We start from the raw sequence: 56,642 nt of genomic DNA, 5'->3' as shown, positions 1-56,642 counted from the left end.
GATTAATTTCGCCGATTTCATCCAGAAAAATACTTCCCAGATGGGCAAGCTCGAAACGTCCCCGCTTCCGGTTAAGCGCTCCGGTAAACGCCCCTTTCTCGTGACCGAACAGTTCGCTTTCAAGCAGGGACTCGGAGAGGGCTGCGCAATGGACCTTCACGAATGATTTTTCCCGTCTGTCGCTCATGGCATGGAGGGCATCTGCAACCAGCTCCTTCCCCACCCCGCTTTCACCGGTGATCATTACTGAGGCCCGGGTGGGCGCCACCTGCTGGATCAAATCCAGAATTTTCCGCATCTGGGGGCTTTTTCCAAGGATCTTTGAGCTCTGCCTTCGCTGGTTCAGCTCCTCTTGCAGGGCCCGGTGCTGAAGAACCAGTTCACGGGAAGAAAGCGCCCGCTTCACCAGCATGGAAAGGCGCTCCAGGTTAACCGGTTTGGTAAGAAAATCGAAGGCTCCGTTGCGCATGGACTGAACGGCGGTTTCTATGGTTCCGTGTCCGGTAAGAATAATCACCGACACACTGGGCCAGTCGGAAACAACCCGTCTGAGCAATTCATCCCCTGACATCCCGGGCATCTTCAGGTCGGTGATTACCAGGTCAATTTCATCCTCTTCCATAATGTTCAGGGCTGCGCTTCCATCTTCCGCCAGGACGGTTTCATAGCCGTCAAGCTCCAGACTCTTTCCCAGCCCTTCACGGATGTTCTTTTCATCATCCACCACAAGAATTCTGAATTTCATTGGTCCTCCCCGGCATCATCAGAGGCCGCGGCTTCACCCGGGCTCCCTCCGATGAGATTCTGCTGACCCGGAGGAATGGGAAAACTGAGGGTGAATGTGGTTCCCCGGCCCTCCTGGCTGATCACAGAAATATCTCCCCGGTGTTCCTTCATAATTTTATATACGATGGTAAGCCCTATGCCGCTGCCGAAATCCTTGGTGGTGAAGTAGGGCTCGAAAATCTTTTCCATCACCTCCTCACTCATTCCCACACCGGTATCGATAATGCGCAGGATCACCTCATCCCCACGGCAGCGTGTGGAGATGGTCAAATTACCGCCGTCGCTCATGGCATTAATGGCATTTTTTACGATATTCAGGATGGCCTGTTTTATAAACTTCTCGTCCAGCAGGATATGGGGGATATCAACCTGATAATCCTCTTTCAGTTGAATACCGCTTTCTTCCACCTCGTATTTCATAAAATCCATGATCTCATGGAGAAGGGCGTTCAGATCATGATCTTCCAGATGGATGTCCATGGGGCGCACGGCAAAGAGAAAATCCATGACAATCCGGTTCAGCCGTTCCACTTCCTCGTTCACAATGTCCAGATAAGAACGTACATCCTCGGACTTCACCGAATTTTGGGCGTCCAGGGTTCGCTGCATCAGCTGAATATGAATGCCGATGCTTCCCAATGGATTTTTTATTTCGTGGGCTACGCCTGCTGCAAGGGTGGTGAGACTGGCCAGACTTTCCGCCCGTCGGAGTCTGGCTTCGCTCCAGCGCTTTTCGGAAATGTCTTCTATATGCACCACATTTCCCCGGACCCGGCCTCTGCGTACCAGGGGCATAATGCTCAAGGCAAGAATTCTGGTGTTCCCCAGATTGTCCAGGGTAAACTCCCTGTCCCGGATGCTTTCTTCACGCTCTATGGTGCTTTGGATAAAATCCGCAATATCCTGGTCTGCGACCACATCCCAGATAATCTTCTCATACATGTCATATTCACGGAAAGGAATCATCCGTTCCGCAGCCTTATTGCTGAGTATGAGGCGATTATCCTTATCGGAAACCAGAACACCGTCGGTGAGCGAATCCAGAACCACCTCCATATGCTCGTTCTCCCTGGCCAAATCGTAGATCAGAGCATGAATTTGCTGCTTGTCGAGTTTGGAAAGCTTGTTCAGGGCTCGTTGTATAAATTTTCGCATAATCTGTGTCAAATATACCCATGTTCCAGGGCTGAGGCTACCGGGATATTATAGATTTCACTGGAGAAGTGAATCTCTTCCAATTTTCGTTGAAGGGCATGGACCCTGGATGTATGCACTCCGGCCTCTTTCAATTCATCCAAACAGAGGATAACCAATCGGCGAAGCTCTCCCCGATCGGATCCAAGACTTTCCGCCAATTCGTCTCTGGCTCTGATTGCTGCGGCGGGGTCGGCATCCAGAATGGTGTACATCAGTTGCACCTGATGCTTCCGGGCCTCTAACCCTCCCTTTCCGCAGTCAATGAAAAAGGACTGGAGGCTGCTGTAATCCTCCGGATGCCCGGCCCGGTATATGCGGGAAATAATATCCCGGTATTCGTTTTTTCCCCGGGGAGCCAGGGAATACTGTCTAAGCCTGCTGCGAATGGTTGGAATGAGGGCGCCCGGACGGTCGCTGAGAAGAATGAAAAAAACCGATGAAGGGGGTTCCTCCAGGGTCTTTAGAAAGGCGTTCCGGGCTGCATCATTCATCTCGTGGGCGTTTTCAATAATCACCGCTTTGATTCTGCTTGTATCGGCGGTATGAGCCCAGTAGGTTGCCCGGCGGATCATATCAACATTTACCCCGTCGGCAGGAAGAATCTTTCCAATTTCCTCCACCAGGGAATCCAGAGTATCGGGATCGGGAATCTCAGCCCTGCCCTCGGGACCGCCGCTTTCCGGATGCACCGGAGCCGCGAGATCTTCCAGCTTCTCTATGAGTTTTTCCGCCTTGTTTAATCTGGAGGCATCGTCCTGCCAAAGCACCGGATCAAATCGGCGGATCAGTTTCTTCACATTCCGGTAAAACAAAAAGCGGAGCGGAAGGGTATCCTGGTTCCTGAGCATGTGGGCGCCTGCACGGATTTCATCTGCAAAATACCTGCTTCCGGTGAGCAGGAGGTAGGGGCTGTCTAAAAGGCGATGCTGTCTGCAGGAAGAACAGCTGCAACTCCAGGGTGCGGAAGCCTGGCTGCAGCTCAGGCTGCGCACAAGCTCCAAGGCGGTGGTCAGCTTTCCGCTGTGGATGCCGCCGGTAATCAGAATAGAATTTGGAAGGGTACCGGACTGAATATCATGCTTGAGAACATCCACTGTCCGTTTCTGATGAAGAATATTCTCAAACATCAGGAACGGCCTCCGGTAATGATATCTGCAGCATAGGGGAAAAAGGGCGAGAGCACTCTGCCGAACCAGCTTTCCATTATAAGGGCATCCACCTCAAAAAACGGTTGAATGTAGAGAAGGAACACCAGAATGAAAACCACCAGCACAGCTTCAACCAACCCCAGAAAGAACCCCAAAGCCTTGTCCAGATTCTCCAGCTCTGCCCGCTCTATGAGATTCCGAAGTCCCGCTTCAAACAGCTTCACCAAAAGATAGGTAATGAGAAACAGCCCCAGGAAGGCCACCACCTGATTCCAGACGCTCTGCCCCATAATCCCTTCCAGGAGGGGGGCAACCAGACCGCTAAACAGGAAGGCCGCAAGAACACCAAGAAAAAAAGCGGCGACCGATCCGAACTCTTCCACAAACCCGCGGATCATGGCCCGAATTACTATCACGGCAAGGACCAGTAAAAACGTTATATCCAGTGGACTCATATTCATACATCCTCCTCGGGGAGAAACTCACGTACCAACGCGGCAATATTGCTGCCGCCCCGGGAGTGGACCACCCCATCCCAGGGCCGGGACATCTCCGTCCGCAGATCGGGATCTTCGGCGGCTTGGATCAGGGCGGTTCCCAGTTCATCCAGTGGGATGCAGTTCGGATCGCTGTGGTGAAATACACGAGCCACCCCACGCTCTTCTGCATATTTGGCATTTCGCATTTGATCTCCCCGTGCACCTTCGGTGAGGGGAATAAAAAACGCCGGCTTGGCGGTAATTCCTAATTCCCAGAGAGAACCGGCTCCGGATCGGGAAAGCACCATATCAGCGGCAGCAAGCATGTGGGGATACTCCCGGGAAAAAAAGGGGCGGGGAAAATATCCCGGTAAGTCCTCCGGTGAAGCAGGCCCTTCCGAATCCTTTTCTCCAGTCTGGTGAATAATATCCATATGAGCAAGGAGGCTGACCAAATGTTCCCGGATGAAGCTGTTAATCTGCCGTGCGCCTAGGCTGCCCCCCTGCACCAGAAGAACCGGGCGATCGCCGCTGAAGCCGGCGGTTTTCAGCCCCAGGGACCTATCTCCCCGGAGAATATCCTTCCTCACGGGATTACCGCTTACCTCGACCCGAAGGGACGACGGGTAAAACCGGGCAGATTCGGGAAAGGGAATGCACTGAATACTGGTGAAGCGCCGGTTAATACGGGTTGCCAACCCCGGATCCACATCGGATTCATGGGAAATTACCGGTATGCCCAGAATCCCGGCGGCGACAACCGGAGCAACCGACACGAACCCGCCCTTGGAAAATAGCAGGACGGGTCGGTTTTTTACAAAGTAGAGAAATGCCAAAACAATGCCGAATAGAAATTTCAGGGCATCATACAAATTCCTCAGGGAAAAATAGCGGCGGAGTTTCCCCGCAGGCAAGCCCTTGAAATCGATACCCCGCTCGGTAACAATACGCTCCTCAATTCCCCCGGAGGAACCCAGCCATATGAGGCGGTATTTTTCCATAAAATCCGACCCCAGTTCATCCAAAACCCCAAGAGCGGGAAACACATGTCCTCCGGATCCTCCGCCGGTAATGGCAAGCAATGGGCGGGATCCGGCCTGTGGTGCGCCCCTCCCTTTCTGCCCGCCGCTTGGTTGTTGCGGGCCGTTGGGTTGCAGTGCGCCGTTCGATTGTTGTGCGCCGTTCGATTGTTGTGCGCCGTTCGATTCTGTAGTCTTCATCCGATGCGTTTGTCCGTTTTACGTTTTTCTGCTGACCGATTCAGGTGATTTTTTTCGTATTCATGCGTTATAGTTCCCAAAGTATTGAAGAATAGTAGCATTGAAGCGGCAAACACTCAATAATTGCGCATTGAGAATCGGAGAAGCTGAAGTTTCCCCCGTGCCGAATCTATTTCAGCAATACGTGAGTGGATGCCGTCCTATTGCCACCAGCTACATATCAATGTGCAGGAAAACCGAAAAGGAGCAGATGTGAATTTGTTTTCATTACCCAGAGACAAGCAGTCAAGGATGTACCGGTGGGGTAACCAGGGGCTGAAAGCTCTTGCCGTCATGTTATTTGTATTGCCGGTGAACGGCACCGCCCAGCAACCCCTTTCCGAAGATGCAATCCGGCTGGAAGCGGAAAGTATTCCCCGGGGAGATTTTCAGGTAAATGCCCGGCTCCCCCTTGAAGGGGATATTCTGGATGCTTTACCCGAACTCAGCCGTGAAGAACGGAACAGTTTCCTCCAAACCGGAGAATTGATTTATCGTCACGGAAAGGAGTTTATTCCCAGAGTTTTGCCGGATAGAGATGGAGCTTCACAAATCCGGGAGCAGCATGAACGGGAAAACAATAACTTTGCCATCGAGATCCTTATGGCATTGAAACTTCCCGGAGATATGGAGGAACTCTCTCCCGAAGAACTTGATTTGCATATCTTCAATCTTCTGCACCGGATTTCAACTCTTACGGGATTAGATTACTTCTCGGCAAGCAGGGGAAGAATGCGGGAGTTTTATCTCAGTTCAACCATCGTGAGAGGGGAAGATGATTTAACCCCTGTGCCGGATCCGGTTTTCAACTCAATTCAGGAGGAGAGCCGCTTTATGATGCGCCAGGTGGATGCCAGCTTCGGAGACAATCTGTATTCGGTTGAAATAACTCCGGGGGTGATATCTATCCGGAACATTAATCCCATGACCTATAATTTCATCCGAATTGCCGGGCCGGGAGCCCTTGAGCTTCAGCTGCGCATTATTCCCAGGGGTGAACACCTGCTTTTTTACGGGTTTTCCAGTCTTCGGGCGCCGAAAATATTCGGAATTCAGAATAAACTGAGCAATAGTTTTTACAACCGGATGACTGCACTGTATACTTGGTTTTCAAAGCAGTTATATCTAACAGAATTCTAACATATTCCTAACAATTGTCCTAACACGGGTATTGTTATATGTGAGCTGCTTCTGAGGAGAGGGTATGGATTATCGTTTAAAACTGAATGAAGAGTTAAGTTCGGTATATCAGCAGGTGTTGAAAATGGGAACCTTTGTGGAAGAATCCCTTCAGAAAGCAATTAATGCACTCATACATCGTGATGCGGAACTTGCGGAACAGGTAATCGTGAATGATTTTCAGATTGATACGTATCAGAGCACTATCGAAGACCATTGTACCAAGATTATTGCAACCGAACAGCCGGTTGCCAGCGATCTTCGAAACCTTGTTACCGTAATAAAAATCGTATCCGATTTGGAACGGATTGGAGATCATGCCCGGCACCTGGCCAGGAGTCTGGAGAGCATTGATCAGGCGACCTTGGACAGCCTGCTGCCGGATATCGAGAAGATGACCAAAAAGGGAATCGAAATGGTGCATCAGAGCCTTACCGCCTTCTCCCGTTTCGATTCCAGGCTCGCCCGGGAAACTGCCGAGATGGATGACGAGCTGGATGAACAGCATAAGCTTCTGTACAACAAAATTATCAGCATGATGAAAAAGGACCCTGACAAGGTGGAGGCGGGAGGAACCCTACTGTTCTTAAACCGCTTTCTTGAGCGGCTGGGTGACCATGTTACCAACATTTGCGAGTGGATTGTGTACGCAAGCAGTGGAAATCATTCGGAGCTCAACTGATCCAGTTTCAATTGTCGATTGATACTGCCTCAGCGAAGCGGCAATAACCGCTTCATTCAAAAAGCACCGCATAACAGATAAGGAATACCTGGAGGAGAGGACGTGGCCAAGGAGAGCATATTGTGCGTGGAGGATGAGCCGGATATTCTTGAGCTCATCCGCTACAATCTGGAACGGGAAGGCTATACGGTACTGACTGCGGAAAGTGGAGAAAAGGGTCTTGCCATGGCATCATCACATCATCCCGCCCTGATCCTTCTGGATCTTATGCTTCCCGGTCTGGACGGCCTTGAGGTTTGCCGGCGTCTGAAAAAAGATCAGCTGATCTCTCATATCCCGGTATTTATGCTTACGGCAAAAACCGAAGATTCGGATGTCATTACCGGACTTGAAGTGGGAGCCGACGACTATCTGAGCAAACCGTTTTCTCCCAAGGTCCTTATCGCCAGGATCAGATCTGTCCTCCGAAGAATCAGCGGAGAGGTTGAATCCCTCAGTCAGGAAGACCGGGTTAAAATACATGATATACTCATAGATGTAAGCCGCCACGAGGTCTTCATGGGTTCCCAGGCAATAGATCTTTCGGCCACAGAATTTGCGATTCTTGAATTTCTCGCCCGTAGCCCGGGGTGGGTGTTCTCCCGGAACAAAATCATTGATGCGGTGAAGGGGAAGGATTATCCGGTGACCGAACGCTCGGTGGATGTTCAGATTCTGGGGTTACGCAAAAAGCTGGGAACCCACGGAGACTACATCGAAACGGTTCGGGGAGTGGGCTACCGAATGAAGCCCCAAGAAGACTGAGGTATATTCCAACCGAACCCCCGGTAATAGAAATCATGTTTATGGATAAGACATTAAAAAAACGTTTCCTCCCTCTGCTGTTCGTGGTGCATCTTCTTGCAGCCTTTATTCTTATCAGCAGTATATCCGTTCAGATCCAGGTAAAGATTCGTCAGGAAATCGAGGAAGTGCTCCACCATCATATTTCAGTAAGCGGTCGACTCTTCTCCTTGCTGGGTTCCATGGAAATGGAACAGCTGCGTTCCAATCCGGACAATGTGAGCAACAGCCTTGCCCCGGCAATACAGCCGGTTGATATCCGGGAAGGCAGCGGTCACAGTTCAATTCTGACAAGATTCTATTTTCTGGATGAACTCCTTGCCACCGACAACTATCTGCGAAATCTGGAAGAAATCAGAGAGGCGGTGGAAGGTGAAGCGGGCTTCTCTTCCCGGGACAGCGAAGATCCCCGCTTTCATGTGTATGGTGCGGCACGAATCATTGCAAGCGGCAAGGGGGATATTCTGGCCCACAGCGTGGTGAGTCAGAACTATATTTCTCAACTCAGGGCATATGCTGCGGTAATTATCAGCTTCACCCTGCTTTTTCAGTTGGCCGCCATTGCCGTGTTTTCCACACGAGTACTGAACACGGTGAACCGGCCATTGACAACGATTCAGGACGCTGTAGAGGATTTCGCAGCCGGACGCCTGGACAGGGAACTTCGTATCCCTTCGGACAGCGGCTTTGGAAATCTGGGAGAAGCACTGAACCGTATGGCGGGCAGCCTTCACAAACGAATATCAGTACTGAAAAACCAACGGGAAGAGCTGGAAAGTATTCTCTCGAATATGCAGGAAGGCGTACTGGTAATCCATCGCAGCGAACGAATTCTCATGATGAATCAGACGTTTCTTGACATGTTCAGAATCCGAAGAACGGCCAAAAGCTGTGAGGGTTACCGCATCACCGATATTTTCCGAAGCTCGGATCTAAATTCCGCAGTTGAAAGCCTGGAACACAACCGTCAAAACCTGACCCGGAAAATTCGTGCATATCACCCTGACGGTTCCGGGTTCCGTACCCTGGATATGAACGGCGTATATGTGGATCCTCCCGAAACCCCCGATGCACGAATCCTCATTGTTCTCCACGACATCAGCGAAATCACCAGACTGGAAACAATCCGAAGGGATTTTGTATCCAATGTATCCCATGAGCTGAAGACCCCCATTACCAGCATTCAGGGATTCAGCGAAACCCTGCTTTCAGGAGTGGGGGACCCGGAAGAAATCCAGCGCTTTATTTCCATTATTCTCCGTCAATCCCGGCGGATGGAGCACATCGTCACCGATCTTCTGACCCTTTCCAAAATTGAACAGCAGCAGACGGCGGTGCAAACTCAAAGCTGCAACATCGCCGGTCTCATGAAGGAATGTCTGGAACTTGTGGAGGACGAAGCCCGAAACCGTGGGGTCCACCTCCATCTGGAAATGCCTCAGCTTCCGCCTTTGAGACTCAACCCCTTTCTGGTTGAACAGGCAGTGGTGAATCTTCTGGAAAATGCTGTAAAATACAACAACCCGGAAGGCGAGGTGATTCTCCAGGTACAGACTCACGAGACTGAGATGAGCGAACAAAGGGAAGATGTTTCGGCGGATACTCTGAGCATCTCTGTAAAGGATAGCGGGCCGGGAATACCCAAACGGGATCTTCCTCGCCTGTTTGAGCGCTTTTACCGGGTCGATAAAGCCCGAAGCCGTTCACTGGGGGGGACCGGTCTCGGTCTTGCCATTGTGAAACATATTGCCCAGGTTCACGAAGGCAGCGTATCTGTTGAAAGCCAGGTGGGTAAAGGCAGCAAGTTTACCATCACCCTCCCCCTTATTCCGGGAGAGACAGAATCCGGGGAAGCGGAAGGCACCTGATTGGTGCGGTTCCTTCGTTGGACATCCTTCGTTGGATATCCTTCCTTCACCGAAGATCCTTTCCATGGAGATTTACCGCTGTCAAATCCCAGCGATTCTCAACACCACCTGCAGACCGCCGATAAGCGCGCCCAGAAATGCACCGAAGATGTTAATATATTTCAGATGCCGAGCGATAATGCCCAAAAGCAGCATCTCAACTTCTTCTATATCGAGACCGTTAATCCTGTCTACAACCATGCGGTAAATATCAAACCTTTCCACCAGAATTGGGACCGCTCCTTCCAGAACCCCTGTCAGGGCGGAGGCGGCAGCTGAAGGAAGCCCGGTATCATCCCGGGTCCCTCCCATAGCCGCTGCCTGGGGCGGGCTATCCTGCTGGGCCTCCTGCTTAGGATCCTGCTGAGCCTCCTGCCGGGCTTCGCGGATAATCCCCTGGAGGAGCCCACGAATCTCTTCCCTGCGCTTGGGTGAATCCAGTACTTCATAGAGGCCGTCATAAAGTTTGGTCAGAAGCTGCTGGAGATTCATGGAGGATAGGCGGAGGAGAATACTGTTAAGATCGCCGCTGTGCTCCACTCCCCTGCTTACCAGGGATGCCAGACGGCCGGGGGCATCTCCCTGCAGCAGAATCGTCCGAAAGCGTCTCAGCATCCGGTAGAGGTTTCTGCTGAGAACAACTCCATATTTGGACTCCACGTCTTTCAAGCCCTGCTCCTGAATTTCCGCAATAAACTGATGCAGGGCCATTTGGATTTTTTCCCGGTTATCCCGGGACCGGAGAGTGTCTTCCAGGGTCCGTAACAGATCTCGCACAATATCCGGCATATTTTCTTCCAGCGTCCGGTCATACTGGCCGGCACTGAGCATCATTCTCTGCATGGGCCGCAGCCTGAGCAAAATATCTGACAGAATCCGCTTGCCCCGGCGTACCAGTTCCTTTCGAATATTCGGCCGTCTGAGAAACGCCATGAGCCCGTTCACCCCGGGGGTATAGAACCTGTCGATAACATGCATGGTCCTGGAAAGCTGAACCCTGGTAAAAAACTCCCTGATACGGGTGTTCTCGGTCTCATGCCTTCTAAGCCAAAGCACCAGCGCCCAACTGAGCTTGCGATATGCGCTGCCCTCAATAAGATTCCTGAACAGGGACTCCAGGGAATCGCTCTCATAGAGGCGTACAGGAAGAATTCTGTCCAGGCTTCTGCTTCCCAGCCCCGTTGAGAGCCGTGAAATAAGCACCTTCAGAAGCCTCCGGGTAACATCCGAACTGAGCAATGGAACCAGCAACTGTTCAAAGCTCACGATCCGGGACTCCAGATCGTGAACATCTGCATTCTCTGTATCCCCGGATTCCTCATCAATGGCCGACTCCTGCCGTTGGGTCACCCGGGACGGGGTGAATATGCGCCGAATCTGGAGCACCAGCCCTTTCTGGAAGGCTTCCCCCCGAATATGCGAAAGAATAACTTCAGTGTTAAACAGGCTTCGGCTCACCATGCGGGCGATACTATGGGCCAGCTGCTCCCGTTGTCTGGGGATTATTCCAGGAGTAAGGGGTAACGGGATTCCCAGCACATATTTTCGGGTCAGGGGGCGAAACAGCATTCGAATGGCAAGGGCATTGGTCACATAGCCGATTATCGCCCCAATAAGCGGCGGAAGAATATAAATCAACAGCTCACGGACAGCCATGTATTTAAAACCCCTCGGTATCCGCCATCCGGCCGGCGGCATTCAGCGCTTCATCTCTGCTTGAATAAAATTCCATGCCCGCTGCGAACGCCCAGGCAGCCGCGTGCTCTCCGTGTTCGTCGGGTAATGCTATTTTGTACCAGTAATCCTGACGGGAATACAGGAGCTCTGTTTCAAGACTCTGTTCAAGCAATTCATACACATCTCCCTGCCGGGCCAGGCCTGCAACTTCGGATTCTATAGATGCCCGTGTATACAGGGGAAGATAACTGAACCGGATAACCGCCCAATCCTGCCGGAGAGAAAGTACCGGCGTCTCGGGAAGGGTTAATTCAGGAATCTTCTCTTCTGAACAAGATCCGAGAATCAGCAAAAACAGAAGGGAAAGAGTTACGCTGAACATGGTTTTTAGCTGCGGCACCCTGAATCCTCCAGATCATTTTCCAATATACGATGAAATCCGCTTCAGTATAGGATAAAATGAGAATTACATGAAGCCTATAATGTTTACCCATAGAATCCTCAAAGCTGCGGCAATTCTGGTATTGCTGTTGGGTGTATCCCCGCTTTCCGCACAAGCCCATGAAGATACCGAACCCCGGTTGGGACTGTACGGTGAAATCGGACAGGCCGCCAGATTGAGCCTGTTCAAGCAGATCCCTCTCCAGGCGCTTCAGTACAACCTATTGTTTCGCACCGGGGTATTCATCAATCAGGCCCGGGGGAGATTTTTTGTGCTCCCCTCGATTGCTTTCCATTTCACTGCTCCTCCCCGGGCCGTCGAAGGCTCCGTTATTTCTGTTCGAGGTGATACAATAATAGATGCAGGCCTGGGAATCCACTTCAGGCTGGGCGGGGAAACCCGCCCAACAAATACCCCAATGTGGCTCGGTTTTTCGTTCCATGGGAGTTTCGGGAGTTATCTCAACAGCAGGGTTCTCTTTTTCTCCCCGGGAACACAGCTGCGCTTCACTGCAGCACCGTTTCCCGGAAAGGGTGAATCGGCGAATTTGGCCGGCAAGCTGCGCACCGGGTTCTTTGGCCGCTGGGATCTCCGCCGGGACGAAACCATAATTATCACAGGAGGCGCATTTGCTGGATTTTCCTGGTAAGCAGAAGTTACATATTCAAGGGAACGCCACAAAGCAGCGAAACCGGAATGGCTTGCAGCAGTTTATGGCAAGCATCTTCCGGGAATTCTTCCGAAGATTCTTCCGGGGAACTTCCGGTCTGCTGCTATTGTCCTTACCGGCCGCCTTGCTGCTATTGTTTCTCGCCGGCTGCAGTTTCGCCGGAGAGCTCAACGGGAAACGCTACGCCCTGGTATACGGTGTGGGCAGCTATTCCAATATCAATGATCTGCCCTTTGCAGCCCAGGACGGTGTGGATATCAGATCCGCCTTGGAGGCCCAGGGCTACATTATTCTCTCCGCCAACAGCGGTCCCGTTGTCAATAAATCTGAGGTGATTCAGGATATCCAAATGGCGGCGAAGCGTATTGGTCCTTCGGATACTCTCTTTTTCTATTATGCGGGGCACGGAAGTCAGACACTATCGATTGACGGGGACGGGGATTATGACCGCCGGGAGTATCTTGTTTTTTCCGGCTACGGCAGCGGGTCGAATGAAGAGCTTCTGGCCACCGATGAATTTTACCGGGAACTGGATGCCATTCCCGCCCTTCACGTAACGATTGTAATGGACGCCTGCAACTCAGGAGGATTCCTTCCTCCGGAAAGTTACGGGGTGGATGCCCTTCCCGCGGATTACCGGCATCCGGTGGCAGCGGAACAGGGGGGCAGCGGCTACATGGATGCCTTCCGGGATTTCTTTTCCAACGACGGGTTCAGGAACATCAGCATGGTATCTGCGGCGGGGGCGGATGAGTTCAGCTATGAGTGGACCGAGTATTTTGCGACTGAACTGAACATCGGCGAAGAATACAGCGACAATGGAATATTCACCGGCTTTTTCCTGGAGGCCATGGAAACTGATGCACATGGAAGAATGAACGGCGACGCCAACTCCGACGGAGCTCTCACCCTTTCAGAAGCCTACGATTACAGCTTCACCCGCCTCGATGAGACCTGGAATGCTTTCTGGCGGAGTCCGGCCAACATGTTTCAATTGGTCGATGGATTGGATGACCCCGTCTATTATCCCCATATCAGCGGAGGAAGCGCTGATCCGGTACTTTTGCGCAGCGCATGGAGAGAATAGGAGAATATTGAGCACAGGAGGTAATGCGTGTTTCCCTACATCTCTTTCAGCTGTTCAATTTCATCCCGGATTACCGCCGCCTGTTCAAACTCAAGATTTTTCGCATGCTCTAGCATTTCCGCTTCAAGAACCTTTATCAGCTTCTTCCGCTGGGCGGGAACCATAATGTTGAATTCAGCTTTAATAATTTCGATATTTCGCTGTTCATCTTCCCGCTTCTCTTCCTTTTCCCTCTGGAGAATATCGTGAATCGCCTTGCGGATGGTGGTGGGGGTAATTCCATGTGCTTCATTATAATCCTTCTGAATACTCCGTCTGCGGTTGGTCTCTGAAATAGCTTTCTTCATGGCGTCGGATTCCCGGTCGGCATACATGATTACCTGCCCGTTTTCATTTCTGGCAGCCCGGCCGATGGTCTGAATGAGACTGGTTGATGAGCGGAGAAATCCGATCTTATCCGCATCCAGAATCGCCACCAGGGAAACCTCAGGAAGATCGAGTCCCTCCCTGAGCAGATTGATTCCAACCAGTACATCAAATTTTCCCTGCCGCAGTTCGGTAAGAATCTCAACCCGTTCAATGGTCTCAATCTCCGAATGAAGATAGCGCACCTTCAGGCCCATATTATTCAGATAATCGGTAAGGTCTTCCGCCATTTTCTTGGTCAGGGTGGTTACAAGGACCCGATGTGAGACTGCGACCCGCTTTTTGATCTCTTCATACAGATCTTCAATCTGACCCGTGGTGGGCCGCACATCAATCTCCGGATCCAAAAGCCCTGTGGGACGGATAATCTGTTCCACCACCCCACCGGATTTTTCCACTTCCAGGTTACCGGGAGTTGCACTTACATAGAGAGTATCACTGCAAAGGTTTTCAAATTCGGCATAAAATAGGGGACGGTTGTCCAAAGCGGATGGCAGCCGGAATCCGAAGTCAACAAGATTCTGTTTCCGGGAGCGGTCCCCTGCGAACATCCCGCCGATCTGTGGAACGGTAACATGGCTCTCATCAATAATCGTAAGAAAATCATTGGGGAAGTAATCCAGAAGCACCGCAGGCCGCTCACCTTCGGTTCTGCCGGTAAGATGGCGGCTGTAGTTTTCTATACCCGAGCAATACCCCATCTCCTCCATCATTTCCAAATCATATTCGGTCCGGCTCTTTATGCGCTGAGCCTCAACCAATTTATTTTGGGCAAGAAGAGATTCATGCCACTCATCCAACTCCCCCCGGATTACTTCGAGACTCTGCTTCATCAGTTCTTCGGGCATTACAAAGTGTTTTGCAGGATACACCATCAGAGTTTCTAATTCTTCAAGCACATCGAAACTCACTGGATGAATTTTCGTGATACGGGTTATCTCCTCCCATTCCAGCTCGATACGAAACCCGTCCTCCGAGTAGGCAGGAAATATCTCAATTACATCACCACGGATGCGAAACACACCCCGATGGGGAACCGAATCGTTTCGTTCATATTGCATGGAAACCAGTTCTCGCCGGAATTCCTGGAGGTTCAGCCGGGTTCCAGTATCCAGCCGCACGCGCATATCCCGGTAGTCCCTTGGGCTTCCGAGACCGTAGATGCAGGAAACGGTGGACACAACGATCACATCCCGCCGCTCCAGCAGGCTGGTGGTGGCGGCCAGCCGGAGTTTCTCGATCTCATCGTTGATGGATGCGTCTTTTTCAATATACAGATCTTTGCTGGCCACATAGGCTTCCGGCTGATAGTAATCGTAATATGACACGAAATACTCCACCGCGTTGTGGGGGAAGTATTCCTTGAATTCACGGTACAATTGGGCGGCAAGGGTTTTGTTATGGGAAACAACCAGTGTAGGCTTTTGCAGCTTTTCTATGACCTTGGCCATGGTGAATGTCTTTCCCGATCCGGTCACCCCCTTCAAGGTCTGGAAATGTTTGCCCGAATTGAATTCCTTCACCAGAGAACTGATGGCTGCCGGCTGATCACCCGAGGGTTCATAGCCGGAAGTAACGTGAAATTTTGTCATTGTATGCCTCGTATTAGCGGTCCCTCCAGGCTGCCATGGCAGCTCAGGGGATTACCACCCTGACTCGCCCGCCAGAAGGACGGGACAGGGAGCGTCTCTATTGATCTACTTTTGATAGATCTACTTTTAATGGATCTACTTTTAATGGATCTACTTTTAATGGACCTAATTCAGGAGAAACTGCTCAGGACGTTTTATCAGCTCTACCTGAGTTTCCCGACGGCGCCCCCCCCGGTAGTACACCACATCCACCACATCTCCTGGCCGGTTATCCTCCAATGCCTCATACAGATGTGCAATAGTGTAGGTGGGAGTTCCGTCAATTTCTACGATAATATCTCCCCCCAGATAAATAATGGTGTTCCCGTAGCGTACCGCATTATTTCTACTGCCACCCCGCAGACCGGCTTCCGCTGCTTCACCCCCGGAATCGATTCTGCTTATCAAAATTCCCCGTTCCACCGGCAGATCCGCATAGCTCACCAACTCGGGAAAAAGCTGAATGGGATTAATATCTATCCAGCCCCGGTTCACCTGACCGAATTCCAGAAGATCAGGAAGAACCCGCCGTACTGTATTGATAGGCACCGCAAATCCCACACCCACGCTGCCGCCGCTGGGGGAGTAAATCATGGTGTTCACGCCGATCAGATTTCCGGATGAGTTAAGCAGAGGGCCTCCGGAATTGCCGGGGTTGATGGATGCATCGGTCTGAATCATTCCCTGTATAATCGTACCGTTTGAATTTTGAATTGGACGTCCCAGCCCGGAAATGACCCCGGTAGTTAGGGTCCGGTCAAAACTGAAAGGGTTTCCGATGGCGAGAACTTTCTGACCCACTCGAAGTTCCGAAGAATCTCCCAACGGAATTGTTTGTAAATCTCTATCTCCAGGGTCAAATTTCAATACCGCCAGATCGTTTTCCGGGTCGCTGCCCACAATCTCGGCCTCCACCCTCTCCCCGTCTGAAAGGGTAACATAGACGGCAACCGCATCCTCAATTACATGCACGTTTGTGAGTACGTATCCCCGGGTATCTATGATGCTGCCGCTCCCGGTACTGCCCTCCTGAGGAACCGGCTCAAAAAATAATGAATAGGAGATCACCTCTGTACTGACATTCACCACCGCTTCATTCCGCATCTGATAAACCTGAATATTATTATATTCATCTTCCGTGAGAGACTCACTGCCGTCGAATGCAGGCCGGATGTAGGGATCATCGCTCTGTAAATCCAATACCGGTTGAATGGAATTAACGGAATTCTGGGTTTCATTTGCACTGCCCTCGTCCCGGGTAATGTTCACCGGCGAACCCTGATTCAACCAGGGCAGCTCGATAACTCCAAACCCGATAGCAAGGATTATGGTGAGCAGCCCGCCCAGTAAAACCAGCATGATGTTATGTCGTAAATCCTTCTTCCTCATGGTGATAATATACAAAAGAGAAAGTATTTTTCCTATGGGAAACAGTTCGCTTGTCCGTCCGGAACTAAAGAAATTCAGAAAACGCCTGGGGTGAGAGAAGTTGTCGAGCCATCCGGATATGCCGTGGTGCCACTCCAGGTAACTCATCCCCGGATCCTCCGTAGCCAGAATTGTGCGAAGCTTGCAGATCCCTGAGAGTGAGACTCACCCTGAGTAAATTCAGAGCCCTGCGGGAACTGAGAGCGCCACTTTTTTTCATCTCCAAGAAGACGTTTGCGCCTGCGGAAGAAAGGTTCTCCGGTTTTTGAATATCCACCCAGCCGCTGTATCCGTTGTATACCCCATGGCCGTTTCTGAGCTGTTGACGCTTCCGGGCCAAATTGATTCTTGAAATGCGTGCATCTTCTTCCTCGGGCAGATCCAGAGCAGCGCATATTTCCCTAGCTACACTATGTTCCCTCTCAGGTTCGGTGCTGAAATAATGCCGTAATTCAACCCGATCATATACAGCTCCTCCCAGCCTGCTCCAGTATCCGTGAAGCTGACGGTCGCTGCAAAGACAGAGGGCGTCTTCCCGCCCCCTGTTTCCACAGGGGCAGACATTCATGGTGAACGCATATACGGCGGAACAGGGATACACGCTGCTGCTTTCAGCCCTGACAACTCGAATCCGCCCCTGTTCCATGGGCTCGCGCAAATTTTGGAGTACATTCCTGTGGAACTCGGGAGCTTCATCTAGTAAAAGAATACCGCCATGAGCCAATGAAATCTCCCCTGGCCCCAATGAACGACCTCCTCCCAATAAGCCCTGAGCCGAACTGCTATGGTGAGGCTCACGAAAACTGTTGAAATATTCCTCCGTTGTATTGAAATGGGTGCCTGAACTGCGCAAATGAATTTTCATCTGCTCCCTGCTCAGTTCCGGGGGTACACCGGGTATAAGACGGGACAGATATCTTACAGCGGTAGTTTTTCCAGAGCCCGGCGCACCGTATAAAAGAATATTATGCATTCCGGCTGCACACACGGCAAGCTTGAGGCGTAAAAGGGGGGAGAAGAGCCCCGGCTCTATATGATCGGCAGAGGCAGAACGGCAGTGCACCAGCAAACGATCGGGTTGGGGGACTGGGGAATACCCGACCGGCGTCGGTTCAGGTTGAATAGCCTCTTGAAGGTTGTCCATACCGCTAAGTGGCAGCCCGGTGATATTCATGGAGAGTGCACGCTTCAACGACTCCCGGGGTATGCATATCCGCTGAAAACCCTCAGCCTCTGCGGATAACAGGGCTGCAAGATCATCCCGGGAGGAGCGCAGAAGTCCGGTAAGCCCCAACTCCCCGCAGAAGAGCCAACGTTCATCCTCAAAGCACTTGCGCATCTGGCCGGAAGTTTTAAGAATTGCCATGGCAACGGCAAAATCGTATCCGCTTCCCATCTTTTTTACATCGCCGGGACTTAGGTTTATAAGAATCCTTTTCTGAGGAAAGCTCCACCCAAGACTTCCCAGCGCGGCGCGCACCCGCTCCCTGCTCTCCCTTACCGCGGAATCGGGCAAACCCACAATGGTAAAACTGGGTAATCCAGGTTGAATATCACATTCAACCTGGACAATTTCCCCCTCATATCCTGTGGAAGAGAAACTGAATATCTGCATTCATGTGCCCCCGGTCGTTCGCATCGCTGCGGAAACCCATGGAAAACAAATAGATTCGGACTTTTCATCTTCTACTGGGCTCTCACAACAGCAACCGGGAAAAAGTTCATGCTGCTTGTCCCTCTGAAAAAATTACAGCAGAGCATTAACGCGCCATTATCTATTTGCAGCAATACACTGTTGCACCAGCTCATCACAGCGCTCATTCAGTTCAATTCCCGCATGTCCTTTGACCCATTTCCATTCAGGACTGATTTCACTATTCACCTCATCCAGGGTCATCCATAAATCCCGGTTCTTTACCGGCTTTTTCGCAGCTGTGAGCCAGCCTCTTCGCTTCCAATTATGGATCCAGTCGGAAATTCCGTTCTTCACATACTGGGAATCGGTATGAATCCGTACCTCGCTGAGGCCGTGATTGCTGCAATACTTCAAGGCATGAATGACCGCCTGAAGCTCCATTCGATTGTTGGTGGTATCCGGGTCAAATCCCGCATTTTCAACAGGTGCTCCCGGCAGATTTATGACATACGCCCAGGCCCCGGGTCCGGGATTTCCTATGCAGCCGCCGTCGGTGAATATTTCAGTTTTCATTCTGTTACTCTTGTATCCTATTCATGAAGTGATTAATATATGAGGCCATGGTATACAGATTCAAAGTCAGTGGAAACCCCCGTGCCATTCTCACTGTGGCAGTAATGGTTATTCTTATCAGTACATCATTTACTCTGCTTGTCGCCCTGGGAGGTGAATCCGGACTGCTCTTCGGGCTTCTCAGTCTTGCAGGTGCATTTCTATTGTTTAGATACTTCCTGAAGCATCGAAAAAGTTTTGTGGAAACCACAGACGACAACATTATCTGCAAAACCTCCGGTGGTTCCGAAATCCGAATGAACAAAACCGACATAACCCATTGCGGCCTCGCCCAGGGAAAGCAGGGGAAAATGTTATATATCTACTGTGAAGATGATGACCAACTGCTGACAATCCCTAATGACTTCCACGATTTCAACAAGCTGATTCAGGAGATTTCAGTTCTCCCCGGCTTCGAAAAGAAGACCTTGGAAGGGAGGACGGCAATTATCTCGTATTTATCTTCCCAACTGGAAGAATCAGCTGCACACAGCAGCGGCGATAATTACCATTAGGGAGATTTTTGTTTAGTCTTCCCTTCCCAGAAAAACCTGGGCATGATTCAGTGCCGAGAGCCACTTATACGGAGAAACGTACTCCTCCTGAAATTCTATGGTAGTAAGGGTATTATTCACATAGAATTCAAGTTGCTCGCTGTTTTGCACTCCGATACCGGAAAGAGTCTGGATATCATATTCTATTGGCTTATCTCCTGCAAGAATAATTGAAGTACCGCTGAATTGGAGGGTCCCCCAGGGGGAAAATTCATTAAAGTTCTTTCCGTCAGGGGCATATGCGAAACGTGCAGGCCCGTCTTCGAATATACCCTGGCCCGTTTTACCCGATATGAGAGAAACCAGACGATCCTGCTGCCATTGATCCCATTCGGCTAAATCCGGGAAGTGGTTCTTAAACGTGGACCGGGAAGGGAACCCATGGCGATTAATCTCCAGCTCCGCAGAACACACGCTGCATTCAACCCTGTTGTTAAAACTTCGAAGACTTCCTATTGAGCCGCAGTCGGGACAAATGAACACGGCATGCTCAATGCCTCGTGCACGCTCTTTGGTGGGAAGTTCCCTGGGATGCTGCCGAAGATATTCCCACTCGTTGTGTTCCAGGGCAATTTGAAGGCGTGCATTCAGCTGGGCAACGCTAAGACTGCGTACCTCCTTCTCACTGAAAAGTAGAGAAAACTCAAGTACAATTCCCGGTGCAAGAATCCCTCTGTGCCAGCGGGGCTCCGCGATATATCCGCCTTTAATACTGACCACAACCACCGGAGCTCTAAGAAGCCGGAGTAATTTGCCGGTTGATGGGGTTATTTCCATCGTTTTTCCACACCAGTTGGTATGTCCCTCGGGGAATACACCAATTATTCCTCCGCAGCTTCTCACATCCATGAGCGTTCGGAGTGACCCCATATCTGACCGGAACTTCACCTTAGGGACTGCACCTAACAGCCCAAGAAGCCAGGCGAGAAATGGTTTCCGGAAAACATAATCTGAGGCAATAAAATTCACCAGCCGCTTCAACCCGATGGCGGCAATGAACGGATCCCATTTATTTACATGGTTACCCAGTAGCACATACGAACCTTTCAGATTCCGTATCTCAGAGGGTACCTTAAAGCGCACACGGTAACGCAAAATAAAAAATACCCAGGCGAAAGGGCGGATAATTATATAGCTGAGCTTTTGAAGAATAAAACGTCTACAGATGTTTTGCATAATGACCTCAAATATTAAATTGAGTTCGATTATACCATAAAATTGCGTTTGACAAAGTCATTTACATCATCTATTGAATCGGTAAGAGCCAAAGCTAAGGTCTGGGTTTTTCCCTGGTAATGAATAGGAGCAAAAAATGCACCTGAAATACGTTCCTTTTGTGGGGCAAAGAGGGGAAAAAGGGACTGCAACCGTGCGGATCCCACATACATCATTTCCTGCTCTGAAACAATATGTTTCAAGGTGGAAATATCAGCAGATGAAATTCGAGAAAAATCTGCCTTGCTGAAACCTATTGAATTATTCAGCTCCGCATCGTCTTCAATATCTATAATCACCGCCGACTGGGCGTTCACCTGCCTGGTAAGCTTCATCATCGACCGAAGTTTCCGGCTGGCAGGGTTCTGAAATTGGGATTCGAAAGAATCGTATTCTATGCCCCGGGAAGAAGTGGTGAGCCTTCCTTCAGCCGAGCGTTGATGGTAAAATGCCTTACGGGAAAAATCCCTATCATTCTCTGAACTCTTTTCATGTGACAGCATATCATCCAGATCCAATTCCTCAGCCTGAAGAATCTGATGGATGGAATCGTTTTCCTCGAAATTATCATCATCATGACCTGAGCCCACTATTTCTTCGACCAGATCTTTGAACTCCCGGCGACCCGTTGCATATCCAGAACTGTACAATTCATCTGATACATAGGGCATCCCTTCGGCATCTTCCCGTATTGCTGGTTTTGATATTCCTTGATCACCGCTGTTCTCCAGCATATCAGTCAGCGATACACGATAGGTCACATCACTCAGGTTGTCTCCCGGGGATTGAACATCCTCCAGGTCCTCCAGATCTTCCAACTCTTCCAGGTCCTCAGCTGATGGACTACCGCCGTCATCTCCATAAATTTCATCGATCTCGCGCAGTTCATCCAGGTCCTCCAGCTCAGCATAATCGTCCGACTCAAAGTCCTTCACATCTCCCACGATTTCTACATCAACAGCCTGATTCAGTACAGGTATTACTGTCTGGTTTCCAAACCCGAACATCTGATATTCACCCTGCCTCAGGCTTGACAGCCCGTGATACACGGCAGGTCCCTTCAGCGCCAGCACATCGCTTGCGGGAGCCACAGAATCCTCTCCCATCTGTTCAAGTAGGTTCATGGCCTCGGAAGGTCTCATATCTAAATCAAATTCTGCGATATCCGGCAAGTCAAGACGTATATTATCCAGCGCTTCATCCACATTAAAAGCTTTCACAATGGGAGTGCTTTGCTGCTTCGGTATATCCGCATAATACCTGGGGGTTACTTCCGGTGAATCATCTTCATACTCCCCATCCATATCTTCATCCATGAAGATGGTCTCGGTCTCCGGCTCCACATCGCGATACGCTGTATCTCCAGACGAATTTCCATCTGAATAATTCTCCTGAAAGTCGAAGTCGGAACTGCTCACTAATTCCTCAATACCATCCCCGGAATCTGCAAGGGCCGAGGGCGGCAGCCCCTCTGCGTCGTTTTTCCCGCTAGAAGTGAGATATTTTTCATATTGCCCAGAATTTTTCTCCGAATCTTGACCGGGTTCTTCTCCCGTTTCTAAGCTATCATCATCCAGAATTTCTTCCGCCTCGGCAATTGAGTCATCCGACGCCTCAAGCTCCTGGGCGTCCTCAAGCTCTTCCACGGGCTCCAGATCCTCGGCCGCTTCCAGGTCTTCCACAGGCTCCGCCTCGGCAATTGAGTCATCCGCCGCCTCAAGCTCCTGGGCGTCCTCAAGCTCTTCCACGGGCTCCAGATCCTCGGCCGCTTCCAGGTCTTCCACAGGCTCGGCCTCGGCAATTGAGTCCTCTGCTGCCTCAAGCTCCTGGGCGTCCTCAAGCTCTTCCACAGCCTCCAGATCCTCGGCCGCTTCCAGGTCTTCCACAGCCTCGGCCTCGGCAATTGAGTCATCCGCCGCCACAAGCTCCTGGGCGTCCTCAAGCTCTTCCACAGGCTCCAGATTCTCGGCCGCTTCTGTCTGAGGAGGCGGGGTTTGGATGGGTTGACTTGAAGATACAGAACTGCTTTTGGTACCCAGGTATTGGGGATTAATTCCCGTATGCTCTAATCTGGCAAGGATATTTTCAACTAACTGCTCCAGATGGGCGGGATCGAAGTTGACATTGGCATTGCTTTGCAGCTGATTACTCATTTGTCTGCTGCCCAGGACATCCAGAATATCTTCCCAGCTGCTGTCTATGAGATCGCTGTAACGTTGAGAATCACGCTCGGATATGCCTTTGGTAAGCTGCTTTTTCAGATCGTTTTTTCGAACTCTCAGTTCGGTTTGCCATTTCTGTAGATCCACATTGCCTTTTTTATCTACTGCCTCTTTGAGCAGATCAAGCTGGAATCTTTTTACCCTATCCCGTACAACAACTTCGCTGTCCTGGCGTAAATTCAGGAGTAACAACAGGACTAGAAAGCCAGTAAAGAACAAGGTGGATGAGAGGAAGATTTTCATTGCAGATGTAAGCTGCAGCTCATCCAGTGGAACCAGAGAAACGCTGCTGATATTTTCACCCTCTGCTATTCGCACCAGTACTTCACCCTGATTTTGAATATCCAACGTGATGTCTTCCCGGGTTTTTAGAGCCTCCCATCGGGATGCAAGTGTATCCACAACATTCTCCCCCTGCTGGGGAGGATTGAGTATCATTCCGTCAGGTGGAAAGAGTCGAACCGTCTGCCCAAATGGAATAAGCCTGTTGCGGGTGAGCATATTGTTTAATGAGCTGGTATTGATTGATGCAAGGGCATAGCCGGAGAAAATCTCCACATTGTTGTACACCGGAAACATATACTCGATAAGTTGAAACTCGCTATTAATTGAGCGACGTCTCTCTGTTGACTCTCCATCTATGTCAGATGCCTGTGACTCCAAACTTCCGACTTCAATATCAAGCTGTTCTACCGGAAGGTAGCGAATGCCAGAAGGTCCCCGGGAATCAATATCCGACAGACGGCTTGAATAATGCAGCTGAGTAAAGTCCTCATCAAACACCCGCAGGCTGACAAACGCGGGAAAATCCCGGTTTATATTTTGTATAAGCTCGGTCCTGCGATTAATATCATCCTGAACCTGATTTACTGCATAGCTTCTTCTGAAGGATTCATCGGAGATAATGTCTTCAAATCTCCCAAGCAAATTGTTTTCATACTCCGAAAAGATTTCATTTACCTGACCAAGTGATTCATCGACGGTTTCAAGGACTCGGTTATTGTAAAATTCAGTTTCTATTTGTTGGAAAAGCCCGGTTTGCCCCAGAACCAGAAACGCAGCAGTGAGAATTAATGCGACTGTGAAACTTATTAGAAGTTTTTTCATGTTACTCATAGTGTTTGGTTCCGGAAAACATCTCTAGTACTATATCGACATTTTGTCAGGATTACAAAACCATTTTCCGGCTCAGCAGTGCATCAAACCATAAAAAAAACCCCCAGTGGTGCCGAAATGTTCGGACCATCTGAGGGCTTTTTTCGGGCTTCGCCGGAAGCCGCCTCCTGAATAGAGCGCTGCTTACCGTTTTCCCGCAATTGTATTTTGCAGTCTTGCAATTGGGTTATTCTTCAGTTGATCGGTCAACCAGCTCGAGAATAACCATCTCCGCTGCATCGCCTTGACGCTGTCCCAGTTTGTATACACGGGTATAGCCGCCATTCCGCTCCTGGAAACGGGGGCCCAGGTCGGTAAAGAGTTTGGAAAGCACTTCCTTGTCTTTGATTCTTCGTCCAACCATCCGTCTGTTATGTACGGAATCTTCCTTCGCTCGGGTTATCATCTTTTCAGCAGTCCGACGGATTTCCATTGCCTTTGTTTTGGTAGTTTTAATCCGTTCATACCGAAAAAGAGATGTAACCATGTTTCGTGTCAAAGATTCCCTGTGACTGGCCTTGCGGCCCAGTGGGTTAAATCCGATTCTATGCTTCATCGTTTACATCTTCCTTATTTTCCGGTACCCGGGTGGTTCCCCGAAGAGAACTGTAATCGGTCATTCCGAGGCTAAGGTTCCACTCTTTGAGCTTTTCCTTGATCTCCTGGAGCGACTTCTTCCCGAAGTTCCGTGTTTTTGCAATTTCATCTTCTGTTTTAGAGGTGAGATCACCTATAGATTTAATATTCGCATTCTTCAAACAATTGCTGGAGCGAACTGATAGTTCCAGTTCTTCCACAGGGGTCTCGAGAATTGCCTGTATACGGGCATTTTCCTCATCCACATCTTCTTCCGCGAGAATATCGTTCTCATCGAAGTTAATAAAGATGGTGAAATGATCCTTGGCAATCTTTGCCGCTTCTGCAAGTGCATCATCGGGCTTGATCGTGCCATCGGTCCAAATCTCAAGAGTTAATTTATCATAATCAGCCCGGTTCCCCACACGGGTATTCTCTGTAGTATACACAACCCGTTTAATTGGTGAGAATATGGCATCCATGGGAATTGTGCCGATTATTTCGATATAGTTTTCATTCAACTCAGCGGGAACGTATCCCCTGCCAAGATCTATTTGAATCTCAATCTCCAGATGTGCATTCGGCATGCACGTAAGAAGATGCAGATCTTTATTGATTACTTCGATATCTGAATCAACTTCGAGACTTGCTCCGGTAATTTCTCCCTCACCTTTCAACTCAACAAGAATATTCTTCTGTTCAGTATCTTCCGGGAGTTTGATCTGAAGCTGTTTCAGGCTGCTGATAAAGTCCGATGTGTCTTCAACAACCTCAGGAATTGATTCATATTCACTGGAAAGCACGTGAGCATTGCCTTCAGCATCGTAGGAGGTAATCCTGATCGCGCTGATAGCATAGCCCTGTATGCTGGATAACAGTATCCGTCTCAGGGTATTACCGATTGTTGTACCGTATCCCCGTTCGAAAGGATATGCAATAAAACGACCGTAATCCGGAGTAACTTCACTGTGCTCGAAGGTAATTCCTTTTGGTTTCTTAAAACCTTTTAACAGGTTTTTACGTGCCATGTATGCTCCTTGGTTGTATAGGCGAGGACTTATGCTGCAAGAACCTGAACCCCGCCTGGTTCCACTGGATCTTCTCTCTCATACTATCGGCGCAGGGTCTGTATACTATAGCAGACAGCGTCTACATAAAGATACACAGACCCCCAATTGCTTTAGACTCTACGAGTCTTCCGCGGCCGACAACCGTTATGAGGAATGGGAGTTACATCTTTGATGCTCTTCACACGAAGGCCCAAATTTCCCAAGGAACGGATTGCAGATTCCCGTCCCACACCGGGACCCTTTACATACACATGTACTTCTCTCAATCCGTAATCCATCGCCTTTTGAGCTGCAGTCTCAGCTGTAGTCTGAGCTGCATAGGGAGTGGATTTTTTTGCTCCCTTGAAACCCAGTCCGCCGGCACTCGCCCAGGAAACGGTATTACCTCGAAGATCGGATATGGTAACGATGGTGTTGTTGAAGGTGGCTTGAATATGAACCTGTCCCTCGTGTACCGTCTTTTTCTCTTTCTTCTTTCTGCTAACCTTAGCCAATGATTAACCCTCCAGGGTAACTACTTTTTCTTGCCTGCAACGGTCTTCCGCTTACCCTTTCGGGTTCGGGCATTTGTCTGTGTCTGCTGCCCGCGGACAGGAAGTCCCCTTCGATGACGAAGACCGCGATACGATCCGATATCCATAAGCCGTTTAATGTTCAGACTGATTTCTGTCCGAAGACGGCCTTCCACTTTGTAATCACTTTCAAGAATTCCGCGCAGAGCGTTAGTCTCTTCGGAATCAAGCTCATTTGTACGCTTATTTCTGGGAATACCCGCTTTATCACAGATTTCCTGTGCTGAAGTATGGCCAATCCCGTAAATATACGTAAGAGCTATTTCAATGTGTTTATTCGGTAAGTCTACACCGGCAATACGAGCCATTCAAACTCCTCCTACTTCTGTCTCTGCTTATGCTTGGGATTATCACAAATAATGCGTACAACCCCTCGCCGCCGAATAACTTTGCATTTGTCACAGATTGGCTTAACACTAACCCGTACTTTCATAATTCGTCCTTTTTACTTTACAAATTCCGGGACTTGATCCGTCCCTTCTTTGTAAGACCATCATGGTGATGCATTCGCAGTTGCCCTTCAATCTGACTCATCAGATCCAGGTCAACCCCAACAAGAATCAGCAGGGATGTACCACCCATCAGGTATGCAACCTGAACCGGAAAGTCAAAAACTGACTGGGCGATGGTTGGTATGACTGCTATGAACGCCAGAAAGAGCGCGCCGGGAAGGATTATCCGATTAAGAACCTTCGACATATGCTCTTCCATCTTCTCTGCCCGGATACCGGGTATAGAGCCGCCATTCTCCCTTATCTGCCGAGAAATTTCAATGGGATTCAGTGAAACCTGGGTGTAAAAGTATGCAAAGAAGACAATTAGGAGCGTGTAGATAATGATGTAGGGTGCTCCATCGGGACTTAGAAATCTCTGCAAACTCTGAAGCCATCTCACATCGGCTGCCAATCCGCTGGCAATCTGAATGGGAAATGTCAAAATAGAAGAAGCAAAGATAACCGGAATAACACCGGACGGATTGATCTTGAAAGGAATGTAGGTGCTCTGTGCCCCGTACATTCGGCGTCCAACAACCCGCTTTGCATAGTTCACCGGGATTTTCCGCTGACCCCGCTGTTCATATATTACAAGTACGATAACGGCCACAAACATCAGAATTGCAAGCATTACAAACACCGGATTCAGTCCGTTGAGCATTTCCTGGTACAGGGACCAGAATGCACCGGGCATCCTCGCGACAATACCTGCAAATATAATCAGGGAAATACCGTTGCCGATACCCCGCTGATTGATCTGCTCTCCAAGCCACATAAGAAACATTGTACCTACGGTAACTGAAAGCATGGCGAATATGGTGAATACAAAGCGGTTATCCATGGCGATTGCGTCGGGTATGCTGTTTGCATACTGACGGATTACCAAAGACTGCATAAGAGCCACCACAACGGTTCCATAGCGGATGTACCGCTGAATCTTCTTAGAACCACCCTCTTCCATCTGAAGCTTTTTCAGGGAAGGGAACACCAGCAGCATCAGCTGCATGATAATTGACATGGAGATGTAGGGCATAATACCCAACATGAAAACAGAAAAGTTTGAGAATGCGCCGCCTGAAAAGAAATCCAGATATCCGGTGATGCTCAATCCGCTTCCTGCCTGGGAGGCGGTTATTGCATTCTGAATAGCGCTGACATTAATACCGGGAATGGGAATAAATGTACCCACCCGGTAAATTACCAGCACACCCAGGGTGAATAAAATTCTGTCCCGGAGATCCTTGATTCTGAAAATGTCGAGCAACGCATTATTCGCCATCGTTCTGTTCCTGTGTATCAAGTACTTTGAGTTCTGTTACAGTTCCACCGGCTTTTTCGATCTTAGCCTTGGCAGATTCGGAGACCGCAATGTATTCGACGCTGAGTTTCTTCTTGATTTCACCGTTACCCAGAATCTTTACATTTTTTTCTCTGTTTTTAATGAGACCTTTTTTTGCAAGGCTTTCCAGAGATACGGTTTCTCCGCTTTTATAACTCCGCTGCAGAGCATCCAGATTCAAAACGGTGAATTTGGTTTTGAACGGATAATTACTGAAACCCCTGCGGGCAATCCGGCGGTACAGAGGCATCTGTCCACCTTCAAACCCCGGGCGTACTCCGCCACCGGAGCGGGCGTTCTGACCGTTATCACCGCGGCCGGCGGTGAGACCAAGGCCGCTGCCCTGTCCCCTGCCGACACGCTTACGATTACGGGTGGAACCTTCAGGTTTTTTCAACATGCTCATTTCTTAAGCTCCTCAACCTCAAGGAGATAATCAACAGTATCGATCATTCCCTGAATCATGGGATTCAGTTCCTTCTCAATCGACTGGTTAAGCTTACGCAAACCCAGAGCTTCAACTGTAGCTCTGTGTTGAGGCTTCCGGCCGTTGGGACTCTTCTTCAACGTAATTCGTACCTTCATAGCTTAACCCCACAGCTCCTTCAGGGATTTTCCCCGGTCGCTGGCAATTTTCTTCGCATCCATTACGTTCTCGAGACCGTTAAAGGTGGCTTTTACAACGTTAATTGCATTCTGACTTCCCAGCGATTTGCTGAGCACGTCGCTGAGGCCACCAAGTTCGAGGATTGCCCGCACCGCTCCACCGGCGATTACTCCGGCACCGGGTGCAGCTGGCTTCATAAGTATGGAAGAACTCTTGTATTTACCGGTGATCTTGTGGGGGAGCGTACCGTTCTTAATGGGTACCACAACCAGGCTTTTCTTGCCCTTATCAACAGCCTTTCGGATGGCTTCGGAAACATCGTTTGCTTTACCGAACCCGAATCCTACACGGCCTTTTTTATCTCCCACAACAACCAGAGCCGAAAAGCTGAAGCGGCGTCCGCCCTTTACAACTTTTGCTACCCGGTTAAGCTGGATCAGCTTTTCACTAAATTCTTTGTCTTGATCGCGGTCGCGACCTCTGTTTCTCCGATCCATCATTCCTCCCTAGAATTTGATACCGGACTTCCGGGCACCATCAGCGAAGGCTTTAATGACTCCGTGATACAGTCTACCATTTCTGTCAAAAACGACTTCCGTCACCTTCAGTTCCTTCAGTGAGTTACCGAGGGCTTCACCAAGCTTTGCGGCGTCTTCAACGTTTACCTTGAGAGCGCTGTGCTCTCCTCCCTGGGTAGAGACCGATGCAATGGTATGACCTTTTACATCGTCAATAACCTGGGCATAGATATTCTTGTTACTCTTGTAAACGGTGAGACGGGGACGTTCTGTGGTTCCGGCAATCTTCCTCCGGACGCGCATTTTCCGTCGATTCAGTCTTTGTTTCTTTTCAACAATTCTCTTCATATCAATGCCCTATTATTTGATACCGGTCTTTCCTTCTTTGCGGCGGATATGTTCATCTTCATACCGTACGCCCTTACCCTTATAGGGCTCGGGGGGTCTCAATGAACGTATTTCCGATGCAACGCGACCGACCAGAACTTTATCGTTACCTTTAATAATAACTTTGTTCTGTCCCTCTACCTGTACCTCTGCACCTTCGGGGATTACATATTCGATCTGGTTAGAAAATCCCAGATTGAGAAGTATGCTCTGCCCCTTCACTTCGGCACGGTAACCAACACCATTTATAATCAAAGCTCGTTCAAAACCCTTGGTAACCCCAATAACCATGTTATTTAAAAGGTTCCGGTAGAGTCCGTGAAGACTTTTGGCTTCTTTGGATTCATTCTTCCGGGTTACAAGAATCTGATTATCTTCAGACTTGAAACTTACCAGGGGCTTGTATGTCTGGCTCAGACTTCCATTTGGTCCCTTCACGGTAAAGGTGTCGTCGGTTACATTGACTTCCACACCCTGTGGGATCGCCACAGGCAGTTTTCCAATTCGTGACATGTATTACCCCTTACCAGATTGAACAGATCAGTTCTCCCCCGACCTTTTTCTCACTCGCTTTACGTCCGGTTGTTACACCGGTGGAGGTGGAAACGATCAGGGTACCATAACCATTCAGAATCCGGGGCAGTTCTTTATACCCCGAATACACCCGTCGACCGGGCTTCGAAATTTTCTGAAGGCCGTGAATAATCGGTTTATCATTTTCATCATACTTCAGGAAAACGCGGATGACATCGATGCCATCTTTTGTCACTTTCTTGAAGTTCTTCACATAACCTTCGTTCTTCAGAATCTTCACAATTTCCAGTTTGAGTTTTGAGGGAGTCACATCAACCTTCTCAAAACTTGCCATGGAGGCATTCCGGATTTTTGTGAGCATATCTGCTACAGGATCGCTAATACTCATTCTTAACTCCCTTACCAGCTGGACTTTGTTACACCGGGAATCAGGCCTTCGCTGGCATACTTCCGGAAACACACACGACACATCTGGAACTTCCTCATATATCCCCGGGGACGTCCACAGACCTTACAGCGGTTAACCCTTCTGGTCATATACTTGGGTTTTCGCTGCGCTTTGTTTATCATTGATTTCTTCGCCATGTCTCCCCCTATTTCCTGAACGGCATTCCGAACTTGCCAAGGAGGCTTTTCGCCTCAACGTCAGTCTTGGCGGTTGTAACAATCGCGATGTTCAACCCGCTGATTCGTTCGATCCGATCATACACAATCTCCGGAAAAATGATCTGTTCGGTAACACCGAGCGAATAATTTCCGTGACCGTCGAACGCATTTGGATTAACGCCCCGAAAGTCTTTTACCCGGGGAAGGGCGATATTAATCAGACGGTCCAGGAACTCATACATTCTATTTCCCCGGAGCGTCACCTTCGCACCCACATCCATGCCTTCCCGAAGCTTAAAGTTAGAGATTGACTTCTTGGCCCGGGTCTTCACGGCCCGCTGTCCGGCAATCTGGGTCAGCTCATTGACTGCAACATCCAACAATTTCTTGTTGGAAATTGCGTCGCCGACACCCATGCTGACAATAACTTTTTCAATACGGGGAAGCTGCATGGAGCTTTTGTATCCAAATTCATCCTGAAGCTCTTTTTTCACCTTCTCGATGTAGAGAGCTTTTAATGTAGGTACAGAACTTGCCATTACAGAGCCTCTCCTGTTTTCGCATTAACGCGAACCTTTTTATCGCCGTCGAGCTTAAAGCCGGCGCGTACGGGCTTACCGTTTTTTCCAACCAACTGAACGTTGGAGAGATGCAGGGGTGCTTCCACCTCCATAATTCCTCCACGGTCGTTCTGACTCTTCTTTCGAACAGCCTTTTTTACCATGTTTACGCCTTCAATCACGATCCTTCCATTTTTCAAATCGATTCGAAGTACACGGCCGGTTTTGCCCTTTTCTCTTCCCGCAATAACCATTACCTGGTCATTCTTTTTAATCTTTGTTGTATACGTGTTCATTGCGTTCTCCCGTATCCTTACAATACTTCCGGTGCAAGAGACACAATCTTCATGAAGTCTCTATCACGAAGCTCCCGGGCAACAGGCCCGAAAATGCGCTTCCCCTTGGGATTATGATTTGCATCGATAATAACGCAGGCATTCTCATCGAACCGGATATACGTGCCGTCCTGACGACGGTAGGATGACTTGGTTCGTACAATTACCGCCTTTTCAACCTTTCCCTTTTTGAGGGGCGCATTGGGGAGGGCGTCTTTTACGCTTACTACAACGATGTCGCCAATACCAGCAGTCTTTCTCTTACTGCCGCCAAGCACCTTGATACATTGTACCCGCTTGGCACCACTGTTATCTGCGACTGTTAAATATGTTTGCATCTGAATCATACGTTTACCCTTTACAACCTTCGCAGTGTGGCCTAGCGAGCCCGTTCTACAATTTCAACCATGCGCCAGGTCTTGTTTTTGCTGATGGGACGGCACTCTTCAATCCGAACGGTATCACCCATATTCGCATCGTTTGCCTCGTCATGAACCTTCAGCTTCTTGGACCATGTCACATACTTCTTATACAGATTGTGGGTTCTTTTGGTTGTTACCCGAATTACCACAGTCTTGTCCATTTTGTCGCTTACCACCACACCGGTGTAGGAACGACGGTTTCTCTTAACCTTTGTATTTTCCACAGCTTCTCTCCTCAACTTCCCTGATCTACTCGTCACCGGTAACATCGGGGTGGTTGTAGATAAGACTGTTCAGCCGGGAAATCTGGCGTCGGAGATTTCGCTTCTCCAGAGGATTATCCACATGACCAACCACAGACTTAAAACGAATATCCATGAATTTAGTCTTCAGCTCTTCCCGCTTCTGCACCAGTTCATCAAAGGTCAGATCTTTAAATGAATTCTTCATACTTCTACTCCAGATCTTCCCGAACCACAAACTTGCACTTAATCGGAAGCTTGGACGCTGCGCGCCGCATAGCTTCTGAAGCCAACTCTTTACTTACACCGGCGATCTCAAACATTACCGTACCGGGTTTAACAACAGCCACCCATGCGTCAGGACTACCCTTACCGCTACCCATTCGGGTTTCAGCGGGCTTCCGTGTATAGGGAACATCGGGAAACACCCGTATCCAGACCTTACCGCCACGCTTGATGTGCCGGGTCATGGCAATACGCGCAGCTTCAATCTGACGGTTGGTTACCCATTTGTTGCCCATGGCAACAAGACCGTACTCACCGAAAGCAATGGTGTTTCCCCGCTGGGCTTTTCCCAGAAGGGAGTTTTTTACGTTACGCTGCTGTTTTCGATATTTCAGTCTTTTCGGACTCAGCATTACTTTCTCCCTTCCCGGGGCTCTCTTTTCTTACGAACCAGAGCACCGGCATCTTCTTTTGCCTCGCGCTTCAGCACTTCACCTTTGAAGATCCACACCTTCACACCGATTATTCCGAATGTGGTGTGGGCCTCTGCGAAGCCGTAATTAATGTTTGCCCTGAGGGTGTGCAGGGGAATTCTTCCCTGTTTAATCACCTCGTTTCTGCTCATTTCCGCACCACCCAATCGACCGGAGATCAGGATCTTCACACCCTGAGCGCCGCCCTTCATGGCCTGTGCAGCAGTCATTTTCAATGTGCGGCGAAAGGAAGATCGTCCCTTCAGCTTTCTCGCCACATCGAGAGCAATGATCTGAGCATCTGTGTCAGGCTTTTTAATCTCTTTAATTTTCAGCTGGATTTTTTTCCCGGTAATCTTCTGAAGGGACGAACCGATTTTCTCAATGGTTGCACCCTTCGTTCCGATGATAACACCGGGCCGGGAGGTATGAATTACCAGCGTGATCCTCTGGGGATGACGTACAATCTCCACTTCAGCAATGTCGGCGTTCCTGGTTTCAGGAAGTTCTTTCAATGCTTTCCTGAGTTTCAGATCCTCATGAAGAGTATCCGCATAATCCCGGGGAGCCACATACCATTTGGAACTCCAGGTTTTGTTAATACCAAGACGCATACCGATCGGATTTACTTTCTGTCCCACGTTACACTCCCGCCTTATTTACTTCGTCGACTACCGCAGTCACATGACTCATTCTCTTCAATAGAACATCCGCCCGACCACGGCCCCGTCTCCACAAACGCTTCATCCGGGGTCCCTCGTTTACCATCAACTCACTGATGTAGAGCATGTCTTCATCGAGCTGTTTGTTCTGATACAGTGCATTTGCTGCCGCACTCTGGATAACCTTTTGCAGAATCTTCGCACCCTTGTGGGGCAGGTTCTCCAGTATTGCGATCGCTTCGGGATAGCTCTTCCGGCGTACATTGTCTGCTACCCGGCGCACCTTTGTTGGGGAGATCAGAACATAACGGGCGTGTGCTTTATATCCACGTTTCTCTGCCATTATTTTTCTTCCTCTTCCTAGCGCTTACCAGCTTTCGCATCTGATCCGGCATGTCCCCGAAACAGTCTGGTGGGCGCAAACTCACCGAGCTTATGACCGACAAGGTTTTCGGTCACATAAACCGGAACCCAGGTCTTTCCGTTATACACAGAGATGGTCATCCCAACCATGTCGGGGATGATTGTTGAAGAACGGGAAAATGTCTTTATCATTTTCTTTCCGCCTTCGCCCTTGCTCATCTCATTCACTTTTTTATAGAGGCTCTTTGCGACAAAAGGACCCTTTTTAATTGATCTTGACACGTCGAATCTCCTACTTGCGTCTCTTCACAATAAACCGGCTAGAAGTCTTACGTTTCTTCCGTGTTTTATACCCTTTGGTCGGCATTCCCCAGGGAGAAACAGGATGACGTCCACCGGAGGTCCGGCCTTCACCACCACCATGGGGGTGATCTACGGGGTTCATAACAACACCGCGAACCTTGGGACGGCGACCGAGCCATCTTGAACGTCCGGCTTTACCCAGACTGACATTCATGTGGTCAATATTTCCCACAGTTCCTACGGTCGCAAAGCACTTCTTAAATACCATCCGCATTTCGCCGGAAGGAAGTTTTACTGTCACGTAATCCTTGTCCTTCGCAACGATGATTGCGGAAGCTCCAGCAGCACGAACCAGCTGTCCACCACGGCCCAGCTCCAGTTCAACATTATGCACAGTGGTACCCACCGGAATATTTTCCAGGGGAAGCGCGTTACCAACCTTAGGCGCCGCAGCTTCACCGCTCATAATTTCATGACCCACACTCACGCCCCGGGGAGCAAGAATGTATCGCTTATCTCCGTCCCGGTACTGTACCAGTGCAATATTTGCACTCCGGTTGGGATCGTACTCAATTGCAGCAACAACACCGGGCACTCCGTGCTTGTCCCGGGCAAAGTCGATAACTCGGTACTTCCGCTTATGCCCGCCGCCTCGGCGGCGAATTGAGATCCGTCCAGCGGAGTTCCGACCTGCTTTGCCGTTCTTACCTTTGGTAAGCCCTTTTTCGGGTCGACCTTTGGTGAGTTCCTCGTAGGTCAGTCCGGTGGTGCCCCGAAGTCCAGGGGTTGTCGGGTTATAGTTCTTAGTTCCCATAATATCTTCCTACGTTTTAGGCACCTTCAAAAATGGATATTGTGTCTCCGGCTTTCAGAGTCACAACCGCCTTTTTCCAACTCGCAGTTTTACCAACGGCAAAGCGAACCCGCCGGGGCTTACCCTTCACACTGACGATGTTGCAGCCCTCGGGCTTTACATCAAAAAGGGTTTCCACTGCCTTCATCACTTCAATTTTGTTCGCCCGGTGGCTGACTACGAAACTGTACTTGTTCTGCTCACGCAGACCGTTGCTTTTTTCCGTCAGCAGGGGCTCAAGAATTACTTCATCGGCTCTCATCTATCTCCCCTTATTTCGCCGCTGCTTCCGCCGGCGCATCGCTGTAAAAATCGTTCAGCTTCAGAGCCGCGCTTTCGAGCACAACAACTTTTTTTCCATAGAACAGATCATGAGCCCGAAGCTTGTTAAAGCTGAGGGTTGTAAGCCAGGGAATATTCTTTCCCGCGCGCTTAATCATCTTATCTTCATCTTTTACAATGAGGACCGTCCGTTCCGCGTTTCCAAGATTCTTGAGTATGCCGGCAAGATTTTTGGTCTTTCCGTTTTCCACATCAAAATCTTCAACAACAACAAGGCTGTCATTTTGATTTTTCATGCTCAGAATTGATTTAAAAGCAAGCCGCTTTAGCTTCCGGGGCATCTTATAGCTGTAATCCCGGGGGCGGGGACCGAATGCTGCACCTCCGCCGACCCATACCGGACTCTGACGGGTACCCATACGGGCCCGGCCGGTTCCCTTCTGCTTCCAGAGTTTCCGGTGTGATCCCCGGACTTCACTTCTGGTCTTGGTAGAAGCGGTACCCTGGCGAAGGTTGGCAAGCTCATTTCTGATGGCATGATAGACAGCACCTTCACTCACTTCCCGGTTAAACACCGAGTCATTCAGGGAGATATCTTTTACTTCTTTTCCCTGTACTGAAAGGACCTTCTTATCCATAACCGTTTCCTAACCTTTTTTCTTTGCCTTCTGAAGAATCAGCGCACCGTTCTTCCGGCCAGGAACTGCACCCTTAACGAGCACAACCTGTTTTTCTGCATCAACTTTTACAATTTTCAGATTCTGTACGGTAACCCGTTCATTTCCCATACGGCCGGACATTTTCAGCCCCTTAATAACCTTTGAAGGCCATGCCGCCATACCGGTTGCACCGTTTTCCCGGTGGAACTTGGAACCGTGAGTGGCTCTACCGCCACCGAAACCCCAACGCTTCACAACACCCTGGGTACCTTTACCCTTGGAAGTCCCGATCACGTCAATAAAAGAAATATCGTTAAAAAGATCCACACCGAAGGTGTCGCCGATCTTGCATTCCTGTTCAAAATCACGAATCTCAACCAGGCGCTGCTGGGGCTTGACATCATCTACAAATTGACCGGCATACGGCTTGGTCGTCCGGCTTTCTTTCATCTCGCCGGCACCCAAAAGCACTGCATTATAGCCGTCTTTTTCTTCGGTCCGATGTCCAACAACGACATTGGGATCAATCTTTACGACGGTAACCGGAGTAACCACCCCGGTTTCGTCAAAAACCTGGGTCATTCCGACTTTTTTACCAATAAGCCCTATCATCTTATTCCTCTCACCATTGCTAAACGGTTCACACCGCTTAGGTAGCTACACATTTTGAACTCGGGTCGTCATCCGGCAACGCCGGAACGTGCCCCTTCGCACATTAAATGTCTCTACTGTTTAATCTCTACATCAACACCCGCGGGCAGTTCGAGCTTCATAAGCGCATCCATTACATTGGACGTGGGCTCGATGATATCGATCAACCGCTTATGAGTCCGCATTTCAAACTGTTCGCGGCTCTTTTTGTTTACATGGGGCGAACGAAGCACAGTAAATTTGTTAATCCGTGTAGGAAGGGGAATCGGCCCTGAGACCTTCGCCCCGGATTTCTGCACGGTCTGTACTATTGATTTCGCGCTCTGGTCGATGAGCTCGACATCGAAGCCGCGAAGCCGCACCCGTATCTTATCCTTAGACATTGTTCCTCCAACGATTTTCCGGAAACATTCCGATAAAACCGAATAGCTCTCATCAGGCCCTTGAGGCCGACACATCTGTCGTTTCCGCCGATTGTCCGACGGTGGTTTTCTTACCACCCCTATTTAGAAAGAATGGTATGGGCACCCTGCTCCGGTTCTGACTATTCAAACCGAAGCGGTGCCTGACTGCCATCAGGCAGACCCGGCCTCCGCCTTCCACTGCACACAGCAAAGGCGGAAACCGCCGGTCCGGGGCATATGTTCGGCAGGCCCCGGCCCCGGCATACGCGGGTAATACGGAATTACTCGACGATTTCAGTAACCTGACCGGAAGCAACGGTTCGGCCACCTTCACGAATAGCGAAGCGAAGTCCGGTATCCATGGCGATGGGGTGAATCAGTTCAACTTCAATGTCGGTGTTATCGCCGGGCATTACCATTTCCTTGCCGGAAGGCAGGGATACAGTACCGGTAATGTCAGTTGTACGAAAGTAGAACTGGGGTCGATAACCGGTGAAGAAAGGAGAGTGACGCCCACCTTCATCCTTGCTCAGACAGTAAATGGTTCCCTTGAATTTCGCGTGGGGAGTAATTGAACCGGGTTTTGCAAGTACCTGTCCACGTTCTACCGCATCTTTTGCAGTACCACGGAGCAGAGCACCAATGTTATCTCCAGCCTGACCTTCGTCAAGAAGCTTGTTGAACATTTCAACACCGGTAACAGTTGTCTTGGTAGTGTCGCGGATACCCACGATTGAAACTTCTTCACCAACCTTGACGATACCGCTTTCAACACGACCGGTTACTACAGTACCGCGGCCCTGGATTGAGAAGATATCTTCAATCGGCATGAGGAACGGCTTATCAACCGCACGCTCAGGCAGAGGGAAGAAGCTATCCATTGTGTCCAGAAGTTCCTGGATTGGCTTGTTTGCTTCTTCGCTGTCGGGATTTTCCATGGCGACAAATGCGGAACCTCGGATTACCGGGATATCGTCGCCGGGGAATTCGTAGGAAGAGAGAAGCTCACGAACTTCTTCTTCAACCAGGTCGATCAGCTCTTCATCATCAACCATGTCGGTTTTGTTGATGAATACAATCAGCGCGGGTACACCTACCTGACGTGCAAGCAGGATATGTTCCCGGGTCTGACTCATGGGACCGTCGGTTGCGGATACTACAAGTACCGCACCGTCCATCTGAGCCGCACCGGTGATCATGTTTTTAACATAGTCGGCGTGTCCCGGACAGTCTACGTGCGCATAGTGACGCTGATCTGACTCGTACTCGAGGTGACGGGTATTGATAGTAATACCACGAGACTTTTCCTCGGGTGCATTGTCAATTTCTTCGTACTTCAGAGCCTTCGCACCGAACTTGTTTGCACTGTACATAGTGATGGCAGCACTCAGTGTCGTTTTACCGTGGTCAACGTGGCCAATGGTACCGACATTAATATGAGGCTTCGTTCTTTCGAACTTTTCCTTAGCCATTACGCCCTCCTCACAGAATCGTAACGTAAGAGTTTTGTCTCGCTTACACCTGTTCCATTGGTTACACCGGGGTATCCAGATGAAAAGCTACAGACATTTATAATGAATAGAATGAGTTGGCATTTTATTGAAGCGGACATACTTTGTCAATCTTGCCGCATGATCCGACTTCAGTCCATTGATAAATTACTTGGACAAAAACGGACAAACCACGGCAACTGCTGCACACGGCAGCATGGACAAGCACTACGCTCATCAGGCGGGAATTCACCAGCTTAACCAGAGGAACGGTTTCTAAACAACCGTTCATTGTTACTCCGTCAACACACAAAATGCAGCTGCATTTCCATGTGCTTAAGCACGGCAACCACCTTACCATCCAACTACGCTATCCAGCCTTGATGCGTGGTCGGGCTGCAAGCTGGGCTTGCGACCTGACCGGCACTCCGGCCTGGCCGCCTATGCGCTCAAGGTAACTGAGCGCACAGGCCGGCAGACCGTTGTATATCCACGGGTGCAACGCACCCGGAAGACTTTGTGCATCCGGCATGACACACAATCAATCGGAAGGTCGGTTTGGTTGATCAACATCGGCCAGGCATCCTGCACGGCGATTGGAACCGCTTATCGTCTGGCCATTTGTGGTGATCATAAACACGACAATTCAAAGATCAATGCAATGTGGCCGGAGTATAGTCAGGAGATAGTTGTTTGTCAAGTAAGAGAATAGGAAAATCAGGGTTGAATGGGAATACAGTGCTCAAACACGGGACAAAAAGCATGAGAGTATGAAGGTCCGGTTTAAATTTTCCTCACAGGCAGATAAATAGCAAAGCAGGCACCTTCTGAAGGAAGCTGCAGCGCTCCAGCCCCGCTGCGTTCAGCGGGTTTCAGATAGGCAAACCGCCCATTGAGCTTTTGATGCACCAGATTATACACAATGTGAAGCCCCAGCCCCGTGTTCCCCCCTGACCTCCTGGTTGTGAAAAAGGGATCAAAAATCTTCCCGGTATTTTCATCGGATATCCCCGGACCATTGTCATAGAAATAGAGACAGTGATGCTCCTCCGTCGCGCCGTAAAACAGGCGCACCCTATTCGGCTTATCCCCTTCAGAAGGTGCTTCCCCGAAGGCATGATGAAAACTGTTCCGGGCTAAATTGCTCAACACCTGCCAGAGTACTCCGGGATAGGTGACAAGAATCGTCTGTTCGGGAACCTCAATCTCCACATCCGCTGCTGCGGGTTTTAGAATTGTCCGGAGCGTGTCCTTGATTTCCGATAAAAAGTTGTGAAGATCAAGCTCTCTCTGCTCTTCGAAGTATTGATCGGCGGCCACCTGCTTAAACCTGGACACCATCTCTGCAGCCCGTTCCAGATTACTGGAGGCCATTCCGGTGGCATTCACCACCTGCTCGAGACTGGATATAAGGGCCGACTTACTTACTTCGGGGGAGCTGAGCAACTCCAATGCATGAGCCGCGGAATCATGGATATAGGACACAGCAGTTACAGACACCCCTATGGGTGTATTGATTTCATGGGCAAACCCGGCAACCAGCCCGCCCAGGGCAGCCATCTTTTCAGACTCTATGAGCTGATTCTGGGCTACACGAAGCTCTTCAACCCGATTGTTCAGCTCCCGGGTTCTCTCAAAAATTTTATCCTCAAGCTCCGAGGTGAATGACTCAAGCCTGCCGGCCATGTTGTTAAACTCCCGGGCGAGTACACCCACCTCTCCTCCGTGACGTTCTTCATAGCGCACATCAGTTGCCCCCTCCCCGAAACGGGAAACGACTAAAGCCAGGTTCATAATCGGATTGGATATCCGTTTGGATGCTAACACCACAAAAAACGCCGCCAGCAGTACTGTGGCCATACCGATGCCGGCCACAATAAGAAGAGAATCCGCCAGTGGATTGAGAATTTGCTGGAGATCATCATAGATCATCAAGTACCAGCCGCTGGGTTCATGGAAAAAACCGGTGACGGCGAAGCGTCCACCGGTAGAGCCCAGTATTTCTCCTGGAATATACCCACCTTCCCGTTGATTTAATACCTGGAACACTTCATCCATCTGATCCCCGGGAAAACGCCCTATTGAGTTCAACTCCGCAGGATACACAAACTGCCCGTCCTCAAGAAACACCAGCAGTCCCCTGCTGTACGGGTCTGCATCGCTGTATCGGTCCTGTAGATTTTCCAGCAGCCGGTTTCGGTAAAACGGAACATCTGCGATATCCAAACTCTCCAGCTGCTGATAGGAACTCTCAAGCTGGGAACGGATCAGGCTCTGCTCCAGAGCAATGAGCTCCTGCTGGCTGGAGGCAAGAGAATTTCTCGTAAGCAGAAAAACCAGCAGGAACACCACGACCAGGGGCAGAATAATTAGAGGAAGAAAGGTAGACAGCAGCCTGTTCTGGAGTGTCACAGCGCTCCTCCGGATTCCCAATGAGCATTGGAGGTCGGAAAGGCTTTGATTCGCATGTCGTTGAGTTCAATCTCGATCATAAGCGTCGTTTCACTCCTGGGTGCTCACAAGATCCAGATAATAGTCGAAATTTATCCCCATCTCCCGCTCCCAGACCGAGGCAAAATCGCCGTTTTCCAGGCTGTGGGCCACAAACTTTTCCAGAAGGGCTGTGAGCGGCTCTTCCCGGGGATCAACCGCCCAACCTACGGGAACCAAACTGAGGGTCAGCTGTGAAACCTCCATATCATCGAGTTCCTGGACGGTTCGGGCAAGGAAGAGCGAACCGTCAATGGTAATATCGGCCCTTCCGTCCCTGAGAATATTGAAGGTCTCCTGGGCATCGGTATATTTCACAAATTCCACATTGATATTCTGCTCTTCCATAATGGACTGGAGGAGAGGAATCTGAAAGTCTCCCGGCCGTACCGCAACGGAAAGACCGTCAAGGTCTTCATAGCTTTCGATCCCGGAGGCTTCGGGACCGATAATCACCACTCCAACCGGAAAAAACGGGACCATGGAAACCAGCTTTCTTCGCCAGTCATTTATCCCGAACGGGGCAGCATATATATCCACCTCATCCATTAAGTCGGGAACATAGCTGATTTCGGGATCACCGATCACATTGTTGTCAAATTCTCCGTCCCGGGTAAAAAAATCGGAAATCTGCTCCTGCTCAGAAAATTGGGCACTCACCCCCAGAGCCTCTGCAAACTCCCGGGCAAACACATAATCGAACCCCCGGTATTCACCGCTTTCACTGAGATAATATGATTCCTGGGTGCTGATTACCCCATATCGAATAACTCCAGTCGCCTGAAGCTCCCCGAGATATGCCAGCTCCCGGTCATTCAGCCGCTGCTGAAAACCCGAAAAGGAAGCGGAATCTGACACATTCCCATTCTTACTAAGTTCGTCCGCACCGCAGGAAAAAATCAGCAGGACAAGGAGTCCCGCAATCAGGAAGGTCAACTCTCTCATCGGTGTTGCCGGATATTCTCTCATGGCTGCACTCCATCAATACATTGATTCACATTACTATTCTAATAGGTATCGGAAAGGAAAGAAAGATGAAGTAAAAAAAAAGCGAAGCAGCCACCCGGGGGTGCGCTGCTCCGCTGAAATTCAGATGGAGTGAAAACCGCCGAAAAAATTTCGATGGTTCACGAGGCTTCTTTTACATGTCCGCCGCCGTTTCCGCCGGAGGAGGATTTCAGATGATGAATCATATCTTCGCTGAGAGAGGCAAGGTCGTACTCGGGACTCCACCCCCAGTCATTTCGGGCAGGGAGATCATCTATGCTTTCAGGCCATTGGTTTACAATTTCCTGACGAAAGTCGGGGGTATAGTCAATACTGAATCCGGGAACCAAACGCTTCAGTTCGCCGGCGAACTCCCCGGCGGATGCGGAGAAGCCGGTTACGTTATAGGTGCGTCTACTCAAAGACCGGTCCGGAGCATCCATGAGACCGTCGATGGACGCGATCACATCGGGCATGTACATGAAGGGTAACCGACTGTCTTCACTGACGAAGCAGCTGTAGCTTCCCTTCTCAATAGCCTGTCGGTATATGTCCACAGCAAAATCGGTGCTGCCGCCGCCGGGCTCCGCCGTATATGAAATAACTCCAGGAAAACGGAGGCTCCGGACATCGCATCCGTAGCGGCGGTAATAGTAATCAAAGAGAAGCTCGGAGGATACTTTGGTAATACCATACATTGTTTCCGGCCTGAGAATGCTGTCTTCAGGGGTGTTCCGGCGAAGAGCGCCTTCACCGTACACGGCGATGGAAGAGGGAGAGAAGACCCGTTCCAGAGAAAATTCCCTGCAGGCTTCAAGCACATTCAGCGTTCCTTCCATGTTTATATGATATGCGCCCAGGGGGTTTTTCTCTCCGTTACCGGATAATATGGCTGCCAGATGGTAGATCCGTGTGATCTCATGTTTCCTGATATACCCGAACAGGGCCTCACGGGAAGTGATATCCAGATAATCACAAGAAAACCTATCACCCCCTTCTCTCACATCTGTGGGAAACACCGATCCTTTTCCGTATCGCTGAAAGAGGTGCATGGTCAGCTCGGTCCCGATTTGTCCGTTGGCACCGCTAATTAGTATGTTCATCCACGCCTCCTTTTCAGCTAGTCTGGGATTCAGAGATCCCCACTCCCCGGGATGCAGCTGCGTCCCACTCAGCAAAACCAAAGGGCGCAGTGCCCATATTGAATATCGGGAAGTTCAATATATTGTACGCTCAATGTATTGAACCTGCCAAGCGCTGTCAAGAGTTATATACAATATATTGAACTGTTGCTATAATTATCCTATGTTGGAAAAAAAGCAGAACGCGGAGCCCCGGAGCGCCCTTCCGGACGTGGCCAGTAGAATTAAAGACATACGTAAAACCAAAGGCCTGAGTCTGGATGAGCTTGCCATGAAAAGCCTGGTATCCAAATCCATGATTTCACAAATCGAGGGAAACAAAACCAACCCCACCCTGGCGATGATTTGGAAAATCGCGAAGGGTCTCGATACGACGGTGCAAAACCTTATCCAGCCGAAACAGGATTCATCGGAAAGCGACGTATCAACCCGTACCACAGTCCCGGGTGAGGAACTCCATGAATCGGGCGGTGGAACAACCGAAATTCTGTTTGAATATACCAGGAAGGAAAACTTTACACAGATAACCGCAGATAAGCCCGGGGTTCACTTCAGGGTACTTACACCCGCAGAACAATCGGAAGATCTGGAAATTTATCGTATCAGCATTCAGCCTGGGGCTATTCTGGATTCACAACCCCATCTTAGCGGTACTGAGGAATACCTCACTCTGCTGAAAGGCCGGCTTCGGGTAATTGCAGAGGACAACAGCAGCGAAATGAATAGCGGTGACTTCATTATGTATCATGCGGATATTCCCCACAGCATGGAAAACATCGGCGAACAGAGCGCTGAAATTCATCTGGTGGTGCGTTTCCGGTAAGCCGGACTGCTGCCGGGGCACCCCCGGTGGGCATGCAGGAGAGGGGAACCCCTATATATGAGTTCTCACTCCATGTTCGTTGCTCCAGGGCCATGCTCGTTACCCCGGTCTACGCAAGTTACCCCCGGGCGGCACGCAGGAGACGGTCTCTCAGAGCAACTGTTTCCGGACGCTCTAAAGGGAAATATGCGAACAGGGCTTCACACCCCAGCCGGTCAGCATCCACAAAGGTCTGGTACAGGTTCCTGGCGTATTCCTCCGCATTGCCAAATATTCTCAGCTCAGGCGGGGCGGAAGCAGACTTCCTCTCTTCAGCTTGGAAAATTTCTTGAACACGTAAAAAGGCGCGCTCATTTCCGGTTTGGGCCGGCTCCACGCTAAAGGGATCATCTCCGGTATGGGCCGGCTCCACGCTAAAGGGATCATCTCCGGTTTGGGCCGGCTCCACGCTAAAGGGACCATCTCCGGTTAGGGCCGGCTCCCCTTTCCCCATAAAACCGGCGTCCGGAAGGATAAACATCCTTCTCCCTGATTGTCTCTCTGGTTGTCTCTCTGATTGTCTCTCTGGTTGTCTCCTTGGCTGTGTATCCGAGGAAACGGACTTCCGGCCCCCATTCTTCAAAGCCTCCATCAACTCTTCAGGAGATTGAAATAATACAACCCGGGCGGTTGGAGCATAATGCCGGTAACGAGTACCCGGCGTGGCGGGGGAATCCAGGCCACCCCCTTGGAGCACCGGAAGATCATGCCCCCCCCGGCGGAGCGCAGATTCCAGCATTGGTGCGGTAATCGATCCCGGACGGAGAATTTCCACCCCGGCAGGGGTACAACGGACAATGGTAGACTCCAAGCCACGGATACAGGGTGGTCCGTGAATCACCGCATCAACCCGGCCGGACATCTCACTCCATGCCATGGAAAAATTCGTAGGACTCGGACGACCGGAACGGTTGGCCGAGGGGGCGGCAATTCCTCTTCCCGTCTCCCGGATCAGCTCAAGCGCCGCCGGTGAATCGGGAATTCTGAGCCCCAGGGTTGATTGGCCTGCGGCGGCCGCTTCTCCCCGGCGGGGGGCACGCTTCACTATGAGGGTGAAAGGTCCCGGAGCGAAGCTGGACAGCAGCTCCGCCTCCAGGGAAGAAAGTCCGGCAGAGTACTCCGATGCCATCCCGATATCTGAGACATGAACAATGAGCGGGTTATCTTTGGGGCGGTTTTTCGCTGCGAATATTTTTTCAACAGCTTCCCTGCTGTCAGCATCTGCACCCAGGCCGTATACGGTCTCGGTGGGAAACACCACCAGCCCATGGTTTTGCAAAAGATCCGCCGCTGTTTTAATATCCCTAGAGCGGGTACTTAATTCACGGGTTTGCATATATCCCGAAACTATAGCAGAAATGAATCCGCATATATATACTTGAGCTGATTTTAAACTCCAGCTTTGTCAGCCACAAATCAAGCCGGGACTGGTCTCACCTTCCGGAATATTGGGAGCAGCAATGACACGAACACATAGACTGGTAATTCTCATTTTTAGTCTGATATTCCTGCCGGCACTCCTGTTCGCCTCCCAGGGAGGCGATTTGAGTCATGGGAGCGAAAGCCTTACCCACCAGATGACCCGTCTGGTAATTCAGCTGGCCGTTATCCTGTTTGCCACCTGGATCGGGGGCAGGCTTGCACAAAAAATCAGGCTTCCCGGGGTGATCGGGCAACTTCTCATGGGAATTATTATCGGTCCGTTTCTTCTCGGGGGCGTGGGGATCCCCGGTTTTCCCCAGGGACTGTTTCCGGTCCTTGAAAGCACTATTTCGGTAAGTCCGCTGGTGTACAGCCTTTCCAGTCTGGCAGCAATTATTCTTCTTTTTATTGCGGGACTTGAAACAGACCTTCCCCTCTTCCTCAAATATGCCGGAAAGGGATCTGTTGTGGGGCTGGGCGGGGTCCTGTTCAGTTTTGTCAGCGGAGCATGGCTCAGTACCTTTTTTACCGGCTATGATCTGTTCCACCCCGTCAGTCTTTTCATGGGTACGCTCAGCGTAGCCACATCGGTGGGTATAACCGCCAGCATACTTTCCGATCAGCGGAAGATGGACTCCCCTGAAGGGGTGGTGATCCTCTCCGCAGCGGTGATTGACGATGTGCTGGGTATCATTATTCTTGCCATTGTGCTGGGGCTGGCGGCCATCCTGCCCGGCTCCGGTGAATCGGCGGCGGGTATCAACTGGGGAGAAATTGCCTGGGTTGGGGTCAAAGCCGTGGGGGTATGGCTGGTGTTTACCATTCTGGGTTTGGTTTTCGCCCGGAAGCTGGGACGTTTTCTGAAGCAGACATTCAAGGATCAAAGCCTGGTAACGGTTATGGCCTTCGCGTTGGCCCTGCTGATGGCGGGAATCTTCGAGAGCGCGGGGCTTTCCATGATCATCGGTGCATATGTTGTGGGGCTGACCCTTTCAAATACCGATCTGGCTTTTGTCATACAAAGCAGACTGAGAACTCTTCACGATTTTTTCGTCCCGATATTCTTCGCGGTGAGCGGAATGATGGTGAATCTGGAGGCCATTGCCAACGGCCGTGTTCTGGGTTTCGGACTGCTGTTCACCCTTGTAGCGATCGTCGCAAAACTGATCGGCAGCGGAGGTCCGGCACTGATGCTCAATTTTAACCTTCTGGGAGCATCCCGGATCGGATTAGGAATGGTTCCCCGGGGGGAGGTAGCCCTGATTATGGCGGGAATCGGTATGAGTTCAGGGATCATAAATCAGGAACAATTCGGTATAGCTCTGCTGATGACCATTATATCCACCATAGCGGCGCCTCCGGCTTTGAATCATCTGTTAAGGATCCGGAAAAGCGGACAAAACGAGGAGGAGGGGGGAGGAGAGAAAACCGAGACATCTTTTTCTTTCCAAAGCCCGGAATTCGCCCAGCTGATTATCACCACATTCACCGCAGAGATGGAAAAAGAGGGGTTTTTCATCAACAACATGGAACATGGAGAAGAAGTGATCCAGATGCGGAAGGACGACATCTTTATTTCCCTCTACATAGGAGAGGATGGCGAAGCTACATTTCTTTCCGATGAGAAGGATGTGAATCTTTTCAAAACCGCTCTGTATGAGAGCCTGCTCTCGGTTAATAACGCCGCAGGAGCACTGAAGAAAATATTCAAACCCGATGAAATGGCCAAGAGCATCAGCAGCGGGAGCACCGGCGGCGGATTTGATATTATCCCCTACACGTCACCGGATTTTGTGATCCGGAATCTGAGGGCCCATAATAAGCAGGAAGTAATAGAGGAGATGCTGTATTTGGCGGACGCCCATGAACTGCTGGATGACGGTGAGTTGGTTAAACATGATGTTCTGGAGCGGGAAAAAAGCATGACCACCGGCATGGCCAACGGAGTCGCCATTCCTCACGCCAAAACAGAAGGGGTGAGTTCCATGCACTTTCTTATCGGATTAAAACCCGATGGAGTGGATTTTGAATCTCTGGATGGGAAACCCAGCAACATCTTTATTATGATCCTGACCCCCAAACAGGGACACGGCCCCCATATTCAACTCATGTCCAGTATTACCGGTTTGCTGAACCGGGGAGAGGTGCGGGAAGCGGTTTTGAATGCGGAAACAAGTTACGAAGTGCTGAGAATATTGAATCGGGCTCAGGAAGAGAATCAGGCACAGAATCAGAAAAAAACCCGGAGCTGAACATTATAGGGGAATGTGGAGCTTTTGCACAGCGCCTCATTCCACCATATTCTGGTTCCTCTCGGCTCATTCGGGCTCATTTCAGAACAGAAGATATCAGGGCTTTATAAACACCCTGCCGTCTTCCACCTTCACCTCATAGGTTTTCAGATTCTGTGTTGCAGGATAATCAATAACGGCTCCGGTTTTAATATTGAACCGGCTGCCGTGCTTTTCGCAAAACACCTTATCCTTCATGACAATTCCTTCCACCAGAGGACTGTATTCGTGGGAGCAGGAACCCTGGGTACAGTACACTCCGTCATCCAGTTTATAAATGGTGTACACATGCCGGCCAACCTTTACCTCTTTAGAGGTTGTGAAGCTGTCCACATCTGCAACATCCACCCAGCTTCCTTTCTTTTTCTTAGATAATAAGCCCATTTTGCCCCCTCTACAGCACCGGAAATTCCGAATCCCCCGGGTGAAGATCCGGCAAAAAAACAGGGCTGTCTGAGTTTCCTTCGTAGACAGCCCCCGTTTCAATTCACAGCCGGCCTTTCAGCCTGCGATGTATTTGCTGACGGACATCGTCCTGCATTTTTTCCGGGAGACCGGTAATCAGGTCTTCAAAATATCCGAGAATCAGCATTTCACGGGCTTCTTCTCTGGAGAAACCACGGCAGCGGAGATAATAAATCTGCTCTTCATCTATTCTTCCGGTGGTTGAACCATGGGAACATTTTACATCGTCAGTTTTAATATTAAGGCTGGGAATACTGTCTGCGTGTGCACCGTCGTTCAGCACCAGATTATTATTGGTGAGGTATGCGTCGGTACCCCTGGCTTCATGGTTCACATCTATAAGCCCCTGAAACACGGTTTCCGCTTCATCCCGGATTGCACCTTTGTAATAGGTGCGGCTGGAGGCGTGTTCACCCTTATGGTGTTGTACGGTGCGCATGTCGATGTGCTGTTCATCATCGGCGAAATAGATTCCGTCAAGATTCAAATCGCTTCCACTGCCGTCAAGTGCGAACTCCACCCGGTTTTTTACAAAGCCTCCACCCAGAATTCCCTCAAAATGAAAAAGTCTGGCGTCCCGGCCCACGGTTCCATACGCCTGGTAGAACGCAACCACTTCATCGCTGCTCTCCTGGAGCACGCTTACACCCAGATCGGCGGCATCGTCCACCAGGTACACTGCGGAAACGTTCTGCAGATGTCCGCCCATTCCCTTGAAGCGAAGGGCCATACGGGCTTTGCTCATCTGTTCGGCAATTACCACAACAGTGGCATGTCTGCTCACATCTTCGCCCAGGGAATGCCAGCAAAGTTCATGAAGCTCATCCGACTCACTTCCCCGGGGTACGTGAAGCACGAAAATATCCTCAGAAAGAAGAAGATTCCACAGGGAGAGCTTGTTGGGGGAATCGTCCCTCAGATGCTCAAGGGCTTTAAACACCCGCTCCAGGACGGCATCGGGGAGCGACGCCCCCCCTTCATTGAGAAGATCGTTAAGGCGGTGAATACCTCCGCTCTTGATCTCTGCAGATGTATTCTCCCTGAGTTCTGCGTCAGGATGGCCCAGATCATCCAGGTCGAAGACGGAGATATCGGTTCTGCGCCACTCCTCTTCATCTGTTGCGGGCCAGTGGGATTTATTAAATATGGGGAGTACGCTGTTGCGGTACTCCCTGATTTTTTCATGATCCTTAAGATTCTGTATGTACTGTGTCACCCTACCGACCCCTCCATCTCGAGTTCAATAAGTCTGTTCAGCTCAATGGCATATTCCATGGGCAGCTGCTTCACCAGAGGATCCAGGAAGCCGTTTACAATCATCATTGCCGCTTCCGTCTCGGAAAATCCCCTGCTTTGGAGATAAAACAACTGCTCCTCGGAAATTTTGCTGACCCTGGCTTCATGTTCCATGGATACATCCGTTGAATCGATTTCCATGTAAGGATATGTATTGCTCACTGAATCGGGATCCAGAATGAGGGCGTCGCACACCACATTGCTCTTGGCGTTTTTAACTCCTTCCTGAACGCGTATAAGTCCGCGATAGGAACTGATCCCGCCGTCCTTGGAAATGGACTTGGAGGTAATCATGGAACTGGTATTATCCGCAGCATGAACAATCTTTCCACCGGTATCCTGTTCCTGTTTTCCGCCGGCAAAGGCTATGGAAAGCACTTCACCGTGAGCGCCTTCGCCCTTCAGGTGGATAGCCGGGTATTTCATGGTCCGCTTGGACCCCAGGTTTCCGTCCACCCACTCCACCACGGAGTTCTTATGGGCAACGGCCCGTTTGGTAACCAGGTTGTAAATATCGTTTGACCAATTCTGAATTGTTGAGTAGCGGACCCGCGCCCCTTCGAGAGCGATTATCTCAACCACCGCGGAGTGGAGACTTTCGGTTGAATATATCGGAGCCGTACAGCCTTCAATGTAGTGAACAAAGCTGTCCTCATCGGCAATAATCAGGGTTCGCTCAAACTGGCCGAAACTTTCAGAGTTAATCCGGAAATACGCCTGGATGGGAATATCCACCTTTACACCCTTGGGCACGTATACGAAACTTCCTCCGGACCAAACCGCAGAATTAAGGGCTGCGAATTTGTTGTCGTTATAGGGTATGATGGTTCCGAAAAACTTCTTAACCAGTTCGGGATGGTTGAGAACCGCATCCTCGGGTGAAGTGAATATTACACCCTTTTTTTCCAGGTCTTCACGAATATTGTGGTACACCATTTCAGAGTCGTACTGGGCGCCCACACCCGCAAGGAACTTCTGTTCCGCCTCGGGAATACCAAGACGGTCATAGGTTTCCTTGATATCCTGGGGAAGATCATCCCAGTTGCGCTGCTGTCCGCCCTCATTGGATCGGGCGTAATACACAAACTCATCGAAATTGATATCACTGAGATCCGCACCCCAGTTCGGCATTTCTTTTTCCCGAAACGCCTTGAGACTCTGAATCCGGAAATCGGTCATCCACTGGGGTTCGTTTTTCTCCCGGGATATTGCCCGCACGATATCTTCATTCAATCCCTTTTGGGTTTTGAATACAGATTTGTCGGGAAATGAAAAACCATATTTATAATCGTCCAACTGGACTGTGCTTGGTTCACTGCTCATTTACGGCCTCCTCTGGTATACCGTACTGCTCACGGACCCAGTCGTACCCCTTGTCCTCAAGTGTTTCGACCAAGTCTTCGCCGCCTGACGTTACTATACGTCCGTCAAACAAAATGTGCACGTAATCAGGCTTGATATGATTCAGTATCCGCTGGTAGTGGGTGATGATAATTGAACCGAAGTCAGGGCTCCGGAGGCGATTCACACCCTTGGCTACAACCTTCAGGGCATCGATATCCAAACCCGAGTCAGTTTCATCCAGGATTCCAAATGCGGGTTTGAGCATCAGCATCTGGAGAATCTCCATCCGCTTCTTTTCCCCGCCGGAGAAGCCTTCATTCAGATAGCGGTTAATAAACTGCTGATCCATATCTAAGAACTTCATGTTCGCCCTGAGATCCTTTACAAAGCTCCGGGCTTTCTTACCATCTTCAACCTCATCCTGGATTTCCGTTGCCCGCTTCAGAAAGCGGCCCACGGTAATGCCGGGAATCTCCACAGGATACTGGAATGCCATGAACAGTCCTTTCCGGGCTCGTTCATCCACATCCATCTCAAGAACATCTTCACCGTCCAAAAGAATCTGTCCCGCAGTAACCTCATATTTGGGATTCCCCATAATTACATGGCTTAAGGTGCTTTTCCCCGCGCCATTCGGGCCCATAATTGCGTGAATTTCGCCGGTCTGAATGCTGAGATTCAAACCCTTCAGTATTTCTTTTCCTTCCACATTTGCGTGAAGTTCTTTTATTTCAAGTTTCATTTCAGTTCCTCCGTCGGCCGTCGGGCCAGCGCATCAATCTCCACCCTGGGTATACATGCGAGCGCCTTTTTACAGGCCTCTCACTCTGATCATTCTCTCTGATCATTCTATCTGGTCTTTCTTCCGAGCTGTTACTTCAAGGCTCTCTATATGGGATACCCCAATTCAAGCCGGGCTTCTTCGCTCATAAACTCCAGATTCCAGGGGGGGTTCCATACCACCTGCATTTTTACATTTTCAAGCCCGTAATCCTGGGCAAGAACCCCTCTCATATCAGCCTCAATGGTGTCCGCAAGGGGACAGCCGGGCGAAGTGAGGGTAAAATCTATCTCTGTGCTTTCATCCGTGAATTCAATCCGATATATCAGACCGAGATCCACAATATTAATTCCGATCTCCGGGTCGAGTACTTTTCTCAAGGATTCCAGGATATCGCCTTTACTTGCAGCCATCTATTTCTCCGTTTGTATGATGTTCATATACCCTGTATATACCTTACTAAATAAGTCAGGTATAATCAAGAATATTCTGTCTCTGACAACAAATTCGGGGAGCATATATTTTGAAAACTTCCGATGTTTTATAACATACTATGAGAGGTTGGTTAAGTCACTATGAAAGCAGAAACAAAGATCCTCAGCGTATTGGCTCATCCGGATTCAGAGAGCTACTGTGCCGCCCTCCACCGGGAATTCTCTCTGGCGGCGGAGGCAGTATCCGTAGACCTGTACCGGGATAATTTCGATCCCCGAATGGAGCTCAGTGAGATGCGGAGGCATATTCCCATAGACGAACCGGCCAGGGGATATATTCAACAATTGAGCTCTGCCAGACACCTTGCGGTCTTTTTCCCCGATTGGTGGGGCGCTGAGCCGGCCATATTTAAAGGATGGCTGGACAGGATACTCCGTCCCGGTATCGCCTATGACCGCAACGAGGGTCGGAATCCGGGCATGGGCAGTTCCGCCCGCACCCACGGACTGCTGAAGGAGACAGGGTTCACGGTTATTATAACAAGTGACAATGATCCTTCTGAGACGCCGGAAACTCTGGAAATCTACCGTCGACGCTATATTACCGGGATAGGGAATTTTTGCGGCTTTCACAGCGCAGAACTGAAATTTTTCGGTCCCGTGAGAACTTCGAAGCTGAAGCAGCGTCGCCTGTGGCTGGACGAAATGAAACAACTTGGAGCAGACCTCCTGGAAAACCCGGAAGGAAGAGAGGATACCTCCGTTCTTTAAAACTCATCAAATGGCAGGGGAAAGAGTTCTTTAAAGGAGAGGTCTCTGCGCTGCTCTTTGTGGTTTACCATAATAATGGGAAAATCCGGTCCGCAAAATTCCGCCAGAACCTGACGGCAGATCCCGCATGGAGGCGTCAGCGGCTCATGCTCGGTATACAGCACCAAAAATCCGAAATCCCTGCTGCCGAAATTACTGATTGCAGACGCAACGGCAGATCTTTCGGCACACATGGTTCCGCCGAAACTTCTGTTCTCGATATTCACCCCGGGAACAAAGAGTCCCCGGTCATTTAAATAGAGGGCTGCGGATACGGCAAAATGGGAATACGGGGAGTATGTTTCCCCGTTCTTGGTTCTGGCCAGCTCAATGCCCTGCTGAATTAATTCATCGCTGAAATCATGTACAAGCATGGAATAGCTCCTTTTTTCCCATATCTTCAAATACTTTAGCGGGAAATTGTCCTGATAAAATTGACAAATCCATGAAGAACACAGAATAATCGATATTGATGCAGTATAACACTGGCATTGACTATTTTTTTGATATTTGCATGATGTTTCATCAAAAGGGCCAAGTATGGAAGAAGAAAAATATCTGGTTATCGTCGAATCACCGACGAAAGCCCGGACAATCAGCCGATTTTTACCGAAAAACTTTATCGTGGAAGCCAGCATCGGACATGTCCGTGACCTTCCCCAAACCGCCTCGGATGTACCCAAGAAATACAAGGGCCTGGACTGGGCCCGCCTGGGCATCGACGTGGAGCACGACTTTGCCCCCCTCTATATAACCCCGAAAGGTAAGGGAAAAATCATCAACGAGCTGAAACGGAAAATGAAAGAAGCGGACGCCGTTTACCTTGCAACTGATGAAGACCGTGAAGGGGAAAGCATCAGCTGGCATCTTGTTCAGGTACTGAAACCGGAAAAGAAAAAGGTCGCCGTTAAGCGAATGGTTTTCCATGAAATTACCAAGAAAGCCATCAGCGCCGCCCTGGAGGACACCCGGGATATAGATATGGACCTGGTGAAGGCCCAGGAAACCAGGCGTATTCTGGACCGGTTGTACGGCTTTACCCTCTCACCCCTTATCTGGAAGAAAATCGCATACGGCCTTTCAGCCGGCCGGGTGCAGAGCCCCGGCCTCCGGATGATCGTAGAACGGGAACGGGAGCGGATTGCTTTCAAAAAGGCCGTGTACTGGGATATCAAAGCCAAACTCAGCGCTCCGGAAACCAAATCTCCGGATCAGTTCGAAGCAAAACTGATCAGCTATGAGAACACCCGTCTTGCCACCGGAAAAGATTTCGATTCCATCAGCGGTGAACTGATAGAAGGGCGGAATGTCCTGGTTATGGACGAAGAATCCGCCCGCAAACTTGAAGATGATATCCGCAAGACCGATTGGAAGATTATCGATGTAAGCGAGAAGGAAACCACCAGCCGGCCATCTGTCCCTTTTATCACATCCACCCTTCAACAGGAGGGGAATAGAAAGCTGAATCTTACCGCCCGGGAAACCATGCGTACCGCACAAAAACTGTATGAGGAAGGGCTTATTACCTACATGCGTACAGACAGCCCGACCCTCAGCAGCGAGGCCATCGCCGGGGCACGGGAAACTGTGGAATCCTTATACGGGAAGGAATACCTGAGCGAAAAACCCCGGCAGTACAGCAGCAAGGATGAGAGCGCACAGGAAGCTCATGAGGCTATCCGGCCTGCAGGATCTCAGTTCACCCATCCTGACGAAACCGGATTAAGCGGAAAAGAGAAAGCTCTGTATGAAATCATCTGGAAGCGGACCCTGGCCACCCAAATGGCGGATGCAAAAAAGTCCAGCACCACGGTAAAAATCCAGGCCGGCGAAGCGGTGTTTCAGGCGAATGGCACCAAGATTCTCTTTCCCGGCTTTCTAAAGCTCTATGTAGAGGGAAAAGATGATCCCGATGCGAAAAAAGAGGACAGAGAGGTAATCCTTCCGGATGTGAAAGAAGGGATGGGCTGTGAAGTACATGAAACCGAAAGCCTTTACCATGAAACCAAGCCACCCGCCAGGTATACCGAAGCCAGTTTGATTCAAAACCTTGAAAAACAGGGAATCGGAAGGCCCAGTACCTATTCAAGCATTATCAGCACCCTGTTTGACCGGGGATACATCAGAAAGATCGCCAATGCACTGGCACCCACGTTTACCGGAGTGGGCGTGATCCAGTTTCTTGAGGATAATTTTCACTATCTTATTGAATACGGCTTTTCCTCGGAAATGGAAAGCACCCTGGACAGAATTGCCTCAGGGGAGATCGACCGTCTTCAGTATCTCAAGGGTTTCTACTCCGGAGAGAACGGTATTCGAACCAGGGTGGATGAGCGGGAAGACGCCATAAAGCCCGAGGAATCCCGGGTAATCAACCTTCCTCAGGCGGATGAGAATGTAGAAATACGGATCGGTAGATTCGGCCCCTATATAATTGCCAAGGACCCCGACGGAAATAATATCAACGCTTCAATTCCCGAAGAGATCGCCCCGGCGGATCTCAAGGAAGAGGATATTGAGGAAATAATTGAACTCCAGATCAAAGGCCCCGAACCCCTGGGAACCGATCCTGACAGCGGCGAACCTGTATACTGCCTGATCGGACGCTACGGCCCATATGTTCAACTGGGACAGGTTAGCGAAGAAGTCCCGAAACCCAAAAGGGCCGGGATTCCCAAGGGTCGCAGCCCCAGAGAGGTTACCCTTGAGGAAGCCCTCAAATATCTCAGTCTGCCCAGAACCCTGGGAGTACATCCGGAAACCGGAAATGAGGTGGTTGCGAACGTCGGACGATTCGGTCCCTTTGTGGTCCATGACGGAGATTTCCGCAGCCTGAAGAAAGATGATGATGTCTACAGCATACAGCTTCCCCGGGCCCTGGAAATCTTGGCAGAAGAAAAATCCAGAGGACGGCAGAGGAGCAAACTGATCCGGGAGCTGGGGGAGTTCGAGAAGAAGAAAGTCGCGTTGTACGACGGCAAATACGGGCCGTATATTAAATACGGAACCAAGAATATATCCTTGCCGGATGATCAAAAGACAGAGGAAGCGTTGAAAGCACTGACTATTGAAGAAGCCGGGAAGATTATTAAGCGGTAAAGCGTGTAAAAAAAGCTTCCCGGGGAAAGGAGGTAAACCCCGGAAAGCCCAAAAGGAGAATGGATAGGCTCGGCTCTCTGACCTTCCATATTCAATAACACCCCTTATCCGTTCTGGTAACAAAATGGCAGAATAATTTTTAAAATCCTTCCAGATAATCACTTCGGTATTCCCGGCGAAATTCATCAACCTCCGCCAGGAGAGTTTGCAGCAAAGCATATAGCCGGTTAATTTCTTCTATGCTTTCCTTGTTTTCCTCAAATTCCAGGGAACTGAAACGCTCATTGATTACCGTTGAAAAAATAACGCTGCCGAGAGTTCTATAGGTTCTGGCACTGGTTGCGGCTATATACATTG

At 50.0% G+C, this 56,642-nt stretch carries 63 protein-coding genes (1 of these 63 running past the window's edge); 11 read left to right on the top strand and 52 right to left on the bottom strand.

The window, feature by feature from the left end; genetic code table 11:
• The 5 genes in view from AC52PS_RS07335 to AC52PS_RS07315 are tightly spaced (at most 8 nt apart) and all read right to left on the bottom strand, a layout consistent with a single transcriptional unit that may run on beyond the window.
• A protein-coding gene (locus AC52PS_RS07335) for a sigma-54-dependent transcriptional regulator (RefSeq protein ID WP_495562399.1) crosses the window boundary here: on the bottom strand, positions 1–745 show its 5' portion. The gene continues 608 nt to the left of window position 1, outside the view; only the first 745 of its 1,353 coding nucleotides appear in the window; the start codon lies at positions 743–745; the stop codon falls past the left edge of the window.
• Positions 742–1,941 (bottom strand): two-component system sensor histidine kinase NtrB, encoded by a 1,200-nt coding sequence (locus AC52PS_RS07330; RefSeq protein ID WP_495562398.1) that lies wholly within the window; start codon positions 1,939–1,941, stop codon positions 742–744. The genes AC52PS_RS07335 and AC52PS_RS07330 overlap by 4 nt, the downstream gene beginning before the upstream one ends.
• 8 nt (positions 1,942–1,949) lie before the next feature.
• A complete protein-coding gene (locus AC52PS_RS07325; protein ID WP_495562397.1) occupies positions 1,950–3,110 on the bottom strand; it encodes a DNA polymerase III delta subunit-related protein in 1,161 nt (386 codons plus the stop codon).
• Positions 3,110–3,592, bottom strand: a complete 483-nt coding sequence (locus AC52PS_RS07320; protein ID WP_495562396.1) for a CvpA family protein — start codon at positions 3,590–3,592, stop codon at positions 3,110–3,112. Before AC52PS_RS07320 ends, AC52PS_RS07325 begins: the two co-directional genes overlap by 1 nt.
• Entirely contained in the window at positions 3,589–4,830 is a 1,242-nt protein-coding gene (locus AC52PS_RS07315; protein WP_495562395.1) for a UDP-N-acetylglucosamine--N-acetylmuramyl-(pentapeptide) pyrophosphoryl-undecaprenol N-acetylglucosamine transferase, read from the bottom strand. Before AC52PS_RS07315 ends, AC52PS_RS07320 begins: the two co-directional genes overlap by 4 nt.
• A gap of 252 nt (positions 4,831–5,082) precedes the next feature.
• Between AC52PS_RS07315 and AC52PS_RS07310 the strand changes: the two genes are divergently transcribed.
• From AC52PS_RS07310 to AC52PS_RS07295, 4 genes are all read left to right on the top strand, one after another.
• On the top strand, positions 5,083–6,009 hold the full coding sequence (locus AC52PS_RS07310; RefSeq protein WP_495562394.1) for a DUF6675 family protein: 927 nt from the start codon (positions 5,083–5,085) through the stop codon (positions 6,007–6,009).
• A 64-nt stretch (positions 6,010–6,073) separates the two neighbouring features.
• Positions 6,074–6,730, top strand: coding sequence for a phosphate signaling complex protein PhoU (phoU, locus tag AC52PS_RS07305; RefSeq protein ID WP_495562393.1), 657 nt, complete (start codon positions 6,074–6,076; stop codon positions 6,728–6,730).
• Positions 6,731–6,832: 102 nt separating this feature from the next.
• Positions 6,833–7,534, top strand: coding sequence for a response regulator (locus tag AC52PS_RS07300; protein WP_495562392.1), 702 nt, complete (start codon positions 6,833–6,835; stop codon positions 7,532–7,534).
• Positions 7,535–7,575: 41 nt separating this feature from the next.
• A complete protein-coding gene (locus AC52PS_RS07295; RefSeq protein WP_495562391.1) occupies positions 7,576–9,441 on the top strand; it encodes a HAMP domain-containing sensor histidine kinase in 1,866 nt (621 codons plus the stop codon).
• An 81-nt stretch (positions 9,442–9,522) separates the two neighbouring features.
• Here the strand turns inward: AC52PS_RS07295 and AC52PS_RS07290 are convergent, their stop codons facing one another.
• A complete protein-coding gene (locus tag AC52PS_RS07290; RefSeq protein ID WP_495562390.1) occupies positions 9,523–11,136 on the bottom strand; it encodes a DUF445 family protein in 1,614 nt (537 codons plus the stop codon).
• A 4-nt stretch (positions 11,137–11,140) separates the two neighbouring features.
• Positions 11,141–11,557 (bottom strand): hypothetical protein, encoded by a 417-nt coding sequence (locus AC52PS_RS07285; protein ID WP_495562389.1) that lies wholly within the window; start codon positions 11,555–11,557, stop codon positions 11,141–11,143.
• A 70-nt stretch (positions 11,558–11,627) separates the two neighbouring features.
• On the opposite strand from AC52PS_RS07285, the gene AC52PS_RS07280 reads away from it, so the two are divergent.
• Both AC52PS_RS07280 and AC52PS_RS07275 read left to right on the top strand, forming a co-directional pair.
• Positions 11,628–12,248: a hypothetical protein gene (locus AC52PS_RS07280; RefSeq protein ID WP_495562388.1), complete on the top strand. Its 621-nt coding sequence runs from the start codon at positions 11,628–11,630 to the stop codon at positions 12,246–12,248.
• A complete protein-coding gene (locus tag AC52PS_RS07275; RefSeq protein WP_495562387.1) occupies positions 12,229–13,356 on the top strand; it encodes a caspase family protein in 1,128 nt (375 codons plus the stop codon). The genes AC52PS_RS07280 and AC52PS_RS07275 overlap by 20 nt, the downstream gene beginning before the upstream one ends.
• A 35-nt stretch (positions 13,357–13,391) precedes the next feature.
• Here the strand turns inward: AC52PS_RS07275 and uvrB are convergent, their stop codons facing one another.
• From uvrB to rnhA, 4 genes are all read right to left on the bottom strand, one after another.
• A complete protein-coding gene (gene uvrB, locus AC52PS_RS07270) occupies positions 13,392–15,374 on the bottom strand; it encodes an excinuclease ABC subunit UvrB (RefSeq protein WP_495562386.1) in 1,983 nt (660 codons plus the stop codon).
• A 165-nt stretch (positions 15,375–15,539) separates the two neighbouring features.
• Positions 15,540–16,802 (bottom strand): S1C family serine protease, encoded by a 1,263-nt coding sequence (locus AC52PS_RS07265; RefSeq protein ID WP_495562385.1) that lies wholly within the window; start codon positions 16,800–16,802, stop codon positions 15,540–15,542.
• Between the two features lie 64 nt (positions 16,803–16,866).
• Positions 16,867–18,456: an ATP-binding protein gene (locus tag AC52PS_RS07260; RefSeq protein ID WP_495562384.1), complete on the bottom strand. Its 1,590-nt coding sequence runs from the start codon at positions 18,454–18,456 to the stop codon at positions 16,867–16,869.
• A 156-nt stretch (positions 18,457–18,612) separates the two neighbouring features.
• A complete protein-coding gene (gene rnhA / locus AC52PS_RS07255) occupies positions 18,613–19,050 on the bottom strand; it encodes a ribonuclease HI (RefSeq protein WP_495562383.1) in 438 nt (145 codons plus the stop codon).
• A 47-nt stretch (positions 19,051–19,097) separates the two neighbouring features.
• On the opposite strand from rnhA, the gene AC52PS_RS07250 reads away from it, so the two are divergent.
• On the top strand, positions 19,098–19,604 hold the full coding sequence (locus AC52PS_RS07250) for a hypothetical protein (RefSeq protein WP_495562382.1): 507 nt from the start codon (positions 19,098–19,100) through the stop codon (positions 19,602–19,604).
• A gap of 12 nt (positions 19,605–19,616) precedes the next feature.
• Here the strand turns inward: AC52PS_RS07250 and AC52PS_RS07245 are convergent, their stop codons facing one another.
• The 33 genes from AC52PS_RS07245 to AC52PS_RS07085 all read right to left on the bottom strand — a co-directional run bounded on the left by AC52PS_RS07245 (position 19,617) and on the right by AC52PS_RS07085 (position 43,442).
• A complete protein-coding gene (locus AC52PS_RS07245; RefSeq protein WP_495562381.1) occupies positions 19,617–20,819 on the bottom strand; it encodes a lysophospholipid acyltransferase family protein in 1,203 nt (400 codons plus the stop codon).
• 29 nt (positions 20,820–20,848) lie between these two features.
• Positions 20,849–24,187 carry a hypothetical protein gene (locus AC52PS_RS07240; protein ID WP_495562380.1) on the bottom strand — a complete coding sequence of 1,113 codons (3,339 nt, stop codon included), beginning with the start codon at positions 24,185–24,187 and terminating at the stop codon, positions 20,849–20,851.
• A 235-nt stretch (positions 24,188–24,422) separates the two neighbouring features.
• A complete protein-coding gene (rplQ, locus tag AC52PS_RS07235; RefSeq protein WP_495562379.1) occupies positions 24,423–24,791 on the bottom strand; it encodes a 50S ribosomal protein L17 in 369 nt (122 codons plus the stop codon).
• On the bottom strand, positions 24,781–25,839 hold the full coding sequence (locus AC52PS_RS07230; protein WP_495562378.1) for a DNA-directed RNA polymerase subunit alpha: 1,059 nt from the start codon (positions 25,837–25,839) through the stop codon (positions 24,781–24,783). The genes rplQ and AC52PS_RS07230 overlap by 11 nt, the downstream gene beginning before the upstream one ends.
• A gap of 152 nt (positions 25,840–25,991) precedes the next feature.
• Positions 25,992–26,375, bottom strand: a complete 384-nt coding sequence (gene rpsK / locus AC52PS_RS07225) for a 30S ribosomal protein S11 (protein WP_495562377.1) — start codon at positions 26,373–26,375, stop codon at positions 25,992–25,994.
• 20 nt (positions 26,376–26,395) lie between these two features.
• A complete protein-coding gene (rpsM, locus tag AC52PS_RS07220; protein WP_024267248.1) occupies positions 26,396–26,761 on the bottom strand; it encodes a 30S ribosomal protein S13 in 366 nt (121 codons plus the stop codon).
• An 11-nt stretch (positions 26,762–26,772) separates the two neighbouring features.
• Positions 26,773–26,886 carry a 50S ribosomal protein L36 gene (rpmJ, locus tag AC52PS_RS07215; protein WP_495562376.1) on the bottom strand — a complete coding sequence of 38 codons (114 nt, stop codon included), beginning with the start codon at positions 26,884–26,886 and terminating at the stop codon, positions 26,773–26,775.
• Between the two features lie 17 nt (positions 26,887–26,903).
• Positions 26,904–28,226, bottom strand: coding sequence for a preprotein translocase subunit SecY (secY, locus tag AC52PS_RS07210; RefSeq protein WP_495562375.1), 1,323 nt, complete (start codon positions 28,224–28,226; stop codon positions 26,904–26,906).
• The gene (gene rplO / locus AC52PS_RS07205) at positions 28,216–28,692 is read right to left on the bottom strand and encodes a 50S ribosomal protein L15 (protein WP_495562374.1); all 477 of its coding nucleotides are present in this window, start codon (positions 28,690–28,692) and stop codon (positions 28,216–28,218) included. Before rplO ends, secY begins: the two co-directional genes overlap by 11 nt.
• A complete protein-coding gene (gene rpmD / locus AC52PS_RS07200) occupies positions 28,689–28,871 on the bottom strand; it encodes a 50S ribosomal protein L30 (RefSeq protein WP_495562373.1) in 183 nt (60 codons plus the stop codon). The genes rplO and rpmD overlap by 4 nt, the downstream gene beginning before the upstream one ends.
• Before the next feature lie 3 nt (positions 28,872–28,874).
• Positions 28,875–29,390 (bottom strand): 30S ribosomal protein S5, encoded by a 516-nt coding sequence (gene rpsE, locus AC52PS_RS07195; RefSeq protein WP_495562372.1) that lies wholly within the window; start codon positions 29,388–29,390, stop codon positions 28,875–28,877.
• Between the two features lie 9 nt (positions 29,391–29,399).
• Complete coding sequence (gene rplR / locus AC52PS_RS07190) at positions 29,400–29,759, bottom strand: 50S ribosomal protein L18 (protein ID WP_495562371.1); 360 nt, start codon at positions 29,757–29,759, stop codon at positions 29,400–29,402.
• Between the two features lie 12 nt (positions 29,760–29,771).
• Positions 29,772–30,311 (bottom strand): 50S ribosomal protein L6, encoded by a 540-nt coding sequence (gene rplF, locus AC52PS_RS07185; protein WP_495562370.1) that lies wholly within the window; start codon positions 30,309–30,311, stop codon positions 29,772–29,774.
• A gap of 10 nt (positions 30,312–30,321) precedes the next feature.
• On the bottom strand, positions 30,322–30,720 hold the full coding sequence (gene rpsH, locus AC52PS_RS07180) for a 30S ribosomal protein S8 (RefSeq protein WP_024267241.1): 399 nt from the start codon (positions 30,718–30,720) through the stop codon (positions 30,322–30,324).
• Positions 30,721–30,731: 11 nt separating this feature from the next.
• The gene (locus tag AC52PS_RS07175; RefSeq protein WP_081719455.1) at positions 30,732–30,917 is read right to left on the bottom strand and encodes a type Z 30S ribosomal protein S14; all 186 of its coding nucleotides are present in this window, start codon (positions 30,915–30,917) and stop codon (positions 30,732–30,734) included.
• An 8-nt stretch (positions 30,918–30,925) separates the two neighbouring features.
• The gene (rplE, locus tag AC52PS_RS07170) at positions 30,926–31,477 is read right to left on the bottom strand and encodes a 50S ribosomal protein L5 (RefSeq protein WP_495562369.1); all 552 of its coding nucleotides are present in this window, start codon (positions 31,475–31,477) and stop codon (positions 30,926–30,928) included.
• The gene (gene rplX, locus AC52PS_RS07165; protein WP_495562368.1) at positions 31,477–31,794 is read right to left on the bottom strand and encodes a 50S ribosomal protein L24; all 318 of its coding nucleotides are present in this window, start codon (positions 31,792–31,794) and stop codon (positions 31,477–31,479) included. Before rplX ends, rplE begins: the two co-directional genes overlap by 1 nt.
• 17 nt (positions 31,795–31,811) lie before the next feature.
• Positions 31,812–32,180 (bottom strand): 50S ribosomal protein L14, encoded by a 369-nt coding sequence (gene rplN / locus AC52PS_RS07160; protein ID WP_041401156.1) that lies wholly within the window; start codon positions 32,178–32,180, stop codon positions 31,812–31,814.
• A 32-nt stretch (positions 32,181–32,212) separates the two neighbouring features.
• Positions 32,213–32,479 carry a 30S ribosomal protein S17 gene (gene rpsQ, locus AC52PS_RS07155; RefSeq protein WP_495562367.1) on the bottom strand — a complete coding sequence of 89 codons (267 nt, stop codon included), beginning with the start codon at positions 32,477–32,479 and terminating at the stop codon, positions 32,213–32,215.
• Between the two features lie 25 nt (positions 32,480–32,504).
• A complete protein-coding gene (rpmC, locus tag AC52PS_RS07150; protein ID WP_495562366.1) occupies positions 32,505–32,705 on the bottom strand; it encodes a 50S ribosomal protein L29 in 201 nt (66 codons plus the stop codon).
• Between the two features lie 4 nt (positions 32,706–32,709).
• Positions 32,710–33,135: a 50S ribosomal protein L16 gene (gene rplP, locus AC52PS_RS07145; protein ID WP_495562365.1), complete on the bottom strand. Its 426-nt coding sequence runs from the start codon at positions 33,133–33,135 to the stop codon at positions 32,710–32,712.
• Positions 33,135–33,836, bottom strand: coding sequence for a 30S ribosomal protein S3 (rpsC, locus tag AC52PS_RS07140; protein ID WP_495562364.1), 702 nt, complete (start codon positions 33,834–33,836; stop codon positions 33,135–33,137). Before rpsC ends, rplP begins: the two co-directional genes overlap by 1 nt.
• Before the next feature lies 1 nt (position 33,837).
• Positions 33,838–34,200: a 50S ribosomal protein L22 gene (gene rplV, locus AC52PS_RS07135; protein ID WP_495562363.1), complete on the bottom strand. Its 363-nt coding sequence runs from the start codon at positions 34,198–34,200 to the stop codon at positions 33,838–33,840.
• 17 nt (positions 34,201–34,217) lie between these two features.
• Complete coding sequence (gene rpsS / locus AC52PS_RS07130; RefSeq protein ID WP_495562362.1) at positions 34,218–34,502, bottom strand: 30S ribosomal protein S19; 285 nt, start codon at positions 34,500–34,502, stop codon at positions 34,218–34,220.
• Positions 34,503–34,512: 10 nt separating this feature from the next.
• Entirely contained in the window at positions 34,513–35,337 is an 825-nt protein-coding gene (gene rplB / locus AC52PS_RS07125; protein WP_495562361.1) for a 50S ribosomal protein L2, read from the bottom strand.
• A 16-nt stretch (positions 35,338–35,353) separates the two neighbouring features.
• Positions 35,354–35,638 carry a 50S ribosomal protein L23 gene (gene rplW / locus AC52PS_RS07120; protein ID WP_495562360.1) on the bottom strand — a complete coding sequence of 95 codons (285 nt, stop codon included), beginning with the start codon at positions 35,636–35,638 and terminating at the stop codon, positions 35,354–35,356.
• Between the two features lie 10 nt (positions 35,639–35,648).
• A complete protein-coding gene (gene rplD, locus AC52PS_RS07115) occupies positions 35,649–36,296 on the bottom strand; it encodes a 50S ribosomal protein L4 (RefSeq protein WP_495562359.1) in 648 nt (215 codons plus the stop codon).
• Between the two features lie 9 nt (positions 36,297–36,305).
• Positions 36,306–36,929, bottom strand: a complete 624-nt coding sequence (gene rplC, locus AC52PS_RS07110; protein ID WP_495562358.1) for a 50S ribosomal protein L3 — start codon at positions 36,927–36,929, stop codon at positions 36,306–36,308.
• A gap of 113 nt (positions 36,930–37,042) precedes the next feature.
• Complete coding sequence (gene rpsJ, locus AC52PS_RS07105) at positions 37,043–37,351, bottom strand: 30S ribosomal protein S10 (protein WP_041401149.1); 309 nt, start codon at positions 37,349–37,351, stop codon at positions 37,043–37,045.
• A 302-nt stretch (positions 37,352–37,653) separates the two neighbouring features.
• A complete protein-coding gene (tuf, locus tag AC52PS_RS07100; protein ID WP_495562357.1) occupies positions 37,654–38,844 on the bottom strand; it encodes an elongation factor Tu in 1,191 nt (396 codons plus the stop codon).
• 801 nt (positions 38,845–39,645) lie between these two features.
• Positions 39,646–41,274, bottom strand: a complete 1,629-nt coding sequence (locus tag AC52PS_RS07095) for a sensor histidine kinase (RefSeq protein ID WP_495562356.1) — start codon at positions 41,272–41,274, stop codon at positions 39,646–39,648.
• Between the two features lie 90 nt (positions 41,275–41,364).
• The gene (locus AC52PS_RS07090) at positions 41,365–42,321 is read right to left on the bottom strand and encodes a substrate-binding periplasmic protein (protein WP_495562355.1); all 957 of its coding nucleotides are present in this window, start codon (positions 42,319–42,321) and stop codon (positions 41,365–41,367) included.
• A 158-nt stretch (positions 42,322–42,479) separates the two neighbouring features.
• On the bottom strand, positions 42,480–43,442 hold the full coding sequence (locus AC52PS_RS07085) for an NAD-dependent epimerase/dehydratase family protein (RefSeq protein WP_495562354.1): 963 nt from the start codon (positions 43,440–43,442) through the stop codon (positions 42,480–42,482).
• A gap of 202 nt (positions 43,443–43,644) precedes the next feature.
• On the opposite strand from AC52PS_RS07085, the gene AC52PS_RS07080 reads away from it, so the two are divergent.
• Positions 43,645–44,304, top strand: coding sequence for a helix-turn-helix domain-containing protein (locus tag AC52PS_RS07080; RefSeq protein ID WP_495562353.1), 660 nt, complete (start codon positions 43,645–43,647; stop codon positions 44,302–44,304).
• A 118-nt stretch (positions 44,305–44,422) separates the two neighbouring features.
• Here AC52PS_RS07080 and AC52PS_RS07075 read toward each other — a convergent pair whose 3' ends face one another.
• Positions 44,423–45,679: an L-threonylcarbamoyladenylate synthase gene (locus AC52PS_RS07075; protein ID WP_495562352.1), complete on the bottom strand. Its 1,257-nt coding sequence runs from the start codon at positions 45,677–45,679 to the stop codon at positions 44,423–44,425.
• 124 nt (positions 45,680–45,803) lie between these two features.
• On the opposite strand from AC52PS_RS07075, the gene AC52PS_RS07070 reads away from it, so the two are divergent.
• Positions 45,804–48,017, top strand: a complete 2,214-nt coding sequence (locus AC52PS_RS07070) for a cation:proton antiporter domain-containing protein (protein ID WP_495562351.1) — start codon at positions 45,804–45,806, stop codon at positions 48,015–48,017.
• Positions 48,018–48,113: 96 nt separating this feature from the next.
• Here AC52PS_RS07070 and AC52PS_RS07065 read toward each other — a convergent pair whose 3' ends face one another.
• From AC52PS_RS07065 to AC52PS_RS07045, 5 genes are all read right to left on the bottom strand, one after another.
• The gene (locus tag AC52PS_RS07065) at positions 48,114–48,440 is read right to left on the bottom strand and encodes a non-heme iron oxygenase ferredoxin subunit (protein ID WP_495562350.1); all 327 of its coding nucleotides are present in this window, start codon (positions 48,438–48,440) and stop codon (positions 48,114–48,116) included.
• A 103-nt stretch (positions 48,441–48,543) separates the two neighbouring features.
• Positions 48,544–49,737, bottom strand: a complete 1,194-nt coding sequence (gene sufD, locus AC52PS_RS07060; RefSeq protein WP_495562349.1) for a Fe-S cluster assembly protein SufD — start codon at positions 49,735–49,737, stop codon at positions 48,544–48,546.
• Complete coding sequence (sufB, locus tag AC52PS_RS07055; RefSeq protein ID WP_495562348.1) at positions 49,734–51,140, bottom strand: Fe-S cluster assembly protein SufB; 1,407 nt, start codon at positions 51,138–51,140, stop codon at positions 49,734–49,736. Before sufB ends, sufD begins: the two co-directional genes overlap by 4 nt.
• On the bottom strand, positions 51,130–51,903 hold the full coding sequence (gene sufC, locus AC52PS_RS07050) for a Fe-S cluster assembly ATPase SufC (protein WP_495562347.1): 774 nt from the start codon (positions 51,901–51,903) through the stop codon (positions 51,130–51,132). Before sufC ends, sufB begins: the two co-directional genes overlap by 11 nt.
• A 146-nt stretch (positions 51,904–52,049) precedes the next feature.
• On the bottom strand, positions 52,050–52,355 hold the full coding sequence (locus AC52PS_RS07045) for a metal-sulfur cluster assembly factor (RefSeq protein WP_495562346.1): 306 nt from the start codon (positions 52,353–52,355) through the stop codon (positions 52,050–52,052).
• 162 nt (positions 52,356–52,517) lie between these two features.
• Here AC52PS_RS07045 and AC52PS_RS07040 point away from each other — a divergent pair, with 162 nt between their 5' ends.
• Positions 52,518–53,147: an NAD(P)H-dependent oxidoreductase gene (locus AC52PS_RS07040; protein ID WP_495562345.1), complete on the top strand. Its 630-nt coding sequence runs from the start codon at positions 52,518–52,520 to the stop codon at positions 53,145–53,147.
• On the opposite strand, the gene cdd is transcribed toward AC52PS_RS07040, so the two are convergent.
• Entirely contained in the window at positions 53,144–53,560 is a 417-nt protein-coding gene (gene cdd, locus AC52PS_RS07035; protein WP_495562344.1) for a cytidine deaminase, read from the bottom strand. The two genes, AC52PS_RS07040 and cdd, sit on opposite strands and share 4 nt — an antisense overlap.
• A 166-nt stretch (positions 53,561–53,726) precedes the next feature.
• On the opposite strand from cdd, the gene topA reads away from it, so the two are divergent.
• Positions 53,727–56,285, top strand: coding sequence for a type I DNA topoisomerase (gene topA / locus AC52PS_RS07030; RefSeq protein ID WP_495562343.1), 2,559 nt, complete (start codon positions 53,727–53,729; stop codon positions 56,283–56,285).
• A 139-nt stretch (positions 56,286–56,424) separates the two neighbouring features.
• On the opposite strand, the gene AC52PS_RS07025 is transcribed toward topA, so the two are convergent.
• A partial coding sequence (locus AC52PS_RS07025) for a hypothetical protein (protein WP_495562342.1) occupies positions 56,425–56,642 on the bottom strand: 218 nt, incomplete at its 5' end.

The organism is Salinispira sp. (genome assembly GCF_059431795.1).
This window is presented reverse-complemented; position numbering and strand designations above follow the sequence as displayed.

Coding starts and splice junctions, on each gene's coding strand:
- phoU (WP_495562393.1), top strand. CDS start 6,074: ATGGATTATCGTTTAAAACTGAATGAAGAGTTAAGTTCGGTATATCAG.
- rplV (WP_495562363.1), bottom strand. CDS start 34,200: ATGGCAGAGAAACGTGGATATAAAGCACACGCCCGTTATGTTCTGATC.
- rpsE (WP_495562372.1), bottom strand. CDS start 29,390: ATGGATCGGAGAAACAGAGGTCGCGACCGCGATCAAGACAAAGAATTT.
- rnhA (WP_495562383.1), bottom strand. CDS start 19,050: ATGAAAACTGAAATATTCACCGACGGCGGCTGCATAGGAAATCCCGGA.
- AC52PS_RS07065 (WP_495562350.1), bottom strand. CDS start 48,440: ATGGGCTTATTATCTAAGAAAAAGAAAGGAAGCTGGGTGGATGTTGCA.
- AC52PS_RS07090 (WP_495562355.1), bottom strand. CDS start 42,321: ATGAGAGAATATCCGGCAACACCGATGAGAGAGTTGACCTTCCTGATT.
- rplR (WP_495562371.1), bottom strand. CDS start 29,759: ATGAAGAGAATTGTTGAAAAGAAACAAAGACTGAATCGACGGAAAATG.
- rplB (WP_495562361.1), bottom strand. CDS start 35,337: ATGGGAACTAAGAACTATAACCCGACAACCCCTGGACTTCGGGGCACC.
- AC52PS_RS07080 (WP_495562353.1), top strand. CDS start 43,645: ATGTTGGAAAAAAAGCAGAACGCGGAGCCCCGGAGCGCCCTTCCGGAC.
- AC52PS_RS07075 (WP_495562352.1), bottom strand. CDS start 45,679: ATGCAAACCCGTGAATTAAGTACCCGCTCTAGGGATATTAAAACAGCG.
- AC52PS_RS07325 (WP_495562397.1), bottom strand. CDS start 3,110: ATGTTTGAGAATATTCTTCATCAGAAACGGACAGTGGATGTTCTCAAG.
- rplX (WP_495562368.1), bottom strand. CDS start 31,794: ATGAACACGTATACAACAAAGATTAAAAAGAATGACCAGGTAATGGTT.
- rpsH (WP_024267241.1), bottom strand. CDS start 30,720: ATGAGTATTAGCGATCCTGTAGCAGATATGCTCACAAAAATCCGGAAT.
- AC52PS_RS07240 (WP_495562380.1), bottom strand. CDS start 24,187: ATGAAAAAACTTCTAATAAGTTTCACAGTCGCATTAATTCTCACTGCT.
- AC52PS_RS07040 (WP_495562345.1), top strand. CDS start 52,518: ATGAAAGCAGAAACAAAGATCCTCAGCGTATTGGCTCATCCGGATTCA.
- AC52PS_RS07315 (WP_495562395.1), bottom strand. CDS start 4,830: ATGAAGACTACAGAATCGAACGGCGCACAACAATCGAACGGCGCACAA.
- rpmJ (WP_495562376.1), bottom strand. CDS start 26,886: ATGAAAGTACGGGTTAGTGTTAAGCCAATCTGTGACAAATGCAAAGTT.
- secY (WP_495562375.1), bottom strand. CDS start 28,226: ATGGCGAATAATGCGTTGCTCGACATTTTCAGAATCAAGGATCTCCGG.
- AC52PS_RS07230 (WP_495562378.1), bottom strand. CDS start 25,839: ATGGCACGTAAAAACCTGTTAAAAGGTTTTAAGAAACCAAAAGGAATT.
- rplF (WP_495562370.1), bottom strand. CDS start 30,311: ATGTCACGAATTGGAAAACTGCCTGTGGCGATCCCACAGGGTGTGGAA.
- AC52PS_RS07070 (WP_495562351.1), top strand. CDS start 45,804: ATGACACGAACACATAGACTGGTAATTCTCATTTTTAGTCTGATATTC.
- rpsM (WP_024267248.1), bottom strand. CDS start 26,761: ATGGCTCGTATTGCCGGTGTAGACTTACCGAATAAACACATTGAAATA.
- AC52PS_RS07265 (WP_495562385.1), bottom strand. CDS start 16,802: ATGAGGAAGAAGGATTTACGACATAACATCATGCTGGTTTTACTGGGC.
- tuf (WP_495562357.1), bottom strand. CDS start 38,844: ATGGCTAAGGAAAAGTTCGAAAGAACGAAGCCTCATATTAATGTCGGT.
- AC52PS_RS07290 (WP_495562390.1), bottom strand. CDS start 11,136: ATGGCTGTCCGTGAGCTGTTGATTTATATTCTTCCGCCGCTTATTGGG.
- AC52PS_RS07280 (WP_495562388.1), top strand. CDS start 11,628: ATGAAGCCTATAATGTTTACCCATAGAATCCTCAAAGCTGCGGCAATT.
- rplN (WP_041401156.1), bottom strand. CDS start 32,180: ATGATTCAGATGCAAACATATTTAACAGTCGCAGATAACAGTGGTGCC.
- rplC (WP_495562358.1), bottom strand. CDS start 36,929: ATGATAGGGCTTATTGGTAAAAAAGTCGGAATGACCCAGGTTTTTGAC.
- rpmC (WP_495562366.1), bottom strand. CDS start 32,705: ATGAAGAATTCATTTAAAGATCTGACCTTTGATGAACTGGTGCAGAAG.
- cdd (WP_495562344.1), bottom strand. CDS start 53,560: ATGCTTGTACATGATTTCAGCGATGAATTAATTCAGCAGGGCATTGAG.
- AC52PS_RS07085 (WP_495562354.1), bottom strand. CDS start 43,442: ATGAACATACTAATTAGCGGTGCCAACGGACAAATCGGGACCGAGCTG.
- AC52PS_RS07245 (WP_495562381.1), bottom strand. CDS start 20,819: ATGCAAAACATCTGTAGACGTTTTATTCTTCAAAAGCTCAGCTATATA.
- AC52PS_RS07175 (WP_081719455.1), bottom strand. CDS start 30,917: ATGGCGAAGAAATCAATGATAAACAAAGCGCAGCGAAAACCCAAGTAT.
- AC52PS_RS07250 (WP_495562382.1), top strand. CDS start 19,098: ATGGTATACAGATTCAAAGTCAGTGGAAACCCCCGTGCCATTCTCACT.
- rplD (WP_495562359.1), bottom strand. CDS start 36,296: ATGGATAAGAAGGTCCTTTCAGTACAGGGAAAAGAAGTAAAAGATATC.
- AC52PS_RS07330 (WP_495562398.1), bottom strand. CDS start 1,941: ATGCGAAAATTTATACAACGAGCCCTGAACAAGCTTTCCAAACTCGAC.
- rplE (WP_495562369.1), bottom strand. CDS start 31,477: ATGGCAAGTTCTGTACCTACATTAAAAGCTCTCTACATCGAGAAGGTG.
- AC52PS_RS07320 (WP_495562396.1), bottom strand. CDS start 3,592: ATGAATATGAGTCCACTGGATATAACGTTTTTACTGGTCCTTGCCGTG.
- AC52PS_RS07045 (WP_495562346.1), bottom strand. CDS start 52,355: ATGGCTGCAAGTAAAGGCGATATCCTGGAATCCTTGAGAAAAGTACTC.
- rplO (WP_495562374.1), bottom strand. CDS start 28,692: ATGAGCATGTTGAAAAAACCTGAAGGTTCCACCCGTAATCGTAAGCGT.
- sufB (WP_495562348.1), bottom strand. CDS start 51,140: ATGAGCAGTGAACCAAGCACAGTCCAGTTGGACGATTATAAATATGGT.
- topA (WP_495562343.1), top strand. CDS start 53,727: ATGGAAGAAGAAAAATATCTGGTTATCGTCGAATCACCGACGAAAGCC.
- rpmD (WP_495562373.1), bottom strand. CDS start 28,871: ATGAAGGTACGAATTACGTTGAAGAAGAGTCCCAACGGCCGGAAGCCT.
- rplP (WP_495562365.1), bottom strand. CDS start 33,135: ATGCTGAGTCCGAAAAGACTGAAATATCGAAAACAGCAGCGTAACGTA.
- rplW (WP_495562360.1), bottom strand. CDS start 35,638: ATGAGAGCCGATGAAGTAATTCTTGAGCCCCTGCTGACGGAAAAAAGC.
- AC52PS_RS07295 (WP_495562391.1), top strand. CDS start 7,576: ATGGATAAGACATTAAAAAAACGTTTCCTCCCTCTGCTGTTCGTGGTG.
- sufC (WP_495562347.1), bottom strand. CDS start 51,903: ATGAAACTTGAAATAAAAGAACTTCACGCAAATGTGGAAGGAAAAGAA.
- uvrB (WP_495562386.1), bottom strand. CDS start 15,374: ATGACAAAATTTCACGTTACTTCCGGCTATGAACCCTCGGGTGATCAG.
- AC52PS_RS07260 (WP_495562384.1), bottom strand. CDS start 18,456: ATGCAGATATTCAGTTTCTCTTCCACAGGATATGAGGGGGAAATTGTC.
- rplQ (WP_495562379.1), bottom strand. CDS start 24,791: ATGAAGCATAGAATCGGATTTAACCCACTGGGCCGCAAGGCCAGTCAC.
- rpsJ (WP_041401149.1), bottom strand. CDS start 37,351: ATGTCTAAGGATAAGATACGGGTGCGGCTTCGCGGCTTCGATGTCGAG.